This is a genomic window from Novipirellula rosea (genome assembly GCF_039541335.1).
In the GTDB taxonomy this organism is placed as follows: Bacteria; Planctomycetota; Planctomycetia; order Pirellulales; family Pirellulaceae; genus Novipirellula; species Novipirellula rosea.
Genome location: NZ_BAABGA010000082.1, coordinates 57,672 through 115,342, shown reverse-complemented (window position 1 = coordinate 115,342; position 57,671 = coordinate 57,672). Strand labels below are relative to the sequence as shown.

Annotated in this window: 43 protein-coding genes (2 of these 43 cut by a window edge); 26 read left to right on the top strand and 17 right to left on the bottom strand. The window is 55.6% G+C overall.

Annotated features, from left to right (window positions below; all coding sequences use genetic code 11):
* Together ABD971_RS27415 and ABD971_RS27410 are read left to right on the top strand one after the other, a co-directional pair.
* On the top strand, positions 1-599 hold the 3' portion of the coding sequence (locus ABD971_RS27415) for an N-acetyltransferase (protein WP_345326984.1). It extends 532 nt beyond the left edge of the window; only the last 599 of its 1,131 coding nucleotides appear in the window; its start codon lies beyond the left edge, outside the window; its stop codon occupies positions 597-599.
* A 224-nt stretch (positions 600-823) separates the two neighbouring features.
* Positions 824-2,200 carry a beta-ketoacyl-[acyl-carrier-protein] synthase family protein gene (locus ABD971_RS27410; RefSeq protein ID WP_345326983.1) on the top strand — a complete coding sequence of 459 codons (1,377 nt, stop codon included), beginning with the start codon at positions 824-826 and terminating at the stop codon, positions 2,198-2,200.
* Between the two features lie 70 nt (positions 2,201-2,270).
* On the opposite strand, the gene ABD971_RS27405 is transcribed toward ABD971_RS27410, so the two are convergent.
* The 4 genes from ABD971_RS27405 to ABD971_RS27390 all read right to left on the bottom strand — a co-directional run bounded on the left by ABD971_RS27405 (position 2,271) and on the right by ABD971_RS27390 (position 7,932).
* Positions 2,271-3,575, bottom strand: coding sequence for a Gfo/Idh/MocA family protein (locus ABD971_RS27405; protein WP_339937356.1), 1,305 nt, complete (start codon positions 3,573-3,575; stop codon positions 2,271-2,273).
* 540 nt (positions 3,576-4,115) lie between these two features.
* Complete coding sequence (locus ABD971_RS27400) at positions 4,116-6,443, bottom strand: ABC-2 family transporter permease (RefSeq protein WP_345326982.1); 2,328 nt, start codon at positions 6,441-6,443, stop codon at positions 4,116-4,118.
* Positions 6,444-6,515: 72 nt separating this feature from the next.
* Complete coding sequence (locus ABD971_RS27395) at positions 6,516-7,442, bottom strand: ABC transporter ATP-binding protein (RefSeq protein WP_345326981.1); 927 nt, start codon at positions 7,440-7,442, stop codon at positions 6,516-6,518.
* 70 nt (positions 7,443-7,512) lie between these two features.
* Positions 7,513-7,932, bottom strand: a complete 420-nt coding sequence (locus tag ABD971_RS27390) for a GntR family transcriptional regulator (protein ID WP_345326980.1) — start codon at positions 7,930-7,932, stop codon at positions 7,513-7,515.
* Positions 7,933-8,473: 541 nt separating this feature from the next.
* Here ABD971_RS27390 and ABD971_RS27385 point away from each other — a divergent pair.
* Positions 8,474-9,040, top strand: coding sequence for a sigma-70 family RNA polymerase sigma factor (locus tag ABD971_RS27385; protein ID WP_339937352.1), 567 nt, complete (start codon positions 8,474-8,476; stop codon positions 9,038-9,040).
* Positions 9,041-9,199: 159 nt separating this feature from the next.
* On the opposite strand, the gene ABD971_RS27380 is transcribed toward ABD971_RS27385, so the two are convergent.
* Positions 9,200-9,553: an ATP-dependent Clp protease adaptor ClpS gene (locus ABD971_RS27380; RefSeq protein WP_008706121.1), complete on the bottom strand. Its 354-nt coding sequence runs from the start codon at positions 9,551-9,553 to the stop codon at positions 9,200-9,202.
* Between the two features lie 562 nt (positions 9,554-10,115).
* Between ABD971_RS27380 and ABD971_RS27375 the strand changes: the two genes are divergently transcribed.
* The 3 genes from ABD971_RS27375 (at position 10,116) to ABD971_RS27365 (ending at position 14,011) form a co-directional block, all read left to right on the top strand.
* Positions 10,116-11,498, top strand: coding sequence for a dipeptidase (locus ABD971_RS27375; RefSeq protein WP_345326979.1), 1,383 nt, complete (start codon positions 10,116-10,118; stop codon positions 11,496-11,498).
* 5 nt (positions 11,499-11,503) lie between these two features.
* Positions 11,504-12,778: a serine--tRNA ligase gene (gene serS / locus ABD971_RS27370; RefSeq protein WP_339937347.1), complete on the top strand. Its 1,275-nt coding sequence runs from the start codon at positions 11,504-11,506 to the stop codon at positions 12,776-12,778.
* Between the two features lie 318 nt (positions 12,779-13,096).
* On the top strand, positions 13,097-14,011 hold the full coding sequence (locus ABD971_RS27365; protein WP_345326978.1) for a hypothetical protein: 915 nt from the start codon (positions 13,097-13,099) through the stop codon (positions 14,009-14,011).
* A gap of 248 nt (positions 14,012-14,259) precedes the next feature.
* Here the strand turns inward: ABD971_RS27365 and ABD971_RS27360 are convergent, their stop codons facing one another.
* From ABD971_RS27360 to ABD971_RS27345, 4 genes are all read right to left on the bottom strand, one after another.
* A complete protein-coding gene (locus ABD971_RS27360) occupies positions 14,260-15,153 on the bottom strand; it encodes a dihydroorotate dehydrogenase electron transfer subunit (RefSeq protein ID WP_345326977.1) in 894 nt (297 codons plus the stop codon).
* A gap of 5 nt (positions 15,154-15,158) precedes the next feature.
* Complete coding sequence (locus ABD971_RS27355) at positions 15,159-16,472, bottom strand: pseudouridine synthase (RefSeq protein WP_345326976.1); 1,314 nt, start codon at positions 16,470-16,472, stop codon at positions 15,159-15,161.
* 309 nt (positions 16,473-16,781) lie between these two features.
* Positions 16,782-17,048: a membrane or secreted protein gene (locus tag ABD971_RS27350; protein ID WP_345326975.1), complete on the bottom strand. Its 267-nt coding sequence runs from the start codon at positions 17,046-17,048 to the stop codon at positions 16,782-16,784.
* A gap of 543 nt (positions 17,049-17,591) precedes the next feature.
* Positions 17,592-18,569, bottom strand: coding sequence for a type I phosphomannose isomerase catalytic subunit (locus ABD971_RS27345; RefSeq protein ID WP_345326974.1), 978 nt, complete (start codon positions 18,567-18,569; stop codon positions 17,592-17,594).
* A 299-nt stretch (positions 18,570-18,868) separates the two neighbouring features.
* Between ABD971_RS27345 and tatC the strand changes: the two genes are divergently transcribed.
* The 4 genes from tatC (at position 18,869) to ABD971_RS27325 (ending at position 23,602) form a co-directional block, all read left to right on the top strand.
* Positions 18,869-19,894 (top strand): twin-arginine translocase subunit TatC, encoded by a 1,026-nt coding sequence (tatC, locus tag ABD971_RS27340; protein WP_345326973.1) that lies wholly within the window; start codon positions 18,869-18,871, stop codon positions 19,892-19,894.
* Positions 19,895-20,055: 161 nt separating this feature from the next.
* Positions 20,056-20,817 (top strand): FkbM family methyltransferase, encoded by a 762-nt coding sequence (locus ABD971_RS27335; protein WP_345326972.1) that lies wholly within the window; start codon positions 20,056-20,058, stop codon positions 20,815-20,817.
* Between the two features lie 535 nt (positions 20,818-21,352).
* Positions 21,353-21,529 (top strand): hypothetical protein, encoded by a 177-nt coding sequence (locus ABD971_RS27330; protein ID WP_345326971.1) that lies wholly within the window; start codon positions 21,353-21,355, stop codon positions 21,527-21,529.
* Positions 21,530-22,330: 801 nt separating this feature from the next.
* Positions 22,331-23,602: a DUF1559 family PulG-like putative transporter gene (locus tag ABD971_RS27325; protein ID WP_345326970.1), complete on the top strand. Its 1,272-nt coding sequence runs from the start codon at positions 22,331-22,333 to the stop codon at positions 23,600-23,602.
* A gap of 76 nt (positions 23,603-23,678) precedes the next feature.
* Here ABD971_RS27325 and ABD971_RS27320 read toward each other — a convergent pair whose 3' ends face one another.
* Complete coding sequence (locus tag ABD971_RS27320; protein WP_345326969.1) at positions 23,679-24,731, bottom strand: cytochrome c3 family protein; 1,053 nt, start codon at positions 24,729-24,731, stop codon at positions 23,679-23,681.
* Between the two features lie 279 nt (positions 24,732-25,010).
* Here ABD971_RS27320 and ABD971_RS27315 point away from each other — a divergent pair, with 279 nt between their 5' ends.
* From ABD971_RS27315 to ABD971_RS27300, 4 genes are all read left to right on the top strand, one after another.
* The gene (locus tag ABD971_RS27315) at positions 25,011-26,360 is read left to right on the top strand and encodes a tetratricopeptide repeat protein (RefSeq protein WP_345326968.1); all 1,350 of its coding nucleotides are present in this window, start codon (positions 25,011-25,013) and stop codon (positions 26,358-26,360) included.
* Between the two features lie 378 nt (positions 26,361-26,738).
* Positions 26,739-27,773, top strand: a complete 1,035-nt coding sequence (gene truD, locus ABD971_RS27310; RefSeq protein ID WP_345326967.1) for a tRNA pseudouridine(13) synthase TruD — start codon at positions 26,739-26,741, stop codon at positions 27,771-27,773.
* Between the two features lie 64 nt (positions 27,774-27,837).
* Positions 27,838-32,106 (top strand): sulfatase-like hydrolase/transferase, encoded by a 4,269-nt coding sequence (locus ABD971_RS27305; RefSeq protein WP_345326966.1) that lies wholly within the window; start codon positions 27,838-27,840, stop codon positions 32,104-32,106.
* A 138-nt stretch (positions 32,107-32,244) separates the two neighbouring features.
* Positions 32,245-33,522 carry a M48 family metalloprotease gene (locus ABD971_RS27300; protein WP_345326965.1) on the top strand — a complete coding sequence of 426 codons (1,278 nt, stop codon included), beginning with the start codon at positions 32,245-32,247 and terminating at the stop codon, positions 33,520-33,522.
* On the opposite strand, the gene ABD971_RS27295 is transcribed toward ABD971_RS27300, so the two are convergent.
* Both ABD971_RS27295 and ABD971_RS27290 read right to left on the bottom strand, forming a co-directional pair.
* Positions 33,423-33,857, bottom strand: a complete 435-nt coding sequence (locus tag ABD971_RS27295; RefSeq protein ID WP_345326964.1) for a hypothetical protein — start codon at positions 33,855-33,857, stop codon at positions 33,423-33,425. The genes ABD971_RS27300 and ABD971_RS27295 overlap by 100 nt on opposite strands.
* A 72-nt stretch (positions 33,858-33,929) precedes the next feature.
* Positions 33,930-36,152, bottom strand: coding sequence for a hypothetical protein (locus tag ABD971_RS27290; protein ID WP_425571378.1), 2,223 nt, complete (start codon positions 36,150-36,152; stop codon positions 33,930-33,932).
* Positions 36,153-36,414: 262 nt separating this feature from the next.
* On the opposite strand from ABD971_RS27290, the gene tpx reads away from it, so the two are divergent.
* The 7 genes from tpx to ABD971_RS27255 all read left to right on the top strand — a co-directional run bounded on the left by tpx (position 36,415) and on the right by ABD971_RS27255 (position 41,597).
* Positions 36,415-36,930 carry a thiol peroxidase gene (gene tpx, locus ABD971_RS27285; protein ID WP_339937317.1) on the top strand — a complete coding sequence of 172 codons (516 nt, stop codon included), beginning with the start codon at positions 36,415-36,417 and terminating at the stop codon, positions 36,928-36,930.
* Positions 36,931-36,958: 28 nt separating this feature from the next.
* Positions 36,959-37,861 carry an oxygen-dependent tRNA uridine(34) hydroxylase TrhO gene (gene trhO / locus ABD971_RS27280; RefSeq protein ID WP_339937316.1) on the top strand — a complete coding sequence of 301 codons (903 nt, stop codon included), beginning with the start codon at positions 36,959-36,961 and terminating at the stop codon, positions 37,859-37,861.
* Between the two features lie 214 nt (positions 37,862-38,075).
* Complete coding sequence (locus tag ABD971_RS27275) at positions 38,076-38,585, top strand: hypothetical protein (protein WP_339937314.1); 510 nt, start codon at positions 38,076-38,078, stop codon at positions 38,583-38,585.
* A 185-nt stretch (positions 38,586-38,770) separates the two neighbouring features.
* Complete coding sequence (locus tag ABD971_RS27270; RefSeq protein WP_339937312.1) at positions 38,771-39,520, top strand: hypothetical protein; 750 nt, start codon at positions 38,771-38,773, stop codon at positions 39,518-39,520.
* A gap of 403 nt (positions 39,521-39,923) precedes the next feature.
* Positions 39,924-40,361, top strand: a complete 438-nt coding sequence (locus ABD971_RS27265; protein WP_339937310.1) for a hypothetical protein — start codon at positions 39,924-39,926, stop codon at positions 40,359-40,361.
* 486 nt (positions 40,362-40,847) lie between these two features.
* On the top strand, positions 40,848-41,249 hold the full coding sequence (locus ABD971_RS27260; protein ID WP_345326963.1) for a hypothetical protein: 402 nt from the start codon (positions 40,848-40,850) through the stop codon (positions 41,247-41,249).
* A gap of 126 nt (positions 41,250-41,375) precedes the next feature.
* On the top strand, positions 41,376-41,597 hold the full coding sequence (locus ABD971_RS27255) for a hypothetical protein (protein ID WP_345326962.1): 222 nt from the start codon (positions 41,376-41,378) through the stop codon (positions 41,595-41,597).
* A 79-nt stretch (positions 41,598-41,676) separates the two neighbouring features.
* On the opposite strand, the gene ABD971_RS27250 is transcribed toward ABD971_RS27255, so the two are convergent.
* From ABD971_RS27250 to guaA, 5 genes are all read right to left on the bottom strand, one after another.
* A complete protein-coding gene (locus tag ABD971_RS27250; protein WP_339937304.1) occupies positions 41,677-42,495 on the bottom strand; it encodes a sugar phosphate isomerase/epimerase family protein in 819 nt (272 codons plus the stop codon).
* Between the two features lie 251 nt (positions 42,496-42,746).
* A complete protein-coding gene (locus ABD971_RS27245; RefSeq protein ID WP_339937302.1) occupies positions 42,747-46,814 on the bottom strand; it encodes a hypothetical protein in 4,068 nt (1,355 codons plus the stop codon).
* A gap of 139 nt (positions 46,815-46,953) precedes the next feature.
* A complete protein-coding gene (locus tag ABD971_RS27240; RefSeq protein WP_339937300.1) occupies positions 46,954-47,223 on the bottom strand; it encodes a hypothetical protein in 270 nt (89 codons plus the stop codon).
* Positions 47,224-47,399: 176 nt separating this feature from the next.
* The gene (ettA, locus tag ABD971_RS27235) at positions 47,400-49,079 is read right to left on the bottom strand and encodes an energy-dependent translational throttle protein EttA (protein WP_339937299.1); all 1,680 of its coding nucleotides are present in this window, start codon (positions 49,077-49,079) and stop codon (positions 47,400-47,402) included.
* A gap of 101 nt (positions 49,080-49,180) precedes the next feature.
* On the bottom strand, positions 49,181-50,767 hold the full coding sequence (gene guaA, locus ABD971_RS27230; protein WP_339937297.1) for a glutamine-hydrolyzing GMP synthase: 1,587 nt from the start codon (positions 50,765-50,767) through the stop codon (positions 49,181-49,183).
* 237 nt (positions 50,768-51,004) lie between these two features.
* On the opposite strand from guaA, the gene surE reads away from it, so the two are divergent.
* From surE to ABD971_RS27205, 5 genes are all read left to right on the top strand, one after another.
* Positions 51,005-51,766, top strand: a complete 762-nt coding sequence (gene surE, locus ABD971_RS27225; RefSeq protein ID WP_339937295.1) for a 5'/3'-nucleotidase SurE — start codon at positions 51,005-51,007, stop codon at positions 51,764-51,766.
* A 164-nt stretch (positions 51,767-51,930) separates the two neighbouring features.
* Positions 51,931-53,976, top strand: a complete 2,046-nt coding sequence (gene tkt, locus ABD971_RS27220; protein ID WP_339937293.1) for a transketolase — start codon at positions 51,931-51,933, stop codon at positions 53,974-53,976.
* A 138-nt stretch (positions 53,977-54,114) separates the two neighbouring features.
* Complete coding sequence (locus ABD971_RS27215; protein WP_345326961.1) at positions 54,115-55,611, top strand: PQQ-binding-like beta-propeller repeat protein; 1,497 nt, start codon at positions 54,115-54,117, stop codon at positions 55,609-55,611.
* Between the two features lie 255 nt (positions 55,612-55,866).
* Positions 55,867-56,988, top strand: coding sequence for a serine/threonine-protein kinase (locus ABD971_RS27210; RefSeq protein WP_339937290.1), 1,122 nt, complete (start codon positions 55,867-55,869; stop codon positions 56,986-56,988).
* A 9-nt stretch (positions 56,989-56,997) separates the two neighbouring features.
* Positions 56,998-57,671: the 5' portion of an inositol monophosphatase family protein gene (locus ABD971_RS27205; RefSeq protein ID WP_345326960.1), read on the top strand. The gene runs 121 nt beyond the window's last position; only the first 674 of its 795 coding nucleotides appear in the window; its start codon is at positions 56,998-57,000; the stop codon falls past the right edge of the window.

The window sequence follows — 57,671 nt, the reverse complement described above, 5'->3', positions numbered from 1 at the left end:
ACATGGATATCCTCGAAGACTTGGATCCCAAATTGGCGTTCGTGATCGAAGAGGCGACGCGTCGATTCAAGGTGAATTGTCGGCCGATTGATCGCAAGCGATTCAAAGAAGACGTTCGCTCGTTCTTGGAAATCTATAATCAATCGCTGCAGCGAACGTGGGGCTATGTCCCGATGAGCGAGGCAGAAATCAAAGTGCAGAGTGATGGTTTGAAGCATTTGATCGTGCCTGAATTGACCAGCATCGCCGAGATCGATGGGCGGCCCGTTGGCGCTGGCTTTGGTTTGCTCGATTACAACCAAATCATCCGCCAAATCGATGGAAAGCTGTTCCCGTTCGGCTGGCTGAAACTGCTAACGGGCAAACGCAAGATCGATCGGCTTCGATTGATCAGCACGAATGTGTTGCCGGAGTACCAAAAATGGGGGCTCGGATTGGTCACGCTCTCGCGAATCCTGCCCGATGCGATCGCGTTTGGCATCCAAATCGGCGAGTTTTCATGGGTTTTGGAGAGTAATTCGCTCTCGCGGGGCACGATCGAGCGTGGCGGGGCAACGCGAACCAAAACGCATCGGCTATACGATCGATCCTTGGCATGACGCCCCCCACTGGTGATTGCCGGTGGGTGCGACCTCGCGTCATCCCTTCGTCATCGTCGGCTTGTTCGCTACAAACCGACCCTCCTCCGGCACGCCCCCTGCGAAGTTTGACCAGTTAGACTACAACCCTGGTCAGCTTGTGTCCGGGTAATCATACTTTGACGCTTGTCGCTCGTTTACTCGTCCAAATCGCCACTGCTACCCTTATCGCCATAATCTCGAACATGCCGGAAAACCGAATTGTCATTACCGGAGCGGGCGTGGCGTCTGCGATCGGACTGGGACATCAAGACTTCTTCGCTGCGTTTCTTCGCGGGGATTCCGGAGTGCGATCGCTCGCTGATCGCGATGATGACGGACCCACTCCGCCGGAGGGACACGAAAACGATGGGCTTTGGATCGGCGCCCCGATCGTTGGATTTGATGGAAAACAGTTCGTCAAGCCGCGCAAGGCATTGAAGGTGATGTCTCGCGAGATTCAACTCGCCTACGTCGCATCGATGATGGCGATCGAAGATGCCGGGCTCGATTCTGTCTTTCCTGCCGTCGAATCGGATGTCGATTCCACCGCGGCGGACGCCGATTCGGTTTCGCTTGCCCCCAAAGACATCGGCACCGTTTTTGGTAGCGAGATGCTGTACGGCCCCCCCACCGAACTGGCCGAGGCGTTCCAGAAATGTCTCGACGAAGACGGATCGATGGATAAGTCTCGGTTTGGCGAAGCGGCGATGCGAAGTGTAATGCCGCTGTGGATGCTGAAATACCTGCCCAATATGCCAGCGTGTCATGTTGGCATCGCGATCAATGCCCATGGTCCCAACAACACGCTTGTGCTCGGTGACACCTCGGGACCCGCCGCGTTGGACGAGGCGATCTCGTGCCTGAACCGCGGCATCGCAACCTGCATGATCAGCGGTGCTGCCGGCACACGGATCAATGCCACGCGGCTGAACTACCGCAATGACCTGCCCATCGCCGAAACCACGGCGAACATCGCCGAAGCGTCACGTCCCTTTGATCCCACCGCAAAAGGGGTTGTCGGAGGCGAAGGAGCGGCCGTGTTTGTGCTGGAGTGTCTCGATACGGCACTGCAGCGAGGGGCGAAGCCGATTGCGGAAGTGATCGCCATGGCATCGCGGTTTGTGGCTTCCGAGGGAATGCAGCTAGCCAAGCGAACCTGTGACATCACCACGCCAGGCATCCGGGGTTCCGTCGGTGCGATCAAGTTGGCCGTCAACGATGCCTTGCGCAAAGCAAACCTGAAGGCGGACGACATCGGGATGGTGGTTTCGCACGCGATGGGCGATCCGGTGATCGATATCCAAGAACGCCAAGCTCTGCAGTCCTGTCTACCCAATGTGCCTGTGGTGACGCCGATCTCGACGCTCGGACACACCGGTGCGGCTAGTGGATCGATCGAGATCTTGGTTGGCGTGCTGGCGCTGAAGCACAAGCAAATTCCACCGTCGCTGAAATTTGACGGTTCGCAAACCACGGGGCCAGTGGGTTGCGAAGCTCAGCCGCTACAGAAATCTCATGTGCTGTGTCTAAGTCACACATCCGAAGGCGCCGCCATCGCGACCGTCTTGGCTGAGGTGTGATTCCAATAAAAAAGCGGCTTGGAACCGAGGTTCGAAGCCGCCTTTTGTCATTCAATCCTAGGCAAACGCGTTACGCGAACGGGCTGTGTTTGCCGGGAACTGGCACGGGGTATTCGCCATTCGGGCCAGGCATCACTGGAGGATCGCTTTCCAGCGTGTACTCGTCGATTCCGGGGCTCAGATTCGCACCCTTCTTCATCAGCTCGTCCCACTTGATGACTTTGCCCGAGTAACAGGCTTCGCGACCGAGGATCGCGGTGAAGGTTGACTTCGCACCGTATTCACCTTCATTGTAGATGTCGCCTCGCATCAGAGCTTCGATCAAATCGTGTTGCTCTTGTTGATGTCCGCCAGGGCTTTCGCCGCTGAATTTCCAAGGGTTTTCCCCTTCGATCTTGCCCGATGGGTCTGCCGATCCCTTGGTGCCGTGAGCGAACTCACCGACGTGGTTCCAACCACCCGCCAAGTGACGGCCTTGGCTGAACATCTTGCTTCCGTCGGCGAACGTGTACTCACAGAACGTGTGATCAAAGATCTGGGACTTGGTCGCATCGCCACCTTCACGTTGGGCACGACCACCCATGCCGTTACATTCAACCGGATAAGCTCCCTTGACCCAGCAGCCGACGTCCAGATTGTGGATGTGTTGTTCACAAATCTGGTCGCCCGAGAGCCAGTTGAAGTGGTACCAGTTGTTGGTTTGGAATGCCATTTCGGTCATGTCCTTGTCACGATTGCGGTACCAGATGCCGCCGCCGTTCCAATAAACACGTTGCGCGATCACGTCGCCGATTGCACCGTCGTGAATTCGTTTGATCGTTTCGATGTACCGTGGCTCGTGACGACGTTGCAGTCCGATGCCGACCATACGGTTCTTCTTCTTGGACTCTTCGACCGACGCCAAGACGCGTTGAACGCCGGGCGCGTCCGAAGCGACCGGTTTTTCCATGAACACGTGGCGATTCTTTTCGATCGCATACTCGAACTGCTGCGGCTTGAATCCGGGAGGAGTCGCGATCACGACCAAGTCACAATCGGTGTCGATCGCTTTCTTGTAGGCATCAAGTCCCGCGAAAATTTGGTCCTGAGGAACGGCGACTTTGTCTTTGTGCGTCTGAGCCAAACGTTTGACAGCGTATTCCGCTTTGTTTTGGAACGCGTCGGCCACGGCAACCAGTTTGACGTTGCCTTTGGTGTTCATAATGTTGGCGGCGGCACCGGATCCACGTCCGCCACATCCGATTACAACAAATTTGATTTCATCGCTTCCCGCAGCGTGAGCCGTGCGAGCGACATTGGTTGCGATCGCGGCGGCACCCGCAGCAGCAACCGTGGATTGTTTGAGGAATTTGCGGCGAGAAGGAGGGTTCTGCATCAGTGAAAATCCTTGTGGAATTAAGCAAGTCGTTTTGGGAAATCGAATTTTACAGTCGTTTCACAGCCAATTATAGACGCTGTGCACGCGAAAGTCGCGTTGAGCCAGGGTGGCGGGGAAGCGTTTTCCCATATTACGCCATCCCACTCCAATTGTTCAGCTTGCGCAGTGCCCCAAGACCAATTCCGCTTAATCTCACCCAAAAAAGCTCATGCTCCGATTTCGCACATCTGCGGGCCTGTTTTGGCTCAATGCAATCTACTTTGGAATCAGTTAGGTGATGTTCGAGTAGTGTGCCGGGGCACCTCTCCCGGCGAAGCTGGGAGAGGTCCAACGGGCCCTTTAGGCCTCGTTCGGGTGAGGGCCGACCGGGCAACATGGCGTGCATGGACTCGACTTGCTCGGTCGGCCCTCACCCGAGCATCGCTGTGGGCTCTGCTCGATCTCTCCCAAACCTGCGGAGACTGCTGAAGTAGTACAACATCACCGAACTAAATCAGCAGTCTCCACCAGTAAGGTGGCTCGCCGAGGAGGGCCAGTTCAATCCGTTTGCGGGTACCGCTGGCGTAACGCGGAAATGGCGTTTTCGTGATCGAGCGTCCAATTTTCAAACAGATCGGCAATATCAGTAGCGTTATGCCCATGATTGACCACACGCTCGCCAGCAAACTCGTTCCAGTATTCCGCTCGATGTTCAAATTCCGGCGAACCGGCGCGTGGCAACCCATGTTCCAGTTGATCGAGCGTCAATTTGACGGCTTGGTCGAGGAACCGGTCGCTACGGTCGCGTTCAAATCTCAAAAACGTATTCGGTGAATCCAACACTTTGTTGCCAAAGCGTCGTTCATACCGCCACGCATCGCCCGAGACTTTTTTCCACGGATGATTCTGGTAGTCGTCCCAAGCCTGCAGGAGTGCCACCGTTCGTGACCGCCGTCGCAGTTCATCGTTGGGAATCAGCGAAACAATTTCAGTGATCTGTTCGTCGGTTCCCTCGATCGTGTCGACGTAACGCAGCAAGTACGCTTCGCCAAAGTCCGCGACCGAGGATACTTGATAAAGCGCACTCGCGCCCTGACTTGCTTTTTGACGAACGACGTCAGCCCACGTCGCCAACACCTTCAGCGCGTTCCGCTTCATCTCGGCGATCTCGTCGACCGTCAAGCCTTGTTGCCGGAGGTTGGTTTCTGCAGCGCGAAACAAGGCGTGGATCTCACCATATTGGACCTCGTCTCCGATCTCCTGCAGATCTTCGAGCTCGGCAAGTAGCCGCTTGTTCAAGTTCCGGAAATCAGGCTCGCGGTAATAGGGTTCAAAGGTTGAAACGGAAGCGGTCTCGTTGAATTCATCCTGCTCGAACTTCGTTTGCATCTTTGCAATCGCAAGACTTCGCTGAGACATCTCTGCTCGCCAATTCGAATCGATCGAGGGCATGCTGCTGTAGCGCAAACCGGCCACAATCACCATCGGAGTGAAAAATGCGATCAAGACGAAAGCGATCACGGTCCACTGGAACCACACGTCTCGGCGTTGTTCGAGCCAGCGGCTGGAGATCCGCCATGTTGCCAGCAGCAATACGGGGAAGATAAAAACGACCGTGAAAATGTAGTTTGGGTAAAGGCCAAAAAACGACGCCAGGATGCTGCAGCTAAACGCCGGGTAAAGCGGCGCGGTCAGCAGCCCAAGTGTCGCCCGCGGGGTGACGGTGGCTGCAAGTTGGCCAAAGGCAAATGCGGCTAATGTGATGGCCGCCATGCTCGCTCCGCCGCTCATCCAAATGCCGACGCCTGCTAAGAACAAACAACACACCAGCGGCGGCCCGATCCGAGTGCCCCAAATCATACTGGGGCGAATGCCATGGTCCGCAAAATAGACCGACCGACCTCGCACCGTGTCGCCATAAAACGCGAGTGCCCCCAACCAAGATGAAATCACCCCTAACGCAACTTGCACCAAGATTTGTATGTGTGCGTCTTGGCGTTGCGGGCTGATGTACCACACGAACAACACCACAAAACCGACAAACGTCAACATTCCCAAGAACCACTTGGTTTGCTCGAGCTGCTGCCATAGCAGCGCATACGCTGGACTCGGTCGTTTCAGCACCTGCTCAACCGGTGGTTGATAAGGACGAACGATCTCGTTGGAAACTAGCAGCGGTGATCGTTCCACCGAAACGAGCCGTCGACGTCCCAGCAGACGCTGGATGTACCATAGCGCAACGAGATAGCCAATGGCGAAGATCGCCGACTTCTGAATCGCACTCTTGCTGACATTATTGAGCGAGCCATAGACGTCGAAGTTGCCAAACAAAATTGTCTGCACCACCCCGACGGCAAACCATGACGCCAACAGAATCACGGGGACCAACAGGATCAAACCGCCCATCGGCGAACGGACGAGGTATGCCGTGATGAATCCGCAAATCAGCAACAACACACTAAAAAATAACAGTCTGGTAATTCCGATTGGATGCAACACATCGTCCGCCATCGGCGACGAAGTGTCGTTGATCAAGAGCACCGCAATCGCCATCACGAGTGAAGCGACAGCCCAGATCGCAAGCAAGCCGGCGAGCCCGATGACAAACTTTACATCGACAATCCGTTGCCAACGCACCGGCAACGTTCGTAGCCACTGAAATGTTTTCGCTTCTTCTTCGTTGCCGACCAACATCGCCGGAGTGCCCAGCGCCATCAAATTTGGCATCAGGATCCACACCAGCAGATAGGGATCAATGTCGAATTGGACGTCACTAAAAATGAACTGTCCGGCAGTGATAAAAAGTTGGAACAGCAGAATCCCCACAACGACCGCGATGGCGAGCGGGCGAAGCGTGATCAGATCTTTCCAAAGCAATTGTTTCATCGTCGTACTCTTACACGAGTGATTTCCACAGGACGGATCAGTGATGCGCGGCGGAGGCTTCGTAAAACTCGATCAGAGTTGTGCATTTATTTTCTCATCACGAATCGTGCGGCGTTCGCGACGGCCACACACGGCGATGAAAATTTCTTCTAGCGATGCTTGGCTTGCCGACAAATTCTTGACTCCCGATGCTTCGCCATAACGCGATTGCCAATCGTCGGCCAAGTCCTTGACGATCCAGCGAATTTGGCGTCCGCTGCGTGATTCGGAAAGCACTTGTCCCTCAGGCGATTCCACGGTTGCGATCGCATCGTCCAGCGTTGCGACGACGATTGAGGTCGACTGTCGCAATACATCCAAAGGTTGAACAAGTTTCAGCTCGCCTTGATGCAGAATGGCAATCCAATCGGCGACCCGCTCGACCTCGCTAATTTGGTGACTGCTTAGCAACACGGTGCGTCCCAGCGCGGCGCGGTCCACCATCGATTCCAAGAATTGACGCCGTACCATCGGATCAAGTCCGCTGGTCGGTTCGTCCAAAATCAATAGCGACGGATCATGGGCGATCGCCAATGCCAATGCGACTTTCGCGCGTTGCCCCTTGCTGAGACTCTTTAAACGAACGCCTTCGGGGACGTCGAATTCGGCGATCAATTCTCGGTAACGCTCAAGAAAACCCTCTGGGTAAAACGCCGATGTGAACCAACCAATCTCACCCGATGACATCCATTCATAAAGTGCAGGGGCGTCCGAGACGTAACCGATCGATTTGCGAATCTCGAGACCCGCGGTGTCACAGGGATACCCCAGCACGCTGGCCGATCCAAAATCGGGTTTTAGAAAGCCGGTCAAAATTCGAATCATCGTCGTTTTGCCTGCCCCGTTTTCGCCCAGCAGTGCGAACACGACTCCCGCGGGCACTTCCAGGTCGACGTTATCAAGCGCCATCGTGTTGCCATAACGTTTGCAGATATGCCGAAGCGAGATTACCGATTGCATGTGTGTGATCCTAGAGAAGACGGTTGGGGGGAAGATTCCCGCGTGGGGACGGCATCAAACCAAATGCCTATCAATCGCATGACTCCTCTCCGGCATTCAGGGGCGAACCCAGTTTGGCTTGTTTAGCGAGTTCGGTTTCGAAAAGTTCTCGCAGCTCCGCTGGGGGCATACCGCCGGCGATCGCGTCGGCAAGCGCACGGCGAACACCATCCGCGACAAGCGTATTGCGGGCTTTCGTACAGCGAGCCAGTGCATCGCGGCGGACGACCATCCCGCGGCCGCGGAGCGGTTGGAGCACGCGATCGTTTTGCAGTTCCTGATACGCACGGGCGATCGTGTTAGAATTGATCGCCAAATCGGCTGCCAATTGTCGCACACTCGGCAGCATCTGACCGCCGGAGAGCACCCCGTCGGCGACCGCCAATTTGACCTGACGAACAATCTGCTCGTAGATCGGGATGTCACCGCTCGTTTCGATCGAAAAGAACATGGCCGCCTCAAGCTACGTCAAAAACAGGGGACACCGCCAACAATGCATTGCGTGTACTGGTGTCATGGTACACCGTGCTCATGGCGGAGGCAAGCCGATTGTCCGTTGCGAGCACATTCGAGGGGAACGGCGGTTTGAGAGAAATGGCGGTTTGAGGGGAACGGATCAATCGGCCTGCGATGCGTCAGCGAAATGCATCGTCCACAGGAATTGCGGATCGAGGTGGGATGCGAGGTTTCGCCCAGCCAGCCAGCCTGCCAGTCTTTATTTCCTTGAAACCACCCGATGTGATGGTGCCGCTAGGGGGCAAGAGGGGATGCGGTGCAGAATATAGGGTTAATGCTTGCGAATGGCGTCTCCCGTACCTACCATGCTTAAGTAGAGGCCCCTGCCTAGAAACAGCCAATTCGTTTTTTGCTCGCTGTTTTTTTACCAGCGGAAATGACTCGATCGTCCCCGCTTGTCATAATGGGGGGTGGGGCTGAGTTTCGTTACGTGAATTGTTTGCAATTGATTTCTCATTCGTTTTGGTATCACGCCAGTGAGTCTTTCCGAGGTTGACCGCCAGTTTCTGCAAAGATGCCTTGAGCGTGCCCCGCGCGCTTGGCAGAACTTTGTCGATCGGTTTTTGGGTTTGGTGGTCCACGTGGCTAACCACACGGCTGAATCGCGTGGAATATCGCTGGATCAATCGACGCGTGATGATCTGGTCGCCGAAGTTTTTTTGGCGTTGATCGCCAACGATTTTGGCGTGCTGCGTCGTTTCCGCCGTAATTGTTCGTTGGCAACTTATCTGACCGTGGTCGCTCGCCGCGTGATTGCGCGCCGCTTGGCAACATCGCAAGTCGGTCTGCAAACCAGCAGCCAACTGGAAACGGTCAATCAGGAGGCGATGAGCGACAACGGGCATCAGTCACGGATCGAGAATCGCGAAGAGGTCCAGCAGCTGATGTTGCGGCTCGATCCACAAGAAGCCAATGTGGTGCGAATGTACCATCTTGAAGGTAAGAGTTACCAAGAAATCAGCCAGAGTGTTGGCATGGCCGAAAATAGCATCGGCCCCGTTCTGAGCCGAGCTCGATCCAAAATGCGTGGCGAAGCCTCTTAGGCCTCGCAAGTGAATGTTGGGATCGCTCGGCAAATACAGCGAATGTCACCCACGCCTTCCGCTGCGACCGCCCCATTCTCAGGCCCTAGCAAATCGCTAAGGCTACCTCGATCGACACGCGGCGTGATTATTCGCGAACGGGTTTATTCGCGAAAGGGTTTATTCGCGAACGGGTTCGATCGTCGCCGACATACTGCCTTTGCAGCGGGCGATCAGTTCATCTTTGCCAAATGCATGGATTTGGTCGCGTTTCAGTTCGGCGTGCTCGAGCGTCGTGGTCAAGCAGATTGCTTTGCCACTGTTGTCGACTTCCTTGGCAATTTGAAAGCCGGTTTCGATCGGATGACGAAACAGACTTTTCATCATCAGCACCACATATTCGTAGCTGTGGTCGGTATCGTCCCACAGCACGACGCTGTAGCGAGGCTGTTTCTTGGCTTTGGGTTTCGTGCGACGATCGACTTCGGGTTTGGCCACTTCGGGTTCGGCCACCATTGTTTGATGATCTGCCATTGCTGATCATGCTCCTTGCAACATTTTATGGTTGTTGACTGGGGTTTCAGTGAAATTGATTCAAGTACGTTAAGTTGTCGAATACGTTGAGTTTTCGAAAAGGGGATGCTGGAAGTCAGCGATTTGCATCGGTGCCGAGCCTCCCTTTTCATTTTTGTGTCGCTTGGATCCTGCGGCAATCCTGTGTCGTTATTCCAGGCAAGGCTCTGCGTCATTTTCGGCGTCACCTGCGGCGCCATTTTCGAAGCAAGCTTGGCAAGTTGCAAATTGGGCATGCCAATCGGTGTTCGAATCGGCCATTTCTTGAGCTTGCTGTCCAGCGTGCCCCCAAAACGGCGGTTGGGGTGACACTGCTATGGTAGTCTCCCCGATTCATAAAACGTAGGATTGCCTCACGTTTTCGTTCTCAGCGACGAAGCTATATTGTAGCGCCGTCCCAGATCGGTCGGCAGTCCTGATTATCAGGTTTTTGAGCCTCATGCGGCAATTTTCGGTCGTACGGTGGCAAGCTTTAACGACACTTCCGTGTTTTCCCTCGTTCAAAATCCCCCAGTCCGATTCGATGAACTTACCCGATTTGTTGGACACTCTGGCTAAAAATTCCGATCGCCATCTGGATGATTTAGTCGAGTGGTTGAAAATTCCTAGTATTAGTAGCGACACTTCCCATCGTCCCCAGACCGCGGCGGCGGCCGATTGGGTCGCGGCGAAGTTGAAACGGGCGGGCTTGGCAACCGAATTAATCCCCACCGAGGGACATCCGATGGTATTCGCCGAAACGCCTGCGGTCCCCGGCGCTCCGGTCGCCTTGGTCTACGGTCACTACGACGTGCAGCCGGTCGAGCCGATCGATCAATGGCATTCGCCTCCCTTTGAACCCACCGTTCGCAACGGCAACTTGTACGCGCGTGGGGCGACCGACGACAAAGGCCAAGTGCTGACTCATGTGCAGAGCGTTTGTGATTGGTTGGCGACCGGCCAGCCGCTGCCGCTGCAAATCAAATTTTTGATCGAAGGCGAAGAAGAGGTTGGCAGTGAAAACCTGGAACGGATGCTGCCGAGTCTCCGCGACCGATTGGCTTGCGACTGCGTCGTGATCAGCGACAGCAGCCAATACGCCGACGGCCAGCCCGCAATCACCTACGGGCTGCGGGGGATCGCAACCTATGAACTCGAAGTCAACGGCCCGAGCCAAGATTTGCACAGCGGTTCGTTTGGGGGGGCGGTGATGAATCCCGCCATCGCGCTGTGCCATTTGCTCTCGTCGATGGTCGATCACGAAGGCCGCATTCAGATCGAAGGCTTCTATGATGATGTCATCGAACTGAGCCAAGCGGAACGCGACGCATGGGCTCAATTGCCGCAATCGGACGAGGCGTTTGCCAAAGCCGTCGGCGTCAGCGAGCTGTTTGGTGAAAAGGGCTTTACCAGCGACGAACGTCGCTGGGCCAGACCCACCTTTGATATCAATGGATTGCAAAGCGGCCATCAAGGCGAAGGCGTCAAGACGATCATTCCGGCCACCGCGTTAGGCAAATTCAGCTTCCGTTTGGTCGCTAATCAAGACCCGGTCAAACTGACCGCCGCGATCGAGCATCATCTAAAACAGCATGCCCCCGTTGGGATTCAATTCACGTTGAAACCCGATCACGGCGCTCCGGGGATGTTGGCTAATCCAGAGAGCCAGTATGCGGTCGCGGCGTCACAAGCGATTGAAACGGCATTTGGAGTCGCACCGGTGATGATCCGCGAAGGGGGATCGATCCCGATTGTGACCCGTTTTCAAGATGTGCTGGGATGTGATTGTCTGTTAATGGGGTGGGGATTGTCCGACGACAACACTCATAGCCCCAACGAAAAATTCAAAATTCAAGATTACCACCGTGGCATTGCGGCGTCGGCGATCCTTTGGGATGAACTCGGAAAACTAAGCGAAAGCAAATAGAGACTATGCTCGATCGAAAATTTATCATTCAGAATGCTCAAGCGGTCAGCGACAACTGCAAGCGTCGTGGGGTCGACTGTGATATTGAAAAACTTGTCCAGCTCGATGAACGTCGACTCGTCACGCTGCAAAATGCCCAGGATTTGAATCGGCAAGCCAACGAGGTCAGCAAAGGCATCGGCGGTGCGAAGGATGCCGACGAGCGTCAGCAGATGATCGAAAAGGGACGCCAACTGCGTGAGCAGAAAGATGCGGCCCAACGCGAGCACGACGAGCTCGAACAGCAGATCAGCGACATCCAAGCTCAGATCCCTAACCTGACGCACCCTGATGCGCCCACCGGCGGCGAGGAAGATGCAAACGAATTGTCGTTTGGCAAAACCGCGAAGCCAAAGTTCGACTTCAAACCGCTCGACCATCTCGAACTGGGGGAAAAACACGACCTGTTCGACTTCGAAGCGGGGGCGCGGGTGGCCGGCGCCGGTTTCTATTTTTTGCGAAACGCGGCTGTGCGGCTCGATTTGGCGCTCCAGCAGTTTGCGGTCTCGTTTTTGTCCGAGCGTGGATTCACCCCCGTCAGCACTCCCGACTTGGCGCTGACCAGCGTGTTGCAGGGAACCGGGTTCAATCCGCGAGGCCCGGAGACCCAAATCTACAGCATCGAAAACACGGAATTGAATCTCGTCGCGACCGCCGAAATTCCGCTGGGCGGGATGATGTCCGGACAGACGCTGGATCTGGAAAAATTGCCGATCCGGCTATGTGGTTTGAGTCACTGTTTCCGCACCGAAGCGGGAGCCGCCGGGCGTGCATCCAAGGGGCTGTACCGCGTTCATCAATTCAGCAAAGTCGAGATGTTTGCGTTTAGTTCGCCCGACCAAAGCGACGCACTGCACGAAGAAATGCGGTCGTTGGAATGCGAGATTTTTGACCAACTCGAAGTGCCCTACCGCGTCATCGACACTGCTAGCGGCGATCTCGGCGGTCCCGCGTACCGAAAGTACGACCTCGAAGCCTGGATGCCAGGACGTGGCGAGGCGGGCGAATGGGGCGAAGTCACCAGCACGAGCAATTGCACGGACTATCAAGCGCGACGTTTGAACGTTCGCTTTAAGCGTGCCGGACAAAAGGGAACCGAGTTCGTTCACACCCTCAATGGGACCGCGGTCGCGACCGGGCGAGCCATGATTGCCATCATTGAAAACCACCAGCGCGGCGACGGTTCGATCGCGATTCCGAAAGTGCTGCAGCCTTGGGTGGGATCCGATGTGATCGGCTAATCTAGCAAGCCGGACGAGATTCTCTGTGCTTTGCTGCTGATTGGCATTGACACCCCGATGTCGCAGTTCTTAGCTTCCCAATGGAATGAGAAACGGGTTGATTATTGAGCGAATTTAGCCATTTTGAGCGATTTGCTTGATCGGCCTATATCGAATTGTCCGATGGAGCGAAAGGATGTCGCTTAATCGGATTCTAGTGGTTCAAGGTAGGCAGGGATGCTTTCAAAACTTGCAAATAACCGTCGTGCACTCGTTGCCGCTTGTGTGACAGCTTCGTGTCTCTCGCTGGGATGTCGTTCCAGCATGAGGCCGTTCAACATGTTTGCGCGGCGCAGCGAACCTTCGGCCGAAGCGCTCGCAGGAGCGGGACCGACGAAAACGTACCCGGCGCCCCCAAGCGCCACGGCGACCCCCGAAGCGATTGCTTCGGTTGCCGGTGGTACCGCCGAGCCGAAAACCAATCTTGGCACTCGAGGCTCGACGCAATTCGCCAGCAGTGCTCCGAAGACGCCTTCGTTTGGTGCTGGCGATGTCTCGTCAGGCTTTGCGACTCCTGCTTCGGTTAATATGTCGGCGGCACAAGCCAACGGCTTCCCCGGAGCTCCGCAAACGGCCTCGTACTCCAACACCGGTACCCCCAACGCAACGACCTCGGGTTACCAATTCGGCAAAAAGTCCTTTACACCGAAGGCGACCGAGTCGGTTGCCACGACCCCAGAGTCGATGTCCCCGTCATCCATTTCGACACCGTCGACATCGTTGCCTGCAGGACAACAAACACCGTCAAGCTACGCTGCGGCGTCGGCGTTCGCACCGCCATCGATGGCGGCGTCTAGCGGTACCAACGCCCAGCCCTCGGCAGCGGCGAGTGCAGCGGCCGGAACCGACCTCGGGACCAGCGGATTTACGCTGCCAAGCGATTTTACCGGCAGCAGTGCCAAGCCAGCGACGACAGCTACCGATGCGATCAGCACTTGGGCACCGCCAGCAACGGCCGCGCCGACTACACCGGCCGCCACAAGCACCGCGGCTGCAAACGTAGCGTCGGAGCCCTCGACAACCTCGGTTGCAGAAACCAAGACCGCTGCGGCGATCAGTAACACTTCGGATGCTCCGGCAAGCAGTCAATTGCCATCGGGTGGCAGCGGTTATATGCCAGGCAGCACGGGAGGCTCGTCGGCCTATCCCGCCAGCAAGTATCCCACCAGCACTTCGGGATCGTTCTACCGCTAGTAGATCAATGTCGCCCGACGTCGCCGACGTCGGTATTTGCAGACGTCGGTATTTGCAGACGTCGGTATTTGCAAGCGTCACGATTTACCGACGTGACGATCAACGGACATCGGTTTTATAATCGATGCATTGGGGTGTAGCGGAAGTCGTCAAGACTTTCGTTTGCTGGGATGACCGAAACCCAATCGCGAGTTCCGCTACCTACGTCACTGGTGCAACGTTCCGCGGCGATTAGCGACACATATGGATTACCAACACACATCGTTGGCGTTAAAGATCGGACCTTCGACACAGGTCCGTTTGTAGTCCCAAGGATCGGGACCCTCTTGGCGAATTTTTGCCACGCATGAGAAGCAGACTCCGATTCCACATGCCATCGGGGTTTCCATCGATACGTCGCAATCAACGTTGGCGTCGGCACAAACCTGTGCCACCTTTTCCATCATGATTTCGGGGCCACAAGTCACCACGCGAATCGTTTCGTCCTTGGGTAATTCAGCAAGTCGTGCTGCCAAAACATCGGGCACCAATTGACGCACGCCTTCGGAACCGTCGTCGGTACACAGCGTGACTTGAAATTCGGCACCGCGAAAATCGTCAACGCCTGCCAGCAGTGCTTTGGAGCGTGCTCCGTAGATCAATTCCACATGTTTGCTCCATCGGTTTTCGCGAGCCGGACTGCCAAACGATTGTGATCCCATCGCTTCACGACCGAGCATTAACATTGGCGTTTGCCCGATGCCGCCCACGGCCATGATCAAGCGGTCGCATCGCGTGGGGGAGAACCCGTTGCCAAGCGGTCCCCATACGGTGACCGCGGTTCCCAGCGGCGAAGTGGCGAGCGCCTCGGTCATCACACCTTTGCGAAGGTAGACCAAGTCGATGTAGGTCGGAGTGCCTGCGGAATCCGCCGTCACGTCATAGACCGCCAACGCGCGACCGATCAGCGGCGCGTCGGTGCCGGCGAGCCGGATCATCACAAATTGGCCAGGCACGACAGTGGACGCAATCGCCGGAGCGGCAATCCGTAACCGATACGTCTTTTCACCGACAAGTTCGTTTTGCTCAATGACCGAGTGGACTTGAGCCATCTTGTCGGCGTAGTACTTTGCGTGCAGCTTGGTATGTGGCAACTTCGACATGGATCCTACGGTCTTCGTTTCTTTTTCACGTTACGGTTGCGGGATACTGGGGCACCCGGTTTTCCTGCACCACGGGCCGGTTTTTTCGTCGTGCGACTGCCGCTGCCCGATCGACCGCCGCTAGCGGATCGACTGCCGCTGGCTGGGCGACTGCTGCTGCGTTTGGTGCCGCCTCGTGCGGGGGTACGGCCCGCAGGTTTGGCTCGCTTGGTCGACGTTTTCTTGCGTTTTGCCGGCTTCGTTTCCGACTCTTCACCGCCGATAATGACACCCGATTTCGGTGGCGGCTCGTAGCTCGGCGAGCGCTCGATGCGGACGCCGCCCTTCTTGACGCCGCCTTTCTTGACGCTGCCGGATCGTGATTCGCTGCTGCGTCTTGATCCCACTGGTTTGGGGCCCGCCTCCCTAGAGCCCGACGTCTTTGATCCGGTCGATTTTCCCGAATCCGCGCGGTACTTTTCGGTCTTGTTCTTGGCAATAGCGGTCTTGGATCGAGGCCGACCTCCTTCTGCGGCTCCGAGCTTGATCGATTCTTCGGCAGCCACCCGCAGCTTTTTGACTTCGTCGCGGCCGAGCACTCGGTAGGCACCAATCGGGACTTCACCCAATCGAAGCGGCCCGACGGCGATTCGGCGAAGCTGTTGTACTTTATGCCCCAAGCGAGCAAAGATGCGGCGGATTTCGCGGTTCTTGCCTTCGCGAAGCGTCACCTCCAACTCGGTGGCCTTGCCCTTCGCCTTGATGATCTTGGCGCCTTCAACACGCACGAAGCCTTCGGCGATGTAGATTCCCTTCTCCATCTGCTTCATCGCTTTGACGTCCACCTTGCCGGCGACCACCACGCGATAGACTTTTTTGATTTGATACTTGGGATGGGCCAGCTTTTGAGCCAATTCGCCATCGTTGGTTAGCAGGATCAGCCCTTCGCTGCTGCGGTCCAATCGTCCCACCGGGAAGACGCGTTCCGTCGGCGGCACCATATCGATCACCCGTGGGCGACCCTGCGGATCCGAGTTGGTCGTGACCACGCCGACCGGTTTGTTGACCGCGTAATAGACAAGCTTCTGGGCTCGCAGCGCGGTGCCGTCGACAAAAACCTTGGCCTCTTTGGGATCAAACGTGCTGCCCAATTGGTCGACGATCTTGCCGTTGACCTCGACGCGTCCCTCGATGATCAATTCTTCGCACTGACGGCGACTGCCAAAACCGGCTGCCGCCAGCAGTTTTTGCAGACGAATTTCAGCCCCCTTTTCAGATGACGCTTCTGATTTGGAGGCGCGGCGTGGGGATTTCGATTTTTTGGAGCTTGGGCGTGGCATTCGTGTTCTCGGACCGTCGACATGGACTTACCGACAAAAGGTACCAGAACAATGTCCCTTTGTGACGGAGGGACTTTTTGATTCGGGAAAGAAGTTTGGGGAAAGTGGGCAAACCAAGCCTGTCATGACGACCGACCGAGCCCATTCCGCATTCACTCGGTAGCGGGCACTCGGTAGCGGGCACTTGGTAGCGGGCACTTGGTAGCGGGCACTTGGTAGCGGGCACTTGGTAGCGGGCACTTGGTTGAGGGAACGAAAGTCTTCGCGACTTTCGCTACGAAAACGTGCCAAACGTTGCTGGCGTCCGTTTTAACGACCCAACCACGGCATCGCGTCAGGAATCAAACGGTTGCGGACCGGTTCGGGCAGCGGTTGCTGATAGCTCGGCGGGCGCGAAGCGGCCTCATACGGCGCAATGTCGTTCTGTGGAAACGGATCATGAACGATCGCGTTGGCTTGCTGTTGGTTCATTGTCCCCGCAGGGGGGAGCCATCCGCCGCCTCGGCATCCAGCGAAGGAGAGGAACAGAAGAGAAACGCCGAGTAAGGCTGGAATATTCAGTTGTGTGGTTCGCATGCGTCCGATTCCATTGGATTGCCACGGCCGGGCAATGCGATCCACCCGGAACATCTCCATGTTCTTGGTAATTCACAACCCATTGGTGGGAGAGTACGAAGTCTGGTAGCAAGCTGCCAAGAGGAACTTTGGGGAGGTGGCAGCAGAAGGGAAGTCTCAGTCCTTCACGTTTGTTTATCGAAATCGACTGAAGCAAGAATCCAATCTCCTTAGTATTTGCTAGCAAGATCAGCTCTGCAGAGGGGCGGTGGTGACGGTTATCGCGTCCGCAAGAGCCAAATGGAGCCGTTGCCAAGCGGCCCCGTAGCGGAAGTCGTCAAGACTTCCGTCCACCAACTTCCGTCCACCTGCTTTCACGCACCTGCGTTCGCCCTCTGATCCGACTGATCCGAAGGCTCACGCGCGAATTCCGCTATTTCAGAATCAAGCTACGCCGTAGCGTTTTAAAGACCACCCACTTGGTGTCTGCGTCGATGGCATGACGTGGTTGATCGACGGTCAGCGATTTTTGTCAGCGGTTTTTTCAGTGGCATCCGCTCTGCTCTAGACAGCGATCATTTCGAGCGCGGTACTGTTTTCGGCTAAATCGACGCGAACGTTTCCCAATGCAGCGGGCAGCAGCAGTGAATCGCCGCTGGAAAGCTGAATTTCTTCGCGTTCGGTCGTAAGCGTGGCAGAGCCTTTGGGAATGGTGATGATATGAAAATGGTCATCGTCCCCAAATTCTTCCCCCCGTTGGGGCCGCGATCCACTTTCGAAGGCCCGCAGCACGAATTTGTCACACATTACGAGCGTTTGCCAGGCATGGACGCCCTGTTTGACCTGGATCGGCTGCACTGGGCCGCGCTCGAAATCCGTGACTTCGATTCCGGCATGGATATGCAATTCGCGAGCATTTCCTTGGGAATCGACCCGATTCCAATCGAACAGGCGGAACGTGGTGTCGCTGGATTGTTGGATTTCGGCCACCAGCAGCCCGGCACCTAATGCGTGCACAGTACCTGCGGGGATAAACACGCAGCTGCCGGGTTCGGGGTGAAATTGGTGCAACACCTCTTCGGCGGTTCCCTGCTCGATCGCGTTCCGTAGCTCGGTTTCACCCACCCCCGGTTTTAGCCCTGCGTAGACGACGCTATCGGGTTTGGCGGCCACGATATACCATGCTTCCGTTTTACCCCGATCCGGAATCGTCATTTTTGCCGCGTAATTGTCCGACGGATGGACTTGCACCGACAACACCCGATTACAATCGAGGTACTTTAGCAGCAAAGGAAATTGTTCTTCCTCCGCCTCGCCCATCAGCCATTCGCGGTGGTTCAACAGCAGCTCGCGAAGACTTTTTCCTGCTAAGGGGCCTGACTGAACCACGCTTTGGTCGGCGCCATGATCGACAACCTCCCAACTTTCCGCGTAATTAGCGTCATCGCCAATCGGTTTGCCCAGTTGTTCGCCAAGTAGACGCCCCCCCCAAAGGGTCTGTTTTAAAACGGGCTTGAAGCGAAGGGGATATGGCTCAATCATGGACACAAATCGAAGCTTTCAGGTTTTTCGAGACTTGAATGGACGATGGTGACATCGACAACCAGGATGCGTTGATAGACTAGTGCCGAGGTGGTCGCACCACGGCGTTTTTACGGGCGTGACGATTTCACTTTCTCAGCCGCGTGACGACATTTGGCTAGCAAAAATGCACCGCTCAAATTCGTCAGCTTGGCTTTCCAAACGTTCAAAACTGCACACACTCTCTCCGACTTTTAACCAAATTATCTATCGTGGATCGACCGGCACTTCCTAAAGACGACCTCTTCGAAAACTCAACGATGACCTTCGGGGAACACCTCGAAGAGTTAAGGTCGAGTCTGGTCAAGGCAATTATGTGGCTTGGCGTCGGCTTGTGCGTCGGGCTTTTCTTTGCCAACGACGTGATTCGGTTTATCCAGTCGCCGCTGCAAGGTGCGATTCAGCAGTTTAATGCGGATCGAGATTTAACCAGTCTAGGTTATAGCGACTTGGACGATCCTGAAATTCAGCCACTTCGCGAATTCTTAATGCAAAATGCGCTGGTTTGGGAAACCATCTACGAGGTGCCCAAAGAGCTGCAGACGTTGGCCCCCGACGCGATCGAGTCGAACCTGGATGCCGCCGATGACGGCGAGACACCCGCTGTGACGGTCAAGCCCTACGCGATGAAAGAATTGCTGCAGAAGTTGCCGGACCCCTCGGCGCTGCAGCCCAAAATCCAATTGCGTCAGAGCAAGACGAGCGTCAGTTCGCTGAAGATCGAAGAGCCCTTCATGATCTGGGTCAAAGCTGGTTTGATTGTCGGCGCCGTTTTGGCGTCGCCAATGATTCTGTATCACCTGTGGGCGTTTGTGGCCTCAGGACTGCATGCTCACGAACGCCGTTATGTCTATTTGTACATGCCGATCAGTGTGATTCTGTTCAGCAGCGGCGTCGTGCTGGCGTTTTTTCTCGTGCTGCACTACGTCCTGACCTTCCTGTTGGCGTTTAACGGCAGTATGGATGTCGCTGTCGAGCCGCGGTTGACCTACTACGTCAACTTCGTCCTGATGCTGCCACTTGGGTTCGGAATCGCGTTTCAATTGCCATTGGTGATGTTGTTCCTGCAGCGCATTGGACTTTTTGAAACCGAAGCCTACATCCAGAGTTGGAAAGTGGCGGTGTTGGTCATTTTCGTGATGTCGATGTTGCTCACTCCGGCGGATGTCACCAGCATGGTTGCCTTGGCGGTTCCGTTGATGTTCCTCTACTTCCTCGGGATCTTGATGTGTAAATTCATTCCTCGCGGACGTGGGCTTGGCAGTGCGGCGTACGATCCTGCGTAAATAACCGGGGGCGGCAATCACGAACGCTTCCGGATTCACGTTGCCCGCGATCGGGCTTCCGAGGTATCGTGGGGGGATCCGGAATTTCTCCCTCGCGACAGGGGCTCTCGGTGCGTGAAGGTGATCTTTTGCCGCCGTTACTACGAATGGAATCCAGCGTCATGCCAAATCTTGTCAAGGATTGGACCGCCCGCGCCAGCCATCAGGTGCAGAAAAAGATCGGTTATCGATTCCTTCGCACCAAGCGTTTTGGCATCGATTGGCTCGACGATGCGGCACGTATTGCACGCGAGGGCTGGCATCCATCGTTTACCAAGCTAGAGGTCGTCTTTGATGTCGGCGCCAACATTGGGCAGACCGCATCCAAGTTGGCGCAGCGGATTTCACCCAAGTCGATCTATTCCTTTGAGCCGGTCCAATCGACGTTTGCCCAGCTGGAAGCCAACACAAAAACGCTGTCCTCGGTTCATTGTTTGAATTACGGGCTCAGCGACATCAACGCCAACAGTTCGATTCACATCTACGAGTCCAGTGTCTATGCATCGACTTGTGACCGCACGCCTGTGATGTCGCCCGAGAATGAAACGTTTTTGCGGACCGAGACGATCAAGCTAAAGACGCTCGACAAAGTTCGATCCGAGCTGGGCGTGGAAAAGATCGATCTGTTGAAGATTGACACCGAAGGGGCCGATTTACGGACGATTCGCGGCGCCCGCGAATCGCTGCAAAGCAAGGCGATCGGATTGATTGTGTTCGAGTTTTATCGTCCCTCGGATCTCTCAGGGACCAACGGAACTCTGTTTCCCGTGGATGAAACGCTTGTCTCGCACGGCTACCGCTTGGTTGCATTTTATACGGACCACGTTCACCCCGATCGGTCCACCGGGATCTACAACGCACTCTATACGCCCGAGCCTGAGTAGTGGCGAGCCTGAGCATGCCCGAGCCTGAGCACGTAAGCCTGAGTCGTCGTTACAGCGATCCATTCTTTGTCGTTAGACTCGGTGATCCCCACCTTGATGACTCTCACCCGTATTTTGAGTAGAGAGGCCAACACCAATGTTTTAGCAGTCCAGGCAAAGGGGGCTTGGGGCTAAAGAAGAACTGCGGCTTCTAGGATGCGGAAGTGATTTTCGCGAATTGTTTCGCACTCGCAACCATTGCGATGCAACCATTGCGATGCAACCGATGAAGTCACCGATTTACCGATAGTGTCGCTCACAACAAACGGACCTGCGAGGGCGGTCAACTGGATGTCCAATCCATTATGATGGATCATCTGTTCAGTGTGCAGAGGTCGATGTGTCGAGGGCTTGCTTTCACAGCGGGCCACTTTTTTTGAGGATTTGGTGGCGACAGCGTTTTGAACCTGATAGACTGGCCCCGCAACAAAAGTCTATGGATTGTCTGGTTGCTATGGGTTCGTTTTTCAAATTCATCACTCGCAAGGTCCCAAACATGAAGAAGTTTTGCTTTCTTTGGATCGCTGTTATCTGCGTCTCCTCATTTTCCCTGGTCGGTTGTGGTTCGGCAAATGACACCGAGGTTGTTCAAGAAACGCCTGCGGAAGAGCCCGAGATGACAGCTGAAGAAAAAGCAGCTTACGAGAAGTCGATGCGTGAATCGATGCAGTAAGCTTTCGTTAGCGATCGTTGCAGTTCACTGCCCCTGAGAGACCCCAGGCGTTGTCAGAGTCAGCTTCTGGTTTGGCCTCTTCTCGTTTTTCGGCCAGCTTTCACTTTTTGCATCGATAGGGTGCATCCCGGCGAGCCGGACGAAAGTCAAAAAGTGAGATATCAGAATCGGGCCGAACGGGGGCACGTCAACTTTTGCGATGGCCAAATTCAGGCCATCGAGCAATTTCTACTGCGCGAAGGCCTGCCACGCGATTGCTTCGGGTTGAGCTCGAGTTGCAGCTCCTGCTCGCAGGGCAACGGATCCGTCCGATCATGCAGTAAACTCTTGCCGCCGAATGTCGAACGCGCAAACGAGCCGCATTTAGAGCCGCATTTAGAGCAAGCCCTGTCGCGAATTTAGCGGCCAAATGAAGCGTGAATCTCGCTATTTACGTGAATCCCGCTGTCAACGTCCCCGGCAGAGCTTCCGTGGCAGATGGATGGACCTACAACTCGATATGTAGGCTCCGGTGCGCAGTGATCCTCTGCCAGGCTGCGTCCAGCGGCAATCTCTATCATGCACCTGAGACAAAACGTCGTGTTCTCGCGGATCACGCACGTTCAAGTCTATATATTTCTGTTTAAATGTGCATTTTTTTACAGACAACATCGATTTTTCATTGTCCCCCCTCGCGCGAAGGCGTTAGACTTGGCTAGGCCGAAGCTACGGTGGGGCAGACTGTTGGTAAGTGTATTTTACGGTTTTGGTTTTTCCCCTTCGGCTCAATTCTCTCTACCCTTCTTTTTTTGGAGCAGCCACATGCAGCGTCGAGATCATCAGAGACAGGGCTTTACCCTGGTCGAATTATTGGTGGTAATCGCCATCATCGGAGTCTTGGTGGGCTTGTTATTGCCCGCGGTTCAAGCAGCCCGAGAGGCTGCGCGTCGAATGAGTTGTAGCAACAATTTCAAGCAAATCGGCTTGGCGATGCATAACTATCATGCCGCCTACAATCAGTTGCCGATTCACGGTTCCGGAACCGGCATGGGGCTGGATACCGCTAATCCAAACTGGTGGCAAGGCTCAAACAGTTCGAACAAGCTGAGCTTGAGCGCGATGGTTGGAATGACTCCGTTTTTTGAGCAACAGGCACTCTGGGAACAAATTTCAAATCCAGATACTAAAACCGTGACGGGTGCGGCGCCACCATCAAACACCGGGGTTCCCGGCGCCTGGCCCGCGATGGGGCCGAGTGCAAAGTCGTTCTCAACGAGTCCGGGTTACATTCCTTGGTCGACCGAAATTTCAAACATCCGTTGCCCCAGCGATCCAGGTAGAGGTTTGCCAGGACTCGGTCGTACAAACTACGGCATGTGCATGGGTGACTCGTACAGTACTCAGCAACAAGGTCACCAGAACCTTAATGGGACGAGCATGCCGCTGTATGGTCTATCAACCAACTCGGGTGCTGCCGCCAACGCCAAGACCGTTCACCGCGGTATGTTTTCGATTTACGTTTCTCGCGAGTTCCGCGATGTGAAGGACGGTTTGTCCAACACGATCGCAATGGGCGAAATCATCTCTGACCAAGGTGATAGAGACAAACGGGGTGCCTACTCGTGGGATGGCGGCGGAAGCGCTAATGATGTGCAAAGTAATCCTTTGCACTGCGAGACATCAGGTGAGATTGACCCTGAACGACCCCAGTTCTGGTGTGGTTCATCAAGCACCGGTTGCACGCCGCCGGTCAGCTTGGAATCCAACTCCAGTAACAGTCGTGGAATGCGCTGGGCGGCGGCGGTCCGTTCTGGCATTCAGGATGTCTATACGGTTCGGCCACCGAATAGTGAACTGTGTATCGGCCAGTGGGCGGATAACCCGGGATCATTTTCGCCAAGCAGCTTTCACCAAGGCGGCGTCCATGTGTTGATGGGTGACGGAGCCGTGAAATTCATTACGGATTCGATTGAAGCGGGCAATCAAAGTGCTCCGATTATCACCAGTAGCAATAACCCTGGTGGAAAGAGCCCGTATGGCTTGTGGGGCTCACTTGGTACGCGAGCTTCGAAAGAGGTTGTCCAAGACTTTTAATCGCTGCTTGATTCTCAGTTGATTTGCATCGAACCTCGCCTGCATAACGTAGGCGAGGTTTTCTTTTGCTGACGCCTCAGTCTTCCGGATGCACCCGAATATAGTGATCGTGGAATGTCATCCCTTGCTCAAATCGTAACGGTGGCATGTGGCACTCGATGCAGCCTGTTTGGGGCGATACCGGACATGCGACGTGATCGGCGGTGTTCTCTGTGTGGCATTGGACACAATCATCAACGTACGCTTCGGTCGACTTTGCCGTCGATGCTTGATGGGGGTTATGGCACGTCGTGCATTTAAATTTGCCACGTGATTGTAGATAACATTGACTGCGAAGCATTCCTACCGGCTGGAATCTTGCCATCAACCTCGGGTATTCTCGCAGTTGCTTTGGCGGAAAGTCGATTGGTAATCGATGACAATCGCCGCACAGTTGCAATTCGGATTCGGCATTCCAGTCATCGTTTCCAACCGAAAACGGGGGCGGGTTGTTCGATAGTCTGGCCTGACGCACATGCTCGCTGCCGGGACCGTGGCATTTTTCACAGTTCACGTTGGGAACTAAGTCGACAATGTTTTTGTCAATGATTTTTCCCGAAGTCGTATGGCAATTGACACACGCATGCATATGTTCGTCTTGGACAGAGTTGCCAAAAAATTGAGCCAGCGTCGTTGGTGAGCTGCCGATTTGCCCCGGTGTCAATCCAAAATGGTCGTCAGCTGCAAACCACGATACTCGATGCTCGATCCCCAAGGTGTCTTCGTCGGCATCCGAAACGAGCGAAAGGAAGGTTACCGCGTTGTGCCCCGATCCCAACGCAAACTCCAGCGGGAAAGATTGATTACTGGGGTCGTCGACACGTTTTACTCGCAATCCATTTTCATCCATCGAGTACTCTAGTAATCCATAGGGTTCGCCGGCATCCAGTGTTTTGCCAACAAACTTTTTGGCGATATCAGAGTCACGCGTGTTGACAAAAGTTGACGCATGCCCTGATTTGCTGTGCAGATGAAAGTTCTCTTCATGGCATTCGCCGCAAACTTGGCGGCCAACAAATGTCGGAGTTAAACTGGCTGGACTGGCGGTCGTCTCTGGGGCGGGATCAGTCGAATTCGAAGGAGAGTCCATCGGTCTGAGAAGCAGAGCGATTACGACCAGGGCGATTGCGATGACGACGAAAATGAGGCGACCCAACGTTTGCTCCCAAGAATGTATGCCGGATTGCGGCTTCGACTTCCAGACGCCTCGAATTCTAACACGGTCGAGTCCCCCCTGAACCGTGAGACGCGATATTTTAGAAAGTCGAGTATGCTTAGGGTTCAAAATTTTCTAGCACGAGCGTGGGAAACTAAAGAATTGATATTTCGATGCTGTAATAGCAACTTCATCGGAGCGATCGGATGTTGCATGTGGGTTATTTCCTGCGGTTGCACGCCCGAACAGTCGCTTTCGGTGCCTGCGGATCCTGTGATCGAAGCGCCGCCTGTTCCGCCGGAACAGCTTGCTCCGGTCACTCCGGAAATCGACCTGCCGTCGTTGTTGCTCACCGCCACACAAGCTCTCGAGACCGGGCGTATCGAAGCTGCCGGAAATTCCATCCGCAAAGCGTTTGCGATGGCCCCCGAAAATCCGCAAGTCGTCTTCATGATGGCACTGGTGCTGGGCGAGGAACATCGCTATCCCGAAGCGATCATGATGCTGGACGAGCTGGCTGAAGCCGTGCCTGAGACGCAGCTGCCGGCGTTGGGTCAGACCGCAGAGTGGTTGGTGCAATCTGGAGACTGGGACGCAGCGGAAACTCGCTACCGAGCAGTGCTGGATGCGGTCCCGGATGCATCGATGGCTCATCGTCAACTCGCGCGACTTCTGGTGCGTCAAGGACGGCGACTCGAAGCCGCACAGCATCTGAAAGCATTGTGCGAACAGGGGAACGTCGAAGAAATTGAACTTCGTGCGTTGTTGAGTCTCTCGGAGCCCTTCGCTGCCGATGCAATACGGGAACAATTTGACCCGATCGGTTCGCTTGGCAGAGCACGTGCGGCCGCCGGCACGGAACAATGGGATCTCGTGATCGCGGAACTCAAGTCCGCAGTATCCCAGACGCTTGCGGAGTCGGCACTGCTGGGGCGAGCTTATGCAGAGCAGAAGGATTTCGAATCGCTGAAGCAGTGGGATAAAAGTAACGCTGTAGCCGACAATGAAAACGCAGATGCATGGTTTGCACGCGGTGTATTGGCCGCTCACAGTCAGGATGATCGCCGTGCAGTGAAGTGCTGCTGTGAAGCCGTCCTGCGTGACTCGACCGATGCCGACGCGTATTTCCAATTGGCGGCGTCACTGAATCGTTTAGTGGCGACGGTCGAGAACGTGACAACGGAACAAGCCGAAATGGTTTTGCAACGTGCCAAGTCGCTCGCGCGAACTCGCGAGATTGGTCAACAATTGGCCCAGTCAGATCAACGTGACTTGAGAGTCCTGGCTGAGTTGGCAAAACTGCTCGACTACTTGGAGCGTCCACTCGAATCGCTCTCGTGGCAAGCGGTTCGAATCGCCTACGGCCGTTCCAGTATTGCCGAAGACGTACAGCAGTCACAGCTCGTCGAGATCAATCGTCAACGAATGGAACTCGTAAGTAATCCGCAACCTCTCAGCCGCTCGTTTGTGCTCTGCGGCATTGATTACGAATCGATCGCGATAGACGATGAAACCTCAAGCAAAGGGGAACAGCAGCGTTCGAACGATTCAAAAAACGAATGACGGGCGAGGACGCTTAGGCCGTTTGAAAGTCTGACTACGATCTAGCGGTGCGGCGCGGGGCCCGATGCCATCTACTTTGGCTTGCGCCGCACCGCTACAAACACCCGTCTGTCTTTTCGCTACGGTAGATGGCATTGGACGGTCAGCCCTCAGAGATCGTTGGGAATCGCGAAATATGTCGTAGTGTAATCCTGCTGATTTGACGCTTGGCTTGCGGTCCGTGTACTCGGGTGAGGCCTGGATGTTGGCGTTAATCGCTCGCTAATTGCAGGTTTAAGGGGGTTGCTTGGGGGGTTGCGGGTGGTAATATAAATCAATTGATCGGTCCGCTCATTCCTTTCCACCGCCTCGATCCAGCGATTCTGCGATACCACTTGTATGAACCCGATCGATCCCCCACGACTCTGCGGCAAATCACTTGGGACGGTCCGGTTCAAATGCCGCCCCGAGGATTTTCAGGTCGAAGAACTGCTTGGTTTCCAGCCGTCGGGCGATGGCGAACACTGCCTGGTTTGGGTTGAAAAGTCCGAGCGAAATACCAATGACGTGGCGACGCTGTTTGCTAAAAAACTTGGCATCCGAAAACGCTTGGTCAGCCATTGTGGAATGAAAGACAACCACGCGATCACTCGGCAGTGGTTTAGCATTCATTTGCCAGGCCAACCGTCGCCGTCCGCAGACGACTTGGCTGATGACGGTATTCGGATCCTGAGCGTCACTCGCAATTTGCGGAAACTTCATCGCGGATCGCACGATGGCAATCGGTTCATCATCCGGCTGCGTGGGTGTGAGTTTTCCGAAAGCGAGGCGAATGAACGTTGGCAGCAGATCAGTGATCGTGGCGTGCCGAACTATTTTGGGCCTCAGCGTTTCGGGCGTGACGGCGGCAACGTCGATCAGGCTCGCCGTTTTATGTCAGGCGAACTCGATGTTCGCGACCGGCCGCTTCGAGGAATCCTGATTTCGGCGGCTCGCAGTTTTATCTTTAATGCCTGTGTGGCGCAGCGTGTCGAGCTTGGTAATTGGGACACGCCGCTTGATGGCGAGGTATTTGGTTTTGCCAATAACCGCAGTTTGGTGTTGCCAGGAAACTACCGCGGGGATGAGGCCGAACGAGTCCAGCAGAAACAGCTCGAACTGACTTCGCCGCTGTGGGGGCAAGGCGATCTTCTCTCTGAGAACCAAGTCAAGGGATTGGAGCAGAGCGTGGTCGAGCGTCATCCCGAGATCATCGATGGACTGGCGTCGTTTAACTTACAGCAAGAACGCCGCGTCATGCGGCTGCGTCCTTTGGCGTCCCGTTTGGCCTGGGAAGACGACCGTACCCTCGTTCTGCGATTTGATCTGCCCAAAGGAACGTATGCGACGACCGTGCTGCGTGAATTGGCCGAATTGCAACTAGGCAAAGCCTGATGGCTTGGCCGCTCTCCCTATACCTCTCTTCAATTTCCTTCCTTCTTACTGGATGCTTGGATTGATGAATCGCTTTTTACTTGTCCTGTTGGCGTGTGTCGGTTGTCTTGCCTCTCGCTCGGTCGCATCCGCAGCCGAGCGGCCCGACATCGTGGTATTTTTGTCGGATGATCATACTTGGCGTGACTCGTCGGTGTACGGATCGGACGAGATCGAGACGCCGAACATGGCCCGAGTTGCCGCAGCCGGAATGACGTTTGACCAAGCGTTTGTCGCGTCGCCCGCGTGTGCACCCAGCCGTGCGGCGCTTCTAACCGGACTGTACCCCGCCAACAACGGTGCGGAACCGAATCATTCGCGTCCTCGAGCCGACATCAAAAAGTTGCCCGCCTATCTGCAGCAACTCGGTTACGAAGTCGTCTCGTTTGGCAAAGTTGGGCACTACAAACAAACGACCGAATATGGCTTTGATCTCGCTCAAAACTTCAACTACCACGAAGACACGGCGGTTCCTAATGCACTGAAATGGTTGCGAGAGCGTGACGACTCGCGACCGCTGTGTTTGTTTGTCGGGACGAATTGGCCGCATGTCCCCTGGCCCGAACAAACTGGCGAATTTAATGCCAACAACGTTCAGGTTCCCTCGCATCATGTCGATACACCGCAAACTCGCGCCGCGCGTGCCAAGTACCTTGCCGCCGTGCGGATCATGGACACAGAGCTTGGCCAAGTTTTCGATTTGGCTCGCGAAAAACTCGGCAATGACACATTCTTTCTGCACACCAGCGACCATGGGGCGCAGTGGCCGTTCGGTAAATGGAATCTGTACGAAGAAGGCATCCGTACGCCTTTGATCGTCAGTTGGCCGGGGCAAGTCCAACCCAACACTCGCTCGGACGCGATGGTTTCGTGGATCGACATTTTGCCGACGCTGGTCGATGTGGCCGGTGGCGAACCGCCATCGGCGATCGATGGACGCTCGTTCCTGCCGGTGCTAAGCGGCGAGCAGAACAAACATCGTGACGTGATCCTAACGATGCACAGCGGCGATGGTGACAAGAACATTTTTCCAATCCGGTCGGCTCGAACAAGCGACCGATGGAAATACATTCGTAACCTGCATCCCGAATTCCGTTTCACCAGCCACGTTACCGAAATCGCGGGACGAGCGGGGTATTGGGAAAGCTGGGTCGAGCAGGCGTTGCACTCGTCGCAAGCTAAAAGCAAAGTCCAGCGTTACTTGCAGCGTCCTGCCGAAGAACTTTATTACTTAGCGGACGATCCCTACGAGCAAAACAATATGATTTCGGATCCGTCGCAGTCCGAGCGAGTTGCGGCGCTTCGTGCAGCGGTCGATCAGTGGACCGCCCAAACACATGACACGTTGGCGTATTACAACGCACCCAAGCCAATCGTTTCGGATAAAACGCCGAACATCGTCAACGTCTTTATTGATGACATGGGATGGTCCGACGTTTCCTGTTTCGGCGGCGATGTCGTCCAGACGCCGAATATTGATCGATTGGCAAGCGAAGGAATCAAGTTCACGCAGTATTACGTCAATTCGCCCATCTGTTCACCATCGCGAGTCGCACTGACGACCGGGCAATATCCTCAGCGGCATCGGATCAGTTCCTACTTGGCCAATCGGCAAAGCAATCGCAAACGAGGAATTGCAAATTGGCTTTCTCCCAAAGCTCCGGTGCTTGCCCGTGAACTTAATGCGGCCGGGTATGCGACGGGCCATTTTGGGAAATGGCATATGGGCGGCCAGCGGGATGTGGGGGACGCGCCGTTGATCGATCGTTACGGATTCGATCGCAGTTTGACCAATTTCGAAGGGCTCGGGCCGCGAGTCCTGCCACTGAAAGACGCCTACGATGGTAGCGAGCCTCAGCCGCACGACTTGGGATCGGCCAATCTCGGTCAGGGGCCGATTCGCTGGGAGGATCGCAGCGTGGTAACCGCCGCGTTCGTCGGCGATGCGGTTTCCTTTATCGATCAGTCGCAAGTGCTGAAGAAACCGTTTTACATCAACTTGTGGCCTGATGATGTGCACTCGCCCTTCTTTCCGCCCGAGGTGCTAAGGGACGCGACCGGGGAATCGAAGCGTGAGTTGTACTACGCGGTGCTCAAAGCGATGGACGAACAACTTGGTGTGTTGTTTGACCGAATTCGCAACGATCCCGATCTGAAAGAGAACACGTTGATTGTGTTTTCCTCGGACAACGGGCCCGAGCCGGGGGCGGGATCCGCAAAACCACTGCGCGGGTCGAAAACGTATCTGTATGAAGGCGGCATTCGATCGCCGTTGATCGTTTGGGGGCCGGGGGTTTTGGCCGATGATGCGGCCGGCACCGTCAATTCGACCTCGGTGTTTTCCGCAATCGATCTGAATCGTTCGCTGTATTCGATCACCGGGACGCCGCTGCCCGAAAAAGCGGTCCTGGACGGCGAAGATTTGCACGAGACGTTGCTTGGCAATGCGAATGAGAGTCGCACGGCGCCGATCTTTTGGCGACGTCCACCCGATCGCCCGGGCACAAAACAAGAGCCCAATTCGGATTTGGCAATGCGTGAGGGGAAGTGGAAATTTCACCTGAACTACGACGGCAGCGGTGCTGAACTGTACGACCTCAATACCGATGTATCCGAAAGCAACAATGTTGCCGATGCGAACAAGGATCTTGTTGCACGGTTCAAGAAAATGCTGCTTGCATGGAACAGCGAGTTACCCAAGGATGCGGGCGATCCCGCGTTCAAGCAAACCGATTCGACCTCGGCGTTACCGTCGACTCAGTTTGTCAATCCGATTGCCGAAGGCGCGGATCCTTGGTTGGTTCGCGATCCCAACGCGGAGCGTTATCTATGGTGTTTTTCCGATGGCAACCGCGGGATTGCGATTCACACCACGGACAATATTACGTCACTCGGCGAAAAGCACATCGTTTGGCGAGCCCCTGAAACCGGGCCGTATTCGCGAGAAATCTGGGCCCCCGAGTTGCATTACCTCGACGACCGTTGGCACATCTATTTTGCGGGGTCCGACGGTAAAAACGAAAACCACTTGGCCTACGTGTTGCGTTCGGAGTCGAATGATCCGCTGGGGCCATACAAGCTGCAGGGGCCCTTTGCGACTGGCGACGGCGATGATGGGCGCTCGCCGAACTTGTGGGCTATCGATATGACGGTGCTTGAACATCAGGGGCGGCGGTACGCGATTTGGTCCGGTTGGGATGCGCCAGGCACCGATCAACAATATCTGTACATCGCACCGATGAAATCGCCGACGCAGTTAGCCGGACCTCGCGTTCGCATTTGTGATAACGATGACTACCTGTGGGAACGTGTCGAACCGAAGCCGAGTGAACGCGGACTCGCCGAAGGACCGCAAGTGTTAAAGCACGGCAAACGCACCTTTGTGATCTATTCATGTGGTGCGTCATGGTTGCCAACGTACAAACTTGGACAATTGGAACTTGTGGGCGACGATCCGCTGGATCCTGCGTTATGGCAGAAAAAAGATCGGCCCGTTTTTCAAGCGACGGCGGAAACTTATGGCGTCGGCCATTCCTGTTTCGTGCAAACGATCGACGGAAAACAGTGGTGGCATGTCTTTCACGCCAAACGCGATCGCGAACCCGGTTGGCGACGCAGCGTGTTTGTCCAGCCGATGCGATTTCGTCCCAATCATTCACCGATGTTCGGTAAGCCGGTCGCTGCGGGAGTGCCGTTGGATCTTCCCTCGGGTGAATCGAGTCCCAAGTTGAAATTACCCTACAAAGCTTCGCTGAAAAATCCTGCTAAGCTAAGCGATGGGTCTTACTATGGGCACCATCAATTCATCAGTCATGATGACGCGGGAGTGCACCTCGGTGTGATCCCCGAAACGCCGATCAACGCGTACCGCAGCGGCGAAAAGTGGATGCTCGGTGGTGAGCTGCCTGCCGACTTTGAGGCCGCCGTGACGATCGATTTCCGCGGCGATGCGGACGCTCGTGATGCGGGGTTGCTGTTTCGCACGACCGCCGCAGCGGTCGGTTTTGATGCTCAACGAGGATATTTCGCCGGTTTGATTCCGCGAGACAATCGCGTGATCTTTGGCCGTACCGATGGCGAAAATTGGCGTGAGATCGCTCGCGCGGATCTGCAAATCGATCCCAATGTTGCTCACCGATTTCGGGTGCAAGTCAAGGGCGACCGCTTTGAGGTCTTTGACAACGGTAAGCTCGTTTTGACGAGCCGCGATGCTCATTACGCGACCGGCGGCATCGGATTGCGGGTCGTCAATACGCATGCCGTCTTTTCGGACCTGAGTATCGAGCCGTTGTAATCGATTCAATCGTATCATTCCGATCCAAGCCGACTTTCTTGGCGGTGGATTGCGGGGCAAATTCCCGAATTCGAAAATTTGGGTGCTACACTCGGGATTCCCATTCGCGGAGCTAATTCCCTTTGCCCCGGCTCAATCATGCATCTGCAGTCTTTCTTGTTGGTCGTCCTTTCGCTTAGTTGTGGTTCGTTGCCTGCGGGCGAAGTCGACATGCTGCGGGCGGTCGTGGCGACCGCTGGAATGATCGCAGCGTGGTGGATTCTTTGTCACGTCGCCGCCCGCACCACATCGCGGCAAGTCTTGGCTGGCAATATCGAGCCAATTCAGGGGGCTCAGTGGCTGGAAACCCAATTGGATGTTTTTCGCTGGCTCAGCCTAGGCGTAATCGTGATGTGTTTGGGCGGCTTTGGTTTGGCTCGATCCCTCGATACATTGCCCGTGATTCAGCATTCGATGTTCTTGCAAGCTTTGGTGTTGTTGTTTCCTGGGCTCGCGCTCGCCGCCGCAAGCTGGTCGGCCGAACATCGTTATGGTGTCGTACTCGATTACACCGATCGCGGTATCGTTTCGCACCTACGCAGCATCATCAGTTCTTTTCGTGGTGCAACGGCTTGGTTGGTCATCCCCGTGTTAATGTTGCTCGCCAGCGCGGATGCGATCTCGCAGTTGCCGATCAGCGAGGCCCAGACCGGTTGGGTCATGGGTATCTCGCTTGTGGTGTTCCTCGGTGCCGGTATGCCTTGGTTGGTTTCGCGACTATTCAAAACGTGTCCGCTCGACTCGGACACGGAAATTTGGGTGGCCAACGTGTTGTCGGCCGCGGGACTGCGTCGTACCAAAATGGTCCGCTGGCAAACCGAGGGTAACTCGTTCAACGCGTTGATTACCGGCTTTGTGCCTCCGCTTCGCACGTTGTTATTGTCGGATCGATTGCTCGACGAGCTTCCGCGAGAACAGGTCGCGATGGTGGTGTTGCATGAAGCGGCTCATCTGCGTCGTCGTCATGTGCCGCTGCGGATGTTCTCGATTTTGCCCGCCTGGGCCGTGGGAGCGATGGTGACCCATTTTGCGGGCGAGGCCAGCTGGGCAATGGTTGCGGGAAGCGTTGTCGCGATTGCGTTGACGTTGGTGATGCTGCGTTGGGTGGCCTATCGCACCGAATTTGATGCGGATGTCCAGGCCTGCCGATTCGCAGAACAAATTGCCTCGTCGGTCGAAGGGGTGCCGTCGACTTACACGGCTGCCGCCGAAACACTCAGTCGTGCTCTGATTCGCGTCACCGCTGACCACCCGGCCGCACGCAAACCAACATGGCTTCATCCTGGCGTTGTCGACCGAATTGAATGTATGCGTCGCCAACGGATCATTCCGAATAGTAGCAGCGTGACCGCAGGGACCATCGCAAACCCGGTATAACCGTGAATGAGCACTAAGGTGTGTATCGTTGCAGTGGATGTGATCGGCATCATGCATCCAAAGATGCTGGCGATCGAAAGCAGTCCTGTCACAATCGTGGTCCAAAATCCGACTTGCAGCAACGCGTTAGATCCTTGAACCCCGATCGCTTGGCCGAGTAGCAAAATTGCCAAGATCGGTAGCAGCGTGACCACTCCGCCACTGGCCATCATGTGCAGGATCAAAGTCTTGCCTTCCAAATGATCGCCCAATAACGCAGGCAGCGCCGTGGCAGCAAGGACAATCGTGCAAACGACGATGATGAACAAGCAAATCTGAGTGGCGAGTTTGATCATAGCTTCGAGAAGGATAAGGTGCGGATCGGGCTTTTAGGGGGAAGCGTGCTGCGAGCTGAAAGTTGCAACATATTAGGCGGTGGGAGGGTGGTGGCGATGGTGACCCGCTAACCGCGAAGCCATCGCGCCGACGCCGACCAACAGAATCAAACAGAGCACCAAAATCGAAGCCGCCATCACATACTTGAACGACGCTCGCCCGACAAACAATTGGTTCCAAACGAGAGATTGATTCGGGTCGAGTCCTTGCAGCGATGCCATCGTGACCCGGGTTCCTTGATCGGGACCGGGGCCAATCGATTGGACCGTCGATGCAAAGATGACGCTGTCTTCACGGTGACATTCGGTACAGCCGCCGACACCCAACGCCCATCCAGCGGGGCGAACGTTGTGCGCGATCGGCCACGTCGTCATCTCAATCGCTTCCGCGTTCTGAATCTCGTCGCGTGGAACCTGGGTAACCGTTTTCTCCTCTTCACCGCGGCGATAAACAAAGCCACTCGAGACATACACGGCGGTCTCGATCTTCAGTTCTTTCTCGAGCGATTCCAGTGACGCGGCGACCTTTTCATGAAACGATTCGTCGCCAGCCTCTTTTTGGGCCGTCACCAATTTGTCTCGCTCTTCGTCGGTTAATTCTTCGTCGGGCAGCTTGTAGCGGTCGTCGCCTAAGATCTTTTTGCGATCGGAGGAGCTCAATTTGGGCGAGATGATCTCTTCGACAAAATCACGACGCACTCGCAGCGATCGACGCGTCAAGTCGTACGTGGTTGCTGGATCAAGCGGTTGAATCTTGCCGTCGCTGAGCGAACCCCAAAAGGCAGGCCAAATGGCTCGCTGAGGATAGATCTTTCCGTCCTTCATCTTGCTGTAGATCGGGCCTGCGATCGCAGGCAATTCGAACCCGGTGCGATGCTCTTTGGACCCCAGCGAATGCGACAAACTGGTCATGATTCGCACCGCCTCTTCACGCGGAACCGGCCCGCCGTGACACGCGGTGCAGGACAGTTTGTCGAAATGCAGTGGCGGTAAACCTTGGTGATGCGGATAGGGAGCCCCCAGCCGTCCTGGGCGTGCGGCGATCGTCGACGAATTTTGTTCGTCACCGAGATGGCATCCGCTGCAAGTGAGTGTCGATGTGGCGGTCGGGTTCAACGATGACGCGGGGTTCTCTTCGCCTTCGAAACCGCGAACCGTGTGGTGTTCGATGCCGTTGCGGTGACAATCAACACACTGCATCCCCGCGCGAAGGTGAACGTCTTCGTCGTGCATCCAGCGATGTTCGATTCCCGATTCGGTGACCGTCCGTTGGCTGTGACACTGGAAGCAGGCGTTGTTATGCGGTTCACGGATCACATCCATGAATACGGTGCCATCGAGTTCAAATTTCCGCGCGTCGTAGGTGACTTTGGGCAGCTTCTGCTGAGTCGACTCGTCGCTGGGGTCCGAGCCATCCTTGATCCGCGAAACACTTCCCTTGACAGTCCCGAGTCGCAGCGCCGCGGTTGCCGCCCATGCAAAGTTTTCATCTTCGATCTGTTCACGCCGCGTGTTGAAGTCGTACACACCGCTGCTGGCGTGACAGACCATGCAATCGATTTCGATCGAACCGCTCAACGGCCAACGGTTGGGTTTTACCGAATCCGTCACAGCGTTATTCGCTTCGGCGTCGCTCTGCTCTTGATCGGCATCCGGTTTTGTCGCCGTTTTCGATTCAGCATCGTCTTCGGGAGCGACGGCCACGCCACCGCCGGCGAGTCGGCTGCCAAATTGATGCGTCATTTCCCAACGGCTGATTCCCAGTGCCCCAGGATCAAACGATCCTTTCCAATCGCGGTACGACAAGGGCAACTGAGTTCCGGTGCGTGCATCGGTCCAAATCCAAGGTTCACCCGGGCGACCATCAACCGAATCGTTCATGAAGGCGTTAAAATGCCAACCGTGCGAGATCGCGGAATAATCGTGACAGCGGCCGCAGGTGTTCAGCGGCGAATACGGTTGGTCCGATTCCGGGGTGATCTTGCGATTATTGATATCGTACAGATCAATGTGGTGAATGTAGCGAGCGTTTGAATCGCTGTGGGCGTATTTGCTGTCCGCGGCGACAACGCGGGCCCCAGGATCGCTGGCCAACCCCAGCACTACGATCGACAATCCGATCACGCGAATCATCGGCCCAATGATAGGTCTGCCGAGTCGCGGCACCCCGATTGGCGAGACGCCGCTGGCACGCCAACGGGATTGCGAAGGGGGATCAAAACAGCGACCAGCAAGGAAATCGCGAGAACGAGACATCTGAATCAGCCAACACGTTGTCGTAGAAAAGCCAAATCGGCGAAAAGTCAAACTTGAAACAAGGGAGCAATCTGCATCGAGCAGAAGAAGCGTGTTTTGGGGAGAAAAACTCGCCTATCCATTGCCGATTCTGTCGACAACCGATGCGTGTCTTCGCTGGAACTGAAATCCAAGCCGAAATGCACCCTATTCACGATTCGCCGAATCGACATCATAATTTTGTCTTGACTAGTTTATAGACCGTTTACGCAAGGATTTCGATATGGGACGTTCAGGAGTAATCACTTTCAAGGGCAATCCAATGACTTTGGAAGGCAACGATTTGGCCGTGGGAGTTGCTGCACCTGCGTTTTCGCTGCATTACGCCGAAAACGGAATTCAAACCTTGACGCTCGACGATCTGAAGGGAAAGCCTGCGATCATCAGCGTTGTGCCCAGCTTGGATACCCCCACCTGTGCGACCCAGACCAAGCGTTTCAACGAAGAACTTGGGGCGCTCGGCGACAAAATCAACGCCGTCACCGTCAGCCGCGATTTGCCATTCGCTCAAGCACGTTTCTGTGGTGCTGAAAACGTCAAAATGCGAACCGCCAGCGATTACCAAACTCACGCCTTCGGTTCGGATTACGGTTTGACCATCGAAGAGCTCAAGTTGCTCACTCGCGCCGTGATCGTGTTGGATGCCGAAGGCAAGGTCGCGTACAAGGAAATCGTTTCCGAAGTGACGCAAGAGCCTGATTACAGTGCCGCACTGGCTGCACTTCGCATGTTGGTTTGATCCACATTGCGGTGGTTGAGTGAACAAAATGGCTGACAAATCCCCTGCGGTAGTCGTTGCCGCCCTGTACCGGTTCGTTTCGCTTCCGGATTACGTCGAGCTCAAACCTCGCGTGCTTGCCGAGATGACGGCGTGCAAGGTGCGCGGCACATTGCTGCTGGCGACCGAGGGGATTAATGGGACGATTGCGGGATCACGTGAAGGGATCGACACGTTGTTGTCGATGCTTCGCTCGGACCCGCGATTGGCCGACCTTGATGTAAAAGAATCGTACTGTGACGAGATCCCGTTCAAGCGTTCGCGAGTTCGTTTGAAAAAGGAAATTGTCACGCTCGGTGTCGATGGGATTGACCCCAACGACTCGGTGGGGACCTATGTCGACCCCGAGCGTTGGAACGATTTGATCAGCGATCCCGACGTGGTTCTGATCGACACTCGCAACGATTACGAAGTGGCGATTGGGACCTTCGAAGGGGCGACCAATCCGGACACGCACACGTTTCGCGAGTTTCCGGACTATGTCGATAACAATCTTGATCCCGAAAAACACACCAAGGTGGCGATGTTTTGTACGGGGGGGATTCGCTGCGAAAAGTCGACCGCACTTTTAAAGCAGCGTGGGTTCAAAGAGGTGTATCATCTTCGCGGAGGCATTTTGAAATACCTCGAGCAGGTCCCCAAGGAAGAATCACGTTGGAATGGGGAATGCTTCGTTTTTGATGAACGCGTGGCGGTGGGACATGGATTGAGTGTCAGTGAACATGTCTTGTGTTTTGCCTGTGGTTGGCCGGTCGATACCGAGGCACAGCAGCATGCTGATTACAAGCCAGGGATTCATTGTCCGCAGTGCGTTGACAAAATTAGTGACGAACAAAAGCGTCGTTTTGCCGAGCGGCAGCGACAAGTCGAACAAGCAAAGCAAAAAAGTTAGTCCTTTTTGCTGCTTTCTTAAGGTGGGGGATTAGACCCACGCAATGGATTTAGTGATCGCTGGGACGTGATAACCTTGTTGCCATTCATTTTGGCTGATTCACGTGCCGCGGTCATCGCTTAAATCACGGATGCGTTTTTTAGGTTCAGTATGTTACAATACAGACATACCTAACCGATTGCATGAAATAGTTTGATATTACTGAGGAATTTAGATGGCGGATACGGAATTAGACAACACGGCTGAGGATACTGCGATCGAAGGTCAAGCTGGTGTGGATGCAGCAGCAACCGAATCGGCAGCCCCTGCGGCGCCGGTATTATCGTTGTCCGATATCAAGGCGGCGCCTGCAGATATCGATGAAGATGGCTTTGTCAGCATTTGGAACATCGCGGCGAACGCTTGCAATAAAAATACAGTCCAAGCACGCGAATTGGCGTCGAAGTTATTGTGCTTTCTGTGCAAGAAGCAATGTGACTTTGTCGTCACCAGCGGCAGCAATGCGGAGTACTTGGACCAATGGTTCGAGCGGGACAACAAGTTGTTGTATGACTGGAAACCCGAAAGCGAAACGGTGGATGTTGTGTCGCAGCATGCCGAAGTGCCCCACGATGCCTTTGTCAGCTTCCTGGAAAACAACAAGTTTGATCCAGCGACCGGTAAGTACACCGCCACGCGTGCCGTGCGAGTGCAGTGGTTCCAGGAAATGTGGTGCGTTGGCTAGTGATCCTGCATGGGCATGTCGATCTCGTCTAGAGAGATCCTTCAGTGCTGGGATTTGAGTACAGTGATTGAGGCAGCGGAACGCATGCGTGTTCCGCGCCGAGATTGGTGAGTCGTAATTCAGGGGGACGGAATTTCCCTTTGACTTCCTCCCCCCTCCTGCACACCGCCTCGGTCCAAGGTTCCATGTCGAATTTCCCCCGCGACAATCACGTCCCTCAAAACACAGAACCTTCGGCATCCACGAATTCAAAAGGATGCTGGTTTTATGGTTGTCTCGGTGTCTTCTTTTTTTTCACCGCAGCCGTCGGTTGTGTGGCCGCAGGAGCCTATTGGCTCTACTCGGGACAAGTCGAAAAGTTTACGGCTACCGCCCCGGTGGAACTGCCCACGGTCGATTATGCACCGGAGCAGTATGAAGAACTTGAAGCGGAAATTGAAACCTTCAAACAGTCGCTTGAGGTGCCTGAGCCTGAAATTCAATACAAAGAGTTGGTGTTAACGGCCAGCGATATCAATGCGTTGATCAGCCGGGATGAATCGCTGCGTGGCAAGTTGCATATCGAGATTGTCGAGGGGCAAGTGATCGGCGACGTCAGTGTGCCGACCGACATGTTGCCGGGCGGCGAGGGACGCTACTTCAATGCAAAAGCTCGTTTTGACGTCGCGCTCGAAGAGGGCTTGGTCGTGATCAAGTTGATCGGTGCCGAGGTCAAAGGGAGCGAGGTTCCCCAAGCGATCGTGGACGCGATGGCTGGCGAAGATTTGGCAAAAAATCTGTATAAAAATCCAGAGACCGCCAAGTGGTTGGGGCGGTTTGAGGAGATCGAATTCGAAGACGACCGTGTCCGGCTTCGTGTTCGAACCGAGACGCGAACCGAAGAGGTGTCCACGGAAGAAAATTCCGCGGAAGAAAACGTGAGTAAGTCGTCGTAGCGGAAGTCGTCAACTCTTTCGATGGGCGTTGCCGAGCCAACCGGAACGCTTTACGAGTGCCCCTTCCCTTCCTCAAAAACATAGGCGTCGTCGTAGCAAAACCGCGGTGTTTTTATTGCGGTTTGCCGCCTTGTTTCTCTTGGCTGCGGCACAGATCGCTGGCGATAAGCTGCTTGGGGTAGCGATTTCAGCTCGGAATTTCTGGCCTCACCCAGGCCGTTTTTCTCGTGATTTGTCGAGCGTGCAAGGAAAATAAATCACCGCAGCGGCGGCCAAAATTGCCGCTGATTGGTGTGAGGGCATGATCGCCCCCCGATTTTTTTGACCTCCGTATCACTCTTTACATGCGTTGGTACGATTCGCTAACGCCAATGTTGTGATTTCGAATTAGAGGAGAATCGCGATGTCTACATTTTGGTCGATTGCCGCTTTTATCGTCGCCACCGCCGTGTCCGGTGTGGCGGATCAAGGTCCATCGAATAGGACTCAGCGGGTCGATATGATCGAGCTGAATCACTTTGTCGATGAGAATGGCCGCGAAGTGTTTCAGCAGCTGATCTTCTACGATTGGTCGAAACAAGAGAAGCGTTTTCATGTCCGCGCCTGGCGGTTAGTGAAGAAGCCCTCGCAATTGCCCACCCGTCGCTGGAACCCGACACTCTACGAATGTGTTTGGCACGACGATGGCGTCCGGAAAATGGTGACATCGTCGTCGATGCGTGAGACCTGGTCGCAGCAGGACCCCGAGCGAGTGAACCGCGAGTTCCTTTCGGAAGACCGCCGCATCCCGCTCTGGGATTCACAAACCGCCCAAGCCAACGATGCAACAACAAGTCGCTAGACTTTCGTTCGATTGACGCATACCCCACGAAACTCTTGACGAGTTTCGCTGCGAGAAAATGCTTCACTGCGTTGGCCAAAACCGCTAACGATCCGTTGCCAAAATGACAAACTAACTCAGCAGTCACCGTCGCTCGAGCGTGGTGATTATGGCAAACCCTGTGCCGAATTAGAAAACTTGCAGATTCCAAAGCTGCCGAGTGCCGCCGAGGCAGTAACCTCGAAAAGTTGCGTGGTCGATTTCTTGCATTCGCCGCCGCGTGGTCGATGATTTGATGGTATGCTGGTGAGGGGATTGGCTTTGGCTTGACTCTGTGGATACTTGCCGCATCAAGCCAGAGCAGCTGCTTGCACACGAGTACGGTCCGCGGTGGTTGCTCGCATGGACACAATGGATCCGCCCTTCATCGTCAAGGCAGATGTCACTCGGCTGAAAACGGTTTCCCTGTTACTGTCCTCGACGCCGATTGCACCGCACTAACCGATAATGCCTGATCGACCTCCCTTCACTGCCGACAAACGAACGCTTCTGTTGCCTCTTGTGCTAATCGTTGTAGGGGTGGGATGGCTACTCTCGTCACTCGGTTTAGCACCCGATATCAACTGGATTTGGACACTCGGGCTTGCGGCCGCCGGGCTGCTTCCGATGGTCATGCACGGTATCGACAAAGTCACGGTTGCCATCGGTCCCTTCTTCCTCGTCGCGAGCCTGCTGTCCGTGCTCCGGCAATCCGGCCGACTTCACGTCGATCATGAAATGCCAATGCTCGTGATCTTGGCGGGCGTGCTCCTGCTGGTCGCTCGGTCGTCGATGATCCCGGTCCCGCAGTGGACGGTCTCTGCAACTGCACCGGAGACGCATTCAGCGACTGCATCAAACGGTGAATAAGCTGCCGACTCGGTCACGTATCATGGGGTAACTGCTTTGCCGCCCAAGTTGATTTTTACTCTCTTCGTATTTCTCTCGCTGGCTTGCTTCGCTGTCGTTATCTGGGGTGTCTGGCCAAGTGCAGATATGCTTGCACCCGAGTCTACTGGCGAGATCGGATTCATGGGGATGGTCGTCGTTGTCAAGTACGTCCGATACGCGGCCGGTGCGTTGTTTGCGATCGCCGCTGCCTCGGCTGTGTCGGCCGGGCTCATCTATCTCGGTGGATTGGTTGCCAAGGGACGTTCCCCTGGAACGGAAGCGGCGCCAGGCGACACCGGCACGGCTTCGCCAACAAAACGCGGATAGCTATCGGAGACACGTCGCGACCCGAGCAAAGGGACTGCAGATGTCGATACTCTATTGACTTTTGGCAGTGCCGCTTGGCTTACTTGTGGCCAACGAGTCCGGGCATGCGATCAAAGAAGTTGCGGGCGTGATCAAGGATCTCGTCGTAAGAATGAGTCTCGACATCCTCGCCGATTAATTCGACTTCGAGCGGACCCGCGTAGCGATGCTCGCGAAGCGTTTCCAGGATCGTGCGTAGTGGAACGCAGCCTTCGCCCAATAAACAGCGGTTCATTTCACCTAGCGGTGAATGGCGGGCGTCGCCAAGTTGCACCAGATGCAAATGAGGCACCACGTCGGGTAGCCAACGCACGACCTCTTCGTCCATGCCGACATGATATGTGTCTAGTACCAGCCCCAAGTTCGGACTGCCGACCGTTTCGATGATGTCGAGGGTAGATTGCAAGTCGTTCACGAACGACCATTCGTCGCCACACCCAGGGTGGAACGGTTCGAGTGATAAGCGAACGCCAAACTCTTCGGCCACTATCGCGATCTCGTGCAACGCGTCGCAGAGGGTGCGGCGAGCGTGATTGCGAATGTGATTGTTTTGGCCTCCCGCAAGCACGATCAATGTGTCGGCTTTCAAATTCGCTGCGTCGCGAACGGCGTGAATTGCATCGGCAATCGCGTCGTCGGTCGCGCGTCCATCGCTGCCGGTAAAACCGCCGACCCATGAAAGTGACGTGACGGACATGTTGGCCTCGGCCAGCAATTCGATGGTTCGGTCAAGACCAAAGTCTTCGAGCTTGGGGCGATAGACTCCGATTCCCGTGAAGCCTCGTGATGCGTACGCGTGAACGTCTTCTGAAAAACTCCATCGCAGTGTGGATAACTGGCTAATGGCAAGCATGTTCATCCGTGTGTCTTTGCTTGTCGAAAAGTGGTCCATTCCGATTTGGTTCTCAGTGAGTTTTTCGAACGAAATAATCCGGACGAATGTTTACAGAGTGCCCTGCGTCCATCACGTGCGGGTCGCAGTATGGATAGCTCGACCACTTTTGTAAAGATTCGTTTATCCGCATAGTTTGCAGAAGAAAATTTCGCAGGAAAAATCTTGCGAGCTTGCATCAAAATAAAAAGTAAGATGCAAGCGAATCCGACGTTTACCTATTGCATGTGCGGCAAACGACGCCCCTGGCTACGAGCAAGCGTTAATTGGTCATTCAGTTCATCAACGCTTAGCGGCGTGACCGGAATCGTGATCAACGACTGAGGATCGATCTCGCTGCTGATCCGTCGCTTTGCTAGCTGTTCGACTTCTTCTTCCAACGCGTCCAACCACGCGGGAACATCGAGTCCGACGCCGGTGGGGTGCCGCGTCAAAATTTCGGATTCTTCTTCGAGTAATTCGAAAGCTCGGCTTGGTTGATTGTTCTCGGCATCACGCATTGCCGGTCCCACCAGCGCCCGCATTCGATCGATCGTCATCGGTTGCACAAACCGTTCGAGGATGCGGTCGGCGACCGTCGGCATTCGCATCGCGTAGTCTTTCTGCATCTGACGAAGCTTGGTGACGTAGATCTCAGCTTCCGAATCGATGCGTTCGCTGAGACTACGGCGCCACAGGACGGACGCCGCTTCGAGTCCGCTGCGGACCAAAACTTCGTGTGCCCACATCACCGGTTTCAGGTTCCAAGCAATCCGTTCATAGCGAACTCGCAGTCGTAGAAAGTCCAAGAACATATAGACTAGATCACCACGGTCGCTTTGCGTTGTGGTGCTGTTGTAATCAAGGTACTCGGCGTGATGATCGATCAATGCCTCGTACACCAGTGCGATCGGACGCTCGGCACGCGAGATCTTCAGGGCACCCGATTCAAGATCCTCGAACAGCTTGGTGTCACAAAATTGGTCGTCCCCTTCTTCGAGGACACGTTCCAGCCAAACACCCACACCTTGATGCAAAATGGCACGAACGTTGCCAAGTTGCAAAAACATTTGAGTGAAGATTGGGTCGCCGTACTCTTTGATGAACTCGACGAGTTGCTGCCATTTCTTTGGATCGGTGACCGTTTCCAGTGGCGACAGTCGCAGTGTTTGGCTATGCGCGAGCCAGCTGCCTAGCAGTGTTTCGGTTAGTCGTTCCAGCAATGGAATCAGGTCATCGGCAATGGCCGTTTCGTCGACCGGTTCGTCTTGATCGGCTTGGCTGTTGATGCGTACTGACTCGACGATCGAAGCGACCAGGGCGCGAAATCCGACTTGGAAAAGTCCATCGAATTCGGTGACTGCGCCGACGCCGATCGGGTTCAGTTGTTCCATCTCGCGTGCCGTTTCGATCAACTGGCACGCTTCGGCGATCAAGCCACGTCGTGGCAACCACAGCATCAAGTGACGCAGCACACGTTGTCGCAATCGAGCGACGTAGATCTTCACGGGATCACCGCCACGCGACAGCGGGATGTACAGCAGGTTCTTGTCACGCAGTGCGGCTAAGAACGATGGGAACTGCTTGCGGACCGCTTCGGTATCACCGGCAATCAAGGCGGCGAACATTTTGACGCTTTTCACGTCGTCTTCGACCATCTCGTCATCGGGGTCGATCGAATCCCAGCTTGTCGTTGGATGCGCCAGTAACGCACCACAGACCAATCGCCGCGAATCGGACATCTCGACCGCAGTGCCGATGATCCGTTCCATCAGCGAATCACGCAGCACTCGATGGCGGTCATAATTCCGCATCGACTCTTTGTCACTGCCGCCCGAGGTGATTTTGTAACGACGCACTGCGTCGAGCAGTTCGAGCAGCCCGATACGATTCTCGCGAGCCCGAGCGCCCCATGCTTCAAGTGAGTGCACACGGTCGGACAGATCGTTTTCGTCTTCGTCCATGACCGCGACGTCGGCGGCAACGGCCCACATGCGAGCGAGCGACTGCATGAAGCTGAGGTGTTCGGTCAGCCGTTTTGATTCCGCTTCGAGTTCATCGCGGCTGCCGTCGTCACCGTATTCGTAGATCGCGCCTTCGTTGCCATCGTCGGTGGTATCGCGATAGGACATGTCTTCGTAAGCGGCGTCATACAGTCCCGCTTCGTCGTCATCCCCTTCCTCGATTTGCAGCAGCTCGCGATCCCAATCGCGTTTTTTCGATGTGCCAGGCGATTGGTCGAGATTGAATTCCGGTGCCGACCAAAACGACTCGGCATTGGCTTCGAGGTAGTCAAAGAATTTGCGAACGAGGGGCCAGATTTTTGCCGTGTCTTTTCCAGCGGCCTGTTTCAGCGCGGGCTGCACATAGGCTTCGCCTTCGCCTTCGAGCGAGAATCGCAATCGCAGCAACCATCGTTCGGCAAGTCGCGGCAACGAGCTGCCGCCGAGACGCAGTCCCACGCGATCGGCGTTGTTCAGCCAATGCACCAGTAGTGCCATTGCGGGCGTGAAATCGTCGCGGTCAAGCAGTGCGGAAATAACCAGGGCGTACGCGCGAGGCGAGTCAAACAGTTCAGCGTGAGGTGCCCAGAAAGCGATATTGCCTGCCTCGGCGCCCCCTTCGTGCCACAACCGCAGTGCACGCGCGACAAGTTTTGCCGAATCGTAGGATTCCAGCGGATCGGTGGCTTCGATCGAATCAATCGTGTGCGCCGCGAATTGGCGCCACCACTCGGCCATCTCGCGATAACGCGTTTCCATCTCGTCATAGGCGGGTTGGTTGTTCTGCGCTGCAGCCTCGCTCCAAACCCTCGCCATGTAACTAAACATCTGCTCGATCATGAACAACAAGTCGTCCACGCGGGCATCATGGACGCTGCATTCAGGGCTGGGGTACAAGCTAAAGTTGCCTCCAAAGCCCAGGATGTCCCAGGGGTCGATGACGGCGCCACATTCGATCGCGCGGCGAAGCAGGTCAAACGATTCCGCCGGCACTCGCAGTGCGTCCTCGATCCGTCCGGCACGCAGTGCGCGTAACCCCAGCGTCATGTCGCAATCGATCCGGCAAAACATTCTCGCTGATGCCGCAGGCACCGTATCGGATTGTCGTTTGGCCGCATCGGGATAGCCCATTCGGGCATACATCCGCGCAAGTTGAACGTGTTGAACTTGGACGGCTCGCCGCTCGGCAAGTGCCGCGTTGAGATGTTGCCGGGCTGCTCCGAACGGTTGTCGCCGCAGTTGTTGTTCCTGCGCCAAACGTTCGGCGTGGCTGCCCTGTAATTGCCGCAAGCGGTCTTCGTAAAACGCGTCCCGGTACGAAGCAATCGGCTTCATTAGCGACGTCAGCGTAATGTCGCTGGTGTAGGCACCCGGCCCCCATCCGCTGATCCCCGAAGCCATCAAGATCGTACCGGCTAAAACCGTCGCGGCTTCGGCCAGCAGTTCCGATGGTTCCATGTCGCTCGGTTCACGCAGTCGGCTCAGCAGCGCATCCAGCGTGACTTGTCGCAACACAAAGCGATCGTAATGACCATCCAATGTGATCGATCGTGTGTCCCAGCCACCGAAGTGATAGTTGGGCCGCCGGTTTACCGGATGATCGAAATCGAAAGCCCGCGGGTCAAGTGAAAGTTCTTGAACGCGGTCCAAATCGAACGAGGCGGCGCGCAGAATGTCAGGGTCGGTGTTGCGAAGCACTTCCAGCGCCGCTTCGATCACGTTGTGGTAGGGGCCAGCGGAAATGCCGGCGCCGGCGATATACAACGGGATCGGCCGAACAAACTCGTGAGCGTACGGTTCGCAGCGGCGATTCTCGAGCACCGGTACCGGGCGATAGCCAACGTAGTCGTTGAGCTGCTCGATCGCTCGGTCGACAATCTCTTCATCGCTTGCCTCAGCCGCATCACCGGCGAAGGCAATCGCCAGGATCACATCGGCAGCACGGCCCATGAAGAAGCCGTTGAACAGTAGTTCGGGCTGTTGGTGAAACAGCAGATCGCGATGGTAGTCGACGTATGCCGGAAGCAGGTCGCTCCACAGGATCTTGACGACACGCTGTGCTTGGCTGGTGTCGCGAAACGCAGCTTGGCTGGCGCGCAGCGACGCAAGCGTTTCGGTCATCCAGTCTTTGAGCACCAACCACGCGGCGGGCCCCGTCAGCGGGTCCCCTGCGGACGCTTGTTGATAGACTTCGTTCCAAGCGGTAAAGATCGCGGGGTCGCTGGTGCCGGACGAGAAGTTTAGATAACCCGCCAGTCGCCGAAGCGGTTCTTTGATTGCATCGGAAGGCGATTGGTTTGGCATCTCGTGGGGCACGTTTCGGGAAGAAAGCGTCGGTGGAAGGGAGGGTCGTCACTGCGGGAGTGTCAAAACCGCTTCCGGTGGAGCCGATTTTTTAATTCGGAGGGCCGGAAGCCTGTCCCGCTCAGTTCATGCTCTTAGCTCAGCCCTTCTTTTTCTTTTTCGTCACCGTCTTTTTGCCAGCGGTCGCTTTGGTAACCGCTTTTTTCTTGGTGGTTTTCTTTTTGGTGGCGGAGGCCTTCGCAGCGGGGGCTGCTGCTTTTACCTTGGTCGCAGTTTTTTTCTTAGCCGTTTTCTTGCTCGACTTTTTCTTCGTATTCTTACTGGCCTTTTTGGGTTTGGGCCCGTCACCGAAGATAGAGCTCCAACCGTCCGAATACTTTTCGTTTGTGCCGACTCGAAGAATGGTCATGGAATAGGTCTTTCGCAGTTGAGTGAGTGTGAGTGTGTGGTTTACACGCGTGGGGTGAAGCGGCGCGACGTGACCGAGTGCCGCTTCGTGAATGTGTGAATCGCGGATGCCTTTTTGCCAGGCCTCAGCTGTGTGTGGACAAAGCCGTGTGTGTGGACAAAGCTTCCGCCGCGAGACTAGCTCGCGTGAATGCTTTTGTAACGAGCTCGTTTGGAAACTTCGTCCGGATCGTCTCCCATCCGCTCACGAAGGTTTCGTTCGTAGATGTCAAAGTTGCCTTCGCACCACGTTAGTTTTCCGTCACCTTCGAACGCCAGGATATGAGTGGCGAGTCGATCAAGGAACCAGCGGTCGTGGCTGGTGACAACCACGCAACCGGCGAAGTTCTCAATCGCCTCTTCGAGGGCGCGTAACGTATCGACATCGAGATCGTTGGTTGGTTCGTCCAACAGCAACACATTACAACCTTTTCGTAGTAGGGTTGCCAAGTGGACTCGATTACGTTCTCCGCCGGAAAGGTTGCCGACCTTCTTTTCTTGGTCGGGGCCTTTGAAGTTAAACCGCGATACATACGAGCGAGACGCGATGCTGCGTCCGCCCATCTCGAGGTGATCGTGGCCGCCACTGATTTCCTGGAAAACGGTCTTGTTCGGATCCAACGCGTCACGACTCTGGTCGACGTAGCCCAGGTCGACGGTCTCGCCAACACGGATCGTGCCCGAGTCCGGAGTGTCTTGTCCGGTCAGCATGCGGAACAGCGTCGTTTTTCCGGCTCCGTTGGGTCCGATCACCCCGACGATACCGCCCGGTGGCAAACGGAAGCTGAGGTCGTCGATCAGGACTTTGTCGCCGAACGCTTTGTGGATGTTTTTGCCTTCGATCACCAGGTCGCCAAGGTGACGTCCCGAGGGGATTTGGATTTCCAGTTCGTCGGGTTTGTCCTCGAACGATTGAGCCGACAATTCTTCGTACGATTTGATACGCGCTTTGCTTTTCGCTTGCCGCGCCTTGGGGCTCATACGAATCCATTCTAATTCGCGAGCCAGCGTTTTGTCGCGAGCCTTTTGTGTACGTTGCTCGACGGCCAAGCGTTTCGCGCGAGCATCGAGCCAGGCGGTGTAGTTGCCCTCGAACGGGATACCTTGGCCGCGATCGATTTCCAGAATCCACTGAGCCACGTTGTCTAGGAAGTAGCGATCGTGTGTTACGGCGACCACGGTGCCGCTGTAGCGTGCGAGGTGTTGCTCGAGCCAGGCGACCGATTCGGCATCGAGGTGGTTGGTTGGTTCGTCCAGCAGCAGCAGGTCGGGTTGGCGAATCAGCAATTGGCACATCGCGATACGGCGACGTTCGCCCCCGGACAATTTGTCGATGTTCGCATCCCCGGGTGGCAGGTTCATGACCGCCATCGCGGTTTCCACTTGTCGATCGAGCTCCCACAGGTTTTGGCTGTCGATGATGTCCTGCAGCTTTGCCATCTCGTCGCAAAGTTTCATCATCTCTTTGTCATCGGTGACGTCGCCCAGCAGCACGCTGATCTCGTTGTAGCGGTCAATCACGGCGCGGCGGTCGGCCACGGCGGTCTGCACGTTCTCGAACACCGTCTTGGTTGCATCCAAGGGGGGCTCTTGTTCGAGGTAGCCAACGCTAAATCCGTTGCCCAGCCGAGCGGTGCCTTCGAATTCGGTGTCTTGTCCCGCCATGATTCGCATCAGCGTGGATTTACCGGCACCATTGGGGCCGAGGACGCCAATCTTTGCACCGGGGTAAAACGCCAAGTTCACCTCATTTAGCACCACCTTTTGGCCGTGTTTTTTGGTGAGGTTCGTGACTTGGTAAATGAATTGTCCAGCCATGGCAGAAGTCTGAAGTTAAAAGTGAAAGGTTGAAAAATGCTACAGGAAGGAACGGAGCAGCTGCGGTGGGCTGCGGGTTGCAGGGATTCCGTTTGATTTCCTTATTCCCATTCAATCGTCGCTGGCGGTTTGCTGCTGATGTCGTAACAGACGCGGTTGATCCCCGCGACTTCGTTGATGATCCGCGTGCTCATGCGGGCCAACAAGTCGTAGGGCAAATGGCTCCAGTCGGCAGTCATGAAGTCATCGGTTTTGACGCTGCGGATCGCGATCGCATTGTCGTAGGTTCGTGCATCGCCCATCACGCCAACGCTTTGCACCGGCAACAGCACGGCAAACGATTGGCTGGTTTCGCGATACAGTCCCGCGTTGACGATTTCCTCGACGACGATCGAATCGGCTTCGCGAAGGACTTTCAATTTTTCGCGAGTGACTTCGCCAAGGCAACGCACGGCCAAGCCCGGTCCGGGGAATGGGTGTCGCCACACCAACGATTCGGGCAGCCCCAGTTCGAGTCCCAGGCGGCGGACTTCGTCCTTGAACAGATCTCGCAGTGGTTCGATCAATTCAAAGCCAAGTTCCTCGGGAAGTCCGCCCACGTTGTGGTGCAGTTTGATCGTCGCGGCAGGCCCGTCGGGATCCGCACCGCTTTCGATCACATCGGGATACAGCGTGCCTTGGGCCAAAAAGTGAGCGTCCTTGATTTTGGTCGCTTCCTCTTTAAAACAATCGATAAAGGCGTAGCCAATTCGTCGACGTTTTTCCTGCGGTTCGCTGATCCCTTCGAGGGTCGACATGAATCGCTCTTCGGCATCAACGACATGCAGGTCGGTTTTAAAGTGGTCGCCGAATTCGCGGATCACCAACGCTTGTTCGTCTTTGCGGAGCAAACCGTTGTCGATCAAGATACACGAGAGTTGCGGTCCGATCGCCTTGTACAGCAGGGCCGCAACGACCGACGAATCGACTCCGCCGCTGAGTCCACAAATCACGCGTCGGTCGCCGACGAGTTCACGGACGTGTTCGATGGCCGCTTGGGCGAAATCGCCAAGTTGCCACGTGCCTTCGCAACCACACACGTCGATGACAAAGTTCTTGAGGATCTGGCCGCCTTGCGGCGTGTGTGTGACTTCGGGATGGAACTGCATCCCATAGATCGGCAGCGTGCGATGCGCGATCGCCGCATACGGGCAGGTGCTGGTTTGAGCGAGCGGTTCGAAGACTTCCGAGATCGAGGAAACCTGGTCCCCGTGGCTCATCCAGACTTCGATTTCGCCCTCGAGGTCACGAAACAGTGTTTCGTTATTTTTGATCGTACAGGTGGCCCGGCCGTATTCGCGACTAGGCGTGTTATCGACTTTGCCGCCGAGTGCGGCACAGGCCAATTGCATCCCGTAGCAGATGCCGAGCACGGGGATGCCCAGTTCGAATAGTTTGGGATCGCACTTCGGTGCTCCGTCGACGTAAACGCTCGACGGACCGCCCGACAAGATGATGCCCTTGGGATCGAGTTCGGCGATCCGGTCGGCCGCGATGTCATGCCGCAGAATTTGGCAGTAAACATTTTGTTCCCGCACGCGGCGGGCAATCAATTGGGCGTACTGGGATCCAAAATCGAGCACCACGATCCGCTGGGCGGTCAGGCTATCGGTCGTGTATTCAGATGCAGATAAAGTCGTATCAGCCATTGCAACGTTTGGGTTGTTTCCGCTCGAGGAAGTCGTCTTTGCAAAGAGTCTTTTCGAGCCAGCGGAATGAGTGGTGTCGCAGGAAAGAATCACGAAGTGTAGAAAATGCCACATTGATACCCAAGGGGCCTGCTTGGATCGTTCTGCGATCGAGCGTCATTTCGGATGGCGTTTTTTCAGCGGCGGGACTTTTTTGATAGCGGTATCGTTCGCCAAACTCTCTTTAAACCGATCGCAATGAGAATTTTATTAACCAACGATGACGGCGTTTTCGCTCCAGGGCTTGCCGCACTCGAACAACAACTTCGTCATTTAGGCGAGGTCGTTGTCGTCGCGCCGGCGACCGAACAGAGCGGAGTGGGCCATTCGATCACGTTTTTGTCGCCGCTGACCTGCAAGTCGATCCGCCGCGATGGCCGGCATTGGGCGTGGGCGGTCGACGGGTCGCCCGCGGATTGTGTGAAGTTGGCGATCGCCGAGCTGTTCAAGGACAATCCAGTCGATTTAGTCGTCAGCGGGATCAATAACGGGCTCAATGCGGGGGTGAACGTGCTGTACAGCGGGACCGTGGCCGCAGCGATCGAGGGAGCCTTTTTCGGGGTAACCAGCGTCGCTGTGTCGCTGGAATATGATCCGGACGCCGATTTTCAGGCGGCTGCCGTGATCGCACGCGACGTTGTTGGTGGGTTGGTGAAACGTTCGGAAGCCAAAGGGAAGCTTTTTAATCTGAATATTCCCACCGCCGCAACACTCTCGCCCCCCCATTTGTCGATCGTCCCCATGGGGCTGGCTCAATACGGCCGAACTTACGAAAAACGCCAAGATCCGGGGGGGCGTGACTACTACTGGGCCCTGTGGTCTGAACCCGAGCAACCGCCCGCTGAACACTTTGATGTGACCGCGTTACGCAACGGTAACGTGACTCTCACCCCCCTACAGTTCGATCTTACCGTTCAGCCACTGCTCGAATCGATGGGGGATTGGGGGCTCGAGCTCTGACGGACCCTTTTGGGGTTCGCCCCTGGCGGCTAATATTTGCGGAACTGATACCATTTCGCTGTGGTAGCGATATAAGTTCCGCAGCCCCTATTAAAATCGCCATTCCCACGAATCGAATCGCGGGATTATTTATTCCACCCCTCTTCCAGAGAGCGACTGTACCGATGAGCGTAGCCACCACGAACATTCAAACTCTAGCCATCGATACCATCCGGGCCCTTAGCATGGATGCTGTGCAGACAGCAAACAGTGGGCACCCAGGCACCCCGATGGCATTGGCGCCGGTGGCTTACCAAGTCTTTAACAAGACGATGAATTACGATCCCGCCCGGCCGCATTGGCCCAACCGTGATCGTTTCGTGCTGTCGTGTGGCCACGCATCGATGCTGCTTTACAGCACGCTGCACTTGGCGGGCGTCAAAGCGGTCGACAAATCCGGCAAGGTTCTCGATGAGCTTTCGATCAAGCTCGAAGATATCAAGAATTTCCGTCAAATCGGCAGCGTTTGTGCCGGGCACCCTGAGTTCGCCGAAGCCGCGGGTATCGAAACGACCACAGGACCGCTGGGGGCCGGCGTCAGCAACTCGGTCGGGATGGCGATGGCCGAAAAATGGCTCGCGGCGAACTACAACACGGCCGACGAAGTGCTGTTTGACTACAACACCTACGCCCTCTGCAGTGACGGTGACTTGATGGAAGGGGTTGCCTGCGAAGCCGCTTCGGTCGCCGGACACCTGAAACTCGACAACCTGTGCTGGTTGTACGATGACAATCACATCACGATCGAAGGCGACACCGATCTCTCGTTCAGCGAAGATGTCGCGACCCGCTTCGAAGGTTTGGGATGGAATGTGCTACGCGTCGACGATGCCAACGATACCAAGGCGTTGGCCGCAGCATTAGAGAAATTCCACGCCTGCAAAGACAAACCGACGCTGATTATCGTTCGCAGTGTGATCGGTTGGGGAGCCCCGAATAAGCAAAACACTCACGGGGCTCACGGTGCACCCCTTGGATGGGACGAAGTCGCGCTGGCGAAAAAGGCCTACGGTTTGCCAAGTGACGAGAAGTTCTATGTGCCAGAAGGCGTTCGCGAAGACTTTGCTAGCAATGTCGGAGCACGCGGCAGTGAAGCGGCCAAGGCTTGGGACGCCGTGTGGGCGAAGTACCAAAAATCGAATCCTGAAAAGGCAGCAGAGCTCGAAGCGATGTTTGCTGGCAAATTGCCCGAGGGCTGGGACAAGGACATTCCGGTATTTGAAGCGAGCGAAAAAGGGGACGCGACCCGCAACAGCAGCGGAAAGGTGCTCAACGCGATCGCCAAGAATATTCCTTTCATGATCGGCGGTTCCGCTGACTTGGCCCCAAGTAACAAGAGCGATCTGACGTTCGAGGGTGCGGGCGATTTTCTGCCCGGTCAATACAAGGGCCGCAACCTGCATTTCGGTATTCGCGAGCACGCGATGTCGGGAATCGTCAACGGTTTGTCGCTCTCCGGGTTGCGAAGCTACGGTGCGACCTTCTTCGTCTTCAGTGATTACATGCGTGGTGGACTGCGTTTGAGCAGCATCATGCATCAACCGGTGATCTACATTCTGACGCACGATTCGATCGGCGTTGGCGAAGACGGTCCTACGCATCAACCGATCGAGCATTTGACTGCATGCCGTGCCATCCCGGGAATGAACGTGTTCCGTCCCGGCGATGCGAACGAGGTGGCCGAGTGTTATCGAGCGGCGATGAAGATCAGTGATCACCCCTCGATGTTCGTGCTGTCGCGTCAAAACATGCCTACCTTGGATCGCACCAAGTATGCGTCGGCCAGCGGATGCAGTCGCGGTGGCTATGTTTTGAGTGATTGCGAAGGAACGCCAGACGTGATCCTGATGGGCAGCGGCAGCGAATTGTACATGGCGGTCGATGCCGCCACGGAACTGACCGCGGCCGGCAAGAAGGTGCGTGTCGTCAGCATGCCATGTATGGATATCTTCGCGGCACAGGACCAAGCGTACATTGATAGCGTCCTGCCTCCCGAAGTGACCAACCGAGTCGCAATTGAGGCGGGAATCCGCATGTGTTGGGATCGCTGGATCGGCAGCAACGGCAAATTCGTGGGAATGAGCGGTTTTGGGGCCAGTGGGCCGTTTGACGCCGTTTATGAGCACTTCGGTATCAACACCGCTGCGATGGTGGCGGCCGCCAAGGCGTAAGCTTCCGGCTGTTGCGGGGCAGACCGAGTTGGAGCGAGTGGTTTTTGATTAGGCGTATGTCTACGATGTCTCGTTGGCGGTTCCTTGGTGGGGCCGCCGATCGAAGTCCATCGCAATCGCAGAACGAAGGTTTGTTAGATGTGCCGTTTGCTCCCTCAATACGGGTGCGGGTCCCTGCATCGGGTCGTTCTAGGGCTGCTGTGCCTGGGCGCGTTTGATGGATCGCTGCTGAGAGCCGATTGGCCTCAGTGGCGAGGAGCCGACCGTGATGGTTACGCCGAATCCGGCAGCTTGATTCGCGATTTGCCCGCCGCAGGGCTGCCATCGGTTTGGGTATTTGCCGACTTCGAAGGAGGCAATTCGGGCGGATGGAGTTCGCCGGTCATTGCGGGCGGTAAGGTTTATGCCTACGCCCACACCAAGAGCAAAAAAGGGGATGCCACGCTGGGGCAAGCACAATTTCCTTGGTTGCCGCCTGAAAAACGCACGGGAATGACCGATGCGGAATACGAAGAGTACGAGGTCCGGCGTCGTGACGAGAATGAGGCTCGTGCAAAGGCGTTTTCCTTTGAGCAGCGAGTAATTTGTCTTGATTTAAAATCGGGCAAAACGCTTTGGGACAAGCGAACACCGGTGGTTTACACGCGTTTTGTTCAATCCGGAACGCCGTGTGTCGCCGAGGGAAAGTTGTTTGTGTTGGGGCCCGAGCGAACGGCATATTGCTATGACGCGGAAACCGGCAACGTGATTTGGACCCAGCGGTTGCCGGGCGAATTTCGTGATGAGTTCTTTGCCAGTTCGTTTGTCGTGCATGCGGACGTGGCGATGGTGGCTTGCGGAGCCCTGGTCGCGTTGGATGCGGCAGACGGGCGGTTGCTTTGGCAGGGGCAAGCGCCGCTGGATTACGCATCGCATAGCAGTCCGGTGATTTGGCAGTTGGAAAATCAGCCAAGTCGTGCGGACGTCGTGATTGCCAACACCAAGGGGGGACGAACCGAAGCCTATCGAATTGCAGATGGCACCTTGTTGTGGGATCTGGAGTCGGGGGCCGGGCAATCAACGCCGATCGTTACCGCCGACCTGCTGTTGACCTACGGTTCGTCGCGGAAGAACGGCTTGAGTGCCTATCGTTTGGACGCCAAGACGCCCGAGGTCGCACCCGAATTGGCGTGGCGGTTTCGCGGGGCAGCGGACTCTGGATCGACGCCGGCTGTGTACAGGGATTCAGTCTTTGTGCAAGGCGAAAAGCGGTTGGCAAAAGTCAGCTTGGCGGATGGCGATACCCTTTGGCAGACCACCTTGTCGATTTCCAATCCACGCTACACCTCCTTGGTCGTTGCCGGCGATCTACTCTACTTTGGTTGGGATGGCCTGCTGTGTGTGGATGCGGCAAGCGATCGTTATCGCGTGCTTTTTGATGCGGAGATTGATTCCGAAGGACGCCTAATCAAGAGTGACGACTTAAGAAACAAGCTGAAACTTGACGAGATAGAGGGCGGCGAGGCGGAAAAGGTTTGGCAAAAAATGCTGTCCTTTGGCCCCTTGGCGTGTTCGACGCCCGCAATCAGCGATGGCGTCATTCTTGTTCGCCGTCGTGATTCTCTGGTCTGTTATCGTCTCAGTTCGGGGGGCTAGCCGAGGTAGAGCTATCTGGTGGGTGTCTCGGAGGGGGTAATCGAGGGAATATCGGATCGCCGCATGACGCGATATGTTTTGCGGATCAATTCGAAAAGGACAGCATTGAGCGTTTGTTTCTCTTCATCTTTGGGGGATTGGTTTTCCTAACTTGTTGGTAAGCGGGACTTTTTTTAACTGTACAAATCGAGCGGGTGTCCGTTAGTTACTTTAGGGGGCGCTCGTCTTGGTAAAAACAAGGATGGACAACACTTTATGCAAGCGACAACACGATTCGAGCCGAATCCCACGGTGACTCTTCATGGGTCGGCTCATGGTAATACTGATAAAGAGTTGGTGCGTCGCTACGATGACCTTACTCGTGCGCCGAAGGTCAGTTGGACGGGGCATCATCATCTGCTTCGTCTGCTCGGCCAGGGCGGTCAGGGCGAGGTTTATCTGACCGAGTACCGTGGAACGGACGGATTTACCGTTCCGGTGGCGATGAAGGTCTTTTCGCCGGAACGTTACACCGATGCGCGTGCCTACGAAGAATCGATGGCGCGGGTTGCATCGGTGGCGGCTCGTGTGGCTTTGATCCAGCACGATAATTTGCTCGATGTGCAAAATTTCTTCGAGCGTGACCGTATCCGCATCATGATGATGGAGTGGGTCGATGGCTACGATTTACGGCAATTGGTTTCGCCTAGCTGTTTAGAATTGTTGCACAATCGTGTCAGCCAGCGGCGTTGGGATTACATCAACGAAGTGATCTTGACCGACGGTATGGAGCAGTCGCGATTCAAGGCGGGCGTGGCCGTCGCGATCGTGCGTGAATGTTTAGCCGCCCTCGCCGCCCTGCATCGCGAAAATATCGTGCATGGGGATGTTAAACCAGCGAACATCATGCTGAAGCGATCGGGGCACACCAAGTTGATCGACATGGGGTCCGCGTTCGATTTCACTAATCCGCCGCGGGATCGCGAGTGTACTCCGGTGTACGCGGCGCCCGAAGTCCTCGAGAATAACGAGGCGACGCCGCGGAGTGACTTGGCGAGCGTGGGTTATGTTTTGATCGAATTGTTAAGTGGCATGAATCCGTTTGAAGGGTTCGAAAGTTTGAGGCAATTGTTGCAAGCCAAGCGAGAGTTACCGGCTCGGTTGCACCAGATTTTGCCCGGCGATGTGCTGCGAAACGAATTGCTGATGAACTTTTTGTTGGGGCTGATCGCACCGGATCCGAATCGTCGCTTTCCCAGCGCCGAAGCGGCCGAGCATGTCGAGCAAGGGGCCGCGGCATTTCATCGTCAATTGATCCGCAGTGATATGGCGACCGAGTACGACAATGACATTCGCGTCTGGCTCGAAGAGCTCAGGCAACTCGAAGAATTTGAGTGATAGTTTAGGATGGATCAGCAGCATCTCGAAGTCGCCGTGGCTGCGGCGAAAGCTGGCGCGGTCGAATTAATGGCACGCCGTGACGACCGAGTGGTTCGTGAAAAAGCACCCAAGGATTTAGTGACGGATGCAGATCTCGCATCGCAGAAAGCCGTTCGCAAAATCTTGATGGAGGCTTTTTCGGGATATGCCTTTGTGGGCGAAGAGGACGGCGAAAACGAGCCTCCCGACGCGGTTCGTCTTGGTCAACATGACGCGCCGCCTTGTTGGGTTGTCGATCCGCTCGATGGTACCGTGAACTATGTCCATCGGTTGCAAAGTTTTGCGGTCTCGATCGGGTTGTATGCCGCTGGAAAAATGCGGCTCGGCGTCATTTATGATCCCGTGTGTGACGAGATGTTTACCGCGGTCGATGGCGGCGGAGCGTTTGTCAACGGTCGCTCCATGCATGTCAGTGGTCAACAAGATCTTCACGACAGCATGATGGCGTGCAGTTTTCCTGCGGGCGTGAAGGGGGATTCACCCGATGTGGCCCGTTTCGTTCGCGTGCTGGAGAAAACTCGCGCACTGCGTCGACTCGGTTCCTGTGCGTTGAATCTGTGTTACGTCGCCGATGGCCGGCTCGATGGCTATTGGGCCACCTGTGTGCACTCGTGGGATGCCGCTGCAGGAATCGTCATTGC

Excerpts from the sequence above, each read along its gene's own strand:
- ABD971_RS27410 (WP_345326983.1), top strand. The coding sequence starts at position 824 with ATGCCGGAAAACCGAATTGTCATTACCGGAGCGGGCGTGGCGTCTGCG.
- ABD971_RS27405 (WP_339937356.1), bottom strand. The coding sequence starts at position 3,575 with ATGCAGAACCCTCCTTCTCGCCGCAAATTCCTCAAACAATCCACGGTT.
- ABD971_RS27400 (WP_345326982.1), bottom strand. The coding sequence starts at position 6,443 with ATGAAACAATTGCTTTGGAAAGATCTGATCACGCTTCGCCCGCTCGCC.
- ABD971_RS27395 (WP_345326981.1), bottom strand. The coding sequence starts at position 7,442 with ATGCAATCGGTAATCTCGCTTCGGCATATCTGCAAACGTTATGGCAAC.
- ABD971_RS27390 (WP_345326980.1), bottom strand. The coding sequence starts at position 7,932 with ATGTTCTTTTCGATCGAAACGAGCGGTGACATCCCGATCTACGAGCAG.
- ABD971_RS27380 (WP_008706121.1), bottom strand. The coding sequence starts at position 9,553 with ATGGCAGATCATCAAACAATGGTGGCCGAACCCGAAGTGGCCAAACCC.
- ABD971_RS27375 (WP_345326979.1), top strand. The coding sequence starts at position 10,116 with ATGAACTTACCCGATTTGTTGGACACTCTGGCTAAAAATTCCGATCGC.
- serS (WP_339937347.1), top strand. The coding sequence starts at position 11,504 with ATGCTCGATCGAAAATTTATCATTCAGAATGCTCAAGCGGTCAGCGAC.
- ABD971_RS27365 (WP_345326978.1), top strand. The coding sequence starts at position 13,097 with ATGTTTGCGCGGCGCAGCGAACCTTCGGCCGAAGCGCTCGCAGGAGCG.
- ABD971_RS27360 (WP_345326977.1), bottom strand. The coding sequence starts at position 15,153 with ATGTCGAAGTTGCCACATACCAAGCTGCACGCAAAGTACTACGCCGAC.
- ABD971_RS27355 (WP_345326976.1), bottom strand. The coding sequence starts at position 16,472 with ATGCCACGCCCAAGCTCCAAAAAATCGAAATCCCCACGCCGCGCCTCC.
- ABD971_RS27350 (WP_345326975.1), bottom strand. The coding sequence starts at position 17,048 with ATGCGAACCACACAACTGAATATTCCAGCCTTACTCGGCGTTTCTCTT.
- ABD971_RS27345 (WP_345326974.1), bottom strand. The coding sequence starts at position 18,569 with ATGATTGAGCCATATCCCCTTCGCTTCAAGCCCGTTTTAAAACAGACC.
- tatC (WP_345326973.1), top strand. The coding sequence starts at position 18,869 with ATGACCTTCGGGGAACACCTCGAAGAGTTAAGGTCGAGTCTGGTCAAG.
- ABD971_RS27335 (WP_345326972.1), top strand. The coding sequence starts at position 20,056 with ATGCCAAATCTTGTCAAGGATTGGACCGCCCGCGCCAGCCATCAGGTG.
- ABD971_RS27330 (WP_345326971.1), top strand. The coding sequence starts at position 21,353 with ATGAAGAAGTTTTGCTTTCTTTGGATCGCTGTTATCTGCGTCTCCTCA.
- ABD971_RS27325 (WP_345326970.1), top strand. The coding sequence starts at position 22,331 with ATGCAGCGTCGAGATCATCAGAGACAGGGCTTTACCCTGGTCGAATTA.
- ABD971_RS27320 (WP_345326969.1), bottom strand. The coding sequence starts at position 24,731 with ATGGACTCTCCTTCGAATTCGACTGATCCCGCCCCAGAGACGACCGCC.
- ABD971_RS27315 (WP_345326968.1), top strand. The coding sequence starts at position 25,011 with ATGTGGGTTATTTCCTGCGGTTGCACGCCCGAACAGTCGCTTTCGGTG.
- truD (WP_345326967.1), top strand. The coding sequence starts at position 26,739 with ATGAACCCGATCGATCCCCCACGACTCTGCGGCAAATCACTTGGGACG.
- ABD971_RS27305 (WP_345326966.1), top strand. The coding sequence starts at position 27,838 with ATGAATCGCTTTTTACTTGTCCTGTTGGCGTGTGTCGGTTGTCTTGCC.
- ABD971_RS27300 (WP_345326965.1), top strand. The coding sequence starts at position 32,245 with ATGCATCTGCAGTCTTTCTTGTTGGTCGTCCTTTCGCTTAGTTGTGGT.
- ABD971_RS27295 (WP_345326964.1), bottom strand. The coding sequence starts at position 33,857 with ATGATCAAACTCGCCACTCAGATTTGCTTGTTCATCATCGTCGTTTGC.
- ABD971_RS27290 (WP_425571378.1), bottom strand. The coding sequence starts at position 36,152 with ATGTCTCGTTCTCGCGATTTCCTTGCTGGTCGCTGTTTTGATCCCCCT.
- tpx (WP_339937317.1), top strand. The coding sequence starts at position 36,415 with ATGGGACGTTCAGGAGTAATCACTTTCAAGGGCAATCCAATGACTTTG.
- trhO (WP_339937316.1), top strand. The coding sequence starts at position 36,959 with ATGGCTGACAAATCCCCTGCGGTAGTCGTTGCCGCCCTGTACCGGTTC.
- ABD971_RS27275 (WP_339937314.1), top strand. The coding sequence starts at position 38,076 with ATGGCGGATACGGAATTAGACAACACGGCTGAGGATACTGCGATCGAA.
- ABD971_RS27270 (WP_339937312.1), top strand. The coding sequence starts at position 38,771 with ATGTCGAATTTCCCCCGCGACAATCACGTCCCTCAAAACACAGAACCT.
- ABD971_RS27265 (WP_339937310.1), top strand. The coding sequence starts at position 39,924 with ATGTCTACATTTTGGTCGATTGCCGCTTTTATCGTCGCCACCGCCGTG.
- ABD971_RS27260 (WP_345326963.1), top strand. The coding sequence starts at position 40,848 with ATGCCTGATCGACCTCCCTTCACTGCCGACAAACGAACGCTTCTGTTG.
- ABD971_RS27255 (WP_345326962.1), top strand. The coding sequence starts at position 41,376 with ATGCTTGCACCCGAGTCTACTGGCGAGATCGGATTCATGGGGATGGTC.
- ABD971_RS27250 (WP_339937304.1), bottom strand. The coding sequence starts at position 42,495 with ATGAACATGCTTGCCATTAGCCAGTTATCCACACTGCGATGGAGTTTT.
- ABD971_RS27245 (WP_339937302.1), bottom strand. The coding sequence starts at position 46,814 with ATGCCAAACCAATCGCCTTCCGATGCAATCAAAGAACCGCTTCGGCGA.
- ABD971_RS27240 (WP_339937300.1), bottom strand. The coding sequence starts at position 47,223 with ATGACCATTCTTCGAGTCGGCACAAACGAAAAGTATTCGGACGGTTGG.
- ettA (WP_339937299.1), bottom strand. The coding sequence starts at position 49,079 with ATGGCTGGACAATTCATTTACCAAGTCACGAACCTCACCAAAAAACAC.
- guaA (WP_339937297.1), bottom strand. The coding sequence starts at position 50,767 with ATGGCTGATACGACTTTATCTGCATCTGAATACACGACCGATAGCCTG.
- surE (WP_339937295.1), top strand. The coding sequence starts at position 51,005 with ATGAGAATTTTATTAACCAACGATGACGGCGTTTTCGCTCCAGGGCTT.
- tkt (WP_339937293.1), top strand. The coding sequence starts at position 51,931 with ATGAGCGTAGCCACCACGAACATTCAAACTCTAGCCATCGATACCATC.
- ABD971_RS27215 (WP_345326961.1), top strand. The coding sequence starts at position 54,115 with ATGTGCCGTTTGCTCCCTCAATACGGGTGCGGGTCCCTGCATCGGGTC.
- ABD971_RS27210 (WP_339937290.1), top strand. The coding sequence starts at position 55,867 with ATGCAAGCGACAACACGATTCGAGCCGAATCCCACGGTGACTCTTCAT.